This is a genomic window from Pseudodonghicola sp. (assembly GCF_048268305.1).
In the GTDB taxonomy this organism is placed as follows: Bacteria; Pseudomonadota; Alphaproteobacteria; order Rhodobacterales; family Rhodobacteraceae; genus Pseudodonghicola.
Genome location: NZ_JBLWVT010000001.1, coordinates 331329 through 387088 on the forward strand (window position 1 = coordinate 331329; position 55760 = coordinate 387088).

General features: G+C 66.7%; 53 protein-coding genes and 1 pseudogene (2 of these 54 cut by a window edge). 33 read left to right on the forward strand and 21 right to left on the reverse strand.

Annotation, left to right across the window (positions count from 1 at the left end; all coding sequences use genetic code 11):
- The 5 genes from ACN0V4_RS01630 to ACN0V4_RS01650 all read left to right on the forward strand — a co-directional run.
- Positions 1-243, forward strand: the 3' portion of a protein-coding gene (locus tag ACN0V4_RS01630) for an Lrp/AsnC family transcriptional regulator (RefSeq protein ID WP_417672765.1). Its footprint begins 219 nt before the window's first position; 243 of the gene's 462 nt are visible here — the last part of the coding sequence; its start codon lies beyond the left edge, outside the window; the stop codon is at positions 241-243.
- Between the two features lie 192 nt (positions 244-435).
- Complete coding sequence (locus ACN0V4_RS01635) at positions 436-2784, forward strand: FecR domain-containing protein (protein WP_417672766.1); 2349 nt, start codon at positions 436-438, stop codon at positions 2782-2784.
- A 42-nt stretch (positions 2785-2826) separates the two neighbouring features.
- Positions 2827-7689 (forward strand): PKD domain-containing protein, encoded by a 4863-nt coding sequence (locus tag ACN0V4_RS01640; RefSeq protein ID WP_417672767.1) that lies wholly within the window; start codon positions 2827-2829, stop codon positions 7687-7689.
- 7 nt (positions 7690-7696) lie between these two features.
- Positions 7697-9409: an adenylate/guanylate cyclase domain-containing protein gene (locus ACN0V4_RS01645; protein ID WP_417672768.1), complete on the forward strand. Its 1713-nt coding sequence runs from the start codon at positions 7697-7699 to the stop codon at positions 9407-9409.
- A gap of 174 nt (positions 9410-9583) precedes the next feature.
- Positions 9584-10489 (forward strand): DMT family transporter, encoded by a 906-nt coding sequence (locus ACN0V4_RS01650; RefSeq protein ID WP_417672769.1) that lies wholly within the window; start codon positions 9584-9586, stop codon positions 10487-10489.
- Here ACN0V4_RS01650 and ACN0V4_RS01655 read toward each other — a convergent pair.
- Both ACN0V4_RS01655 and ACN0V4_RS01660 read right to left on the reverse strand, forming a co-directional pair.
- Positions 10484-10714, reverse strand: coding sequence for a hypothetical protein (locus ACN0V4_RS01655; protein WP_417672770.1), 231 nt, complete (start codon positions 10712-10714; stop codon positions 10484-10486). The two genes, ACN0V4_RS01650 and ACN0V4_RS01655, sit on opposite strands and share 6 nt — an antisense overlap.
- Positions 10715-10814: 100 nt before the next feature.
- Entirely contained in the window at positions 10815-11204 is a 390-nt protein-coding gene (locus ACN0V4_RS01660) for a DUF3307 domain-containing protein (RefSeq protein ID WP_417672771.1), read from the reverse strand.
- Positions 11205-11472: 268 nt separating this feature from the next.
- Here ACN0V4_RS01660 and ACN0V4_RS01665 point away from each other — a divergent pair, with 268 nt between their 5' ends.
- Positions 11473-14406 carry an ABC transporter transmembrane domain-containing protein gene (locus tag ACN0V4_RS01665; RefSeq protein WP_417672772.1) on the forward strand — a complete coding sequence of 978 codons (2934 nt, stop codon included), beginning with the start codon at positions 11473-11475 and terminating at the stop codon, positions 14404-14406.
- A 168-nt stretch (positions 14407-14574) separates the two neighbouring features.
- Here the strand turns inward: ACN0V4_RS01665 and ACN0V4_RS01670 are convergent, their stop codons facing one another.
- The 8 genes and pseudogenes from ACN0V4_RS01670 to ACN0V4_RS01705 form a co-directional block, all read right to left on the reverse strand.
- Positions 14575-14877, reverse strand: a complete 303-nt coding sequence (locus ACN0V4_RS01670) for an ArsR/SmtB family transcription factor (protein ID WP_417673063.1) — start codon at positions 14875-14877, stop codon at positions 14575-14577.
- Between the two features lie 219 nt (positions 14878-15096).
- Positions 15097-15354: pseudogene (locus ACN0V4_RS01675) on the reverse strand (mandelate racemase/muconate lactonizing enzyme family protein); the annotation flags it as partial.
- A gap of 57 nt (positions 15355-15411) precedes the next feature.
- Complete coding sequence (locus tag ACN0V4_RS01680) at positions 15412-16500, reverse strand: Zn-dependent alcohol dehydrogenase (RefSeq protein WP_417672773.1); 1089 nt, start codon at positions 16498-16500, stop codon at positions 15412-15414.
- Positions 16501-16617: 117 nt separating this feature from the next.
- Complete coding sequence (locus tag ACN0V4_RS01685; RefSeq protein WP_417672774.1) at positions 16618-17331, reverse strand: alpha/beta fold hydrolase; 714 nt, start codon at positions 17329-17331, stop codon at positions 16618-16620.
- Positions 17332-17357: 26 nt separating this feature from the next.
- Positions 17358-18146, reverse strand: a complete 789-nt coding sequence (pcaD, locus tag ACN0V4_RS01690; protein WP_417672775.1) for a 3-oxoadipate enol-lactonase — start codon at positions 18144-18146, stop codon at positions 17358-17360.
- 113 nt (positions 18147-18259) lie between these two features.
- Entirely contained in the window at positions 18260-19471 is a 1212-nt protein-coding gene (locus ACN0V4_RS01695) for a calcium-binding protein (protein WP_417672776.1), read from the reverse strand.
- A gap of 336 nt (positions 19472-19807) precedes the next feature.
- Complete coding sequence (locus ACN0V4_RS01700; protein WP_417672777.1) at positions 19808-20785, reverse strand: threonine ammonia-lyase; 978 nt, start codon at positions 20783-20785, stop codon at positions 19808-19810.
- Positions 20782-21621 carry an alpha/beta fold hydrolase gene (locus ACN0V4_RS01705; protein WP_417672778.1) on the reverse strand — a complete coding sequence of 280 codons (840 nt, stop codon included), beginning with the start codon at positions 21619-21621 and terminating at the stop codon, positions 20782-20784. The genes ACN0V4_RS01700 and ACN0V4_RS01705 overlap by 4 nt, the downstream gene beginning before the upstream one ends.
- A 177-nt stretch (positions 21622-21798) precedes the next feature.
- Here ACN0V4_RS01705 and ACN0V4_RS01710 point away from each other — a divergent pair, with 177 nt between their 5' ends.
- The 3 genes from ACN0V4_RS01710 (at position 21799) to ACN0V4_RS01720 (ending at position 24037) form a co-directional block, all read left to right on the forward strand.
- Complete coding sequence (locus tag ACN0V4_RS01710; RefSeq protein ID WP_417672779.1) at positions 21799-22230, forward strand: FKBP-type peptidyl-prolyl cis-trans isomerase; 432 nt, start codon at positions 21799-21801, stop codon at positions 22228-22230.
- A 100-nt stretch (positions 22231-22330) separates the two neighbouring features.
- A complete protein-coding gene (locus ACN0V4_RS01715; RefSeq protein WP_417672780.1) occupies positions 22331-22918 on the forward strand; it encodes a hypothetical protein in 588 nt (195 codons plus the stop codon).
- Between the two features lie 54 nt (positions 22919-22972).
- Positions 22973-24037, forward strand: a complete 1065-nt coding sequence (locus ACN0V4_RS01720) for an NAD(P)H-dependent flavin oxidoreductase (protein WP_417672781.1) — start codon at positions 22973-22975, stop codon at positions 24035-24037.
- Positions 24038-24074: 37 nt separating this feature from the next.
- Here ACN0V4_RS01720 and ACN0V4_RS01725 read toward each other — a convergent pair whose 3' ends face one another.
- The 3 genes from ACN0V4_RS01725 to fabA all read right to left on the reverse strand — a co-directional run bounded on the left by ACN0V4_RS01725 (position 24075) and on the right by fabA (position 26693).
- Positions 24075-24866 (reverse strand): enoyl-ACP reductase FabI, encoded by a 792-nt coding sequence (locus ACN0V4_RS01725; protein WP_417672782.1) that lies wholly within the window; start codon positions 24864-24866, stop codon positions 24075-24077.
- Positions 24867-24874: 8 nt separating this feature from the next.
- Complete coding sequence (gene fabB / locus ACN0V4_RS01730) at positions 24875-26104, reverse strand: beta-ketoacyl-ACP synthase I (protein ID WP_417672783.1); 1230 nt, start codon at positions 26102-26104, stop codon at positions 24875-24877.
- Between the two features lie 76 nt (positions 26105-26180).
- Complete coding sequence (fabA, locus tag ACN0V4_RS01735; protein ID WP_417673064.1) at positions 26181-26693, reverse strand: bifunctional 3-hydroxydecanoyl-ACP dehydratase/trans-2-decenoyl-ACP isomerase; 513 nt, start codon at positions 26691-26693, stop codon at positions 26181-26183.
- 198 nt (positions 26694-26891) lie between these two features.
- Between fabA and irrA the strand changes: the two genes are divergently transcribed.
- The 4 genes from irrA (at position 26892) to ACN0V4_RS01755 (ending at position 29288) form a co-directional block, all read left to right on the forward strand.
- Entirely contained in the window at positions 26892-27329 is a 438-nt protein-coding gene (irrA, locus tag ACN0V4_RS01740) for an iron response transcriptional regulator IrrA (RefSeq protein WP_417672784.1), read from the forward strand.
- Between the two features lie 44 nt (positions 27330-27373).
- Positions 27374-28174 carry a phytanoyl-CoA dioxygenase family protein gene (locus tag ACN0V4_RS01745; protein WP_417672785.1) on the forward strand — a complete coding sequence of 267 codons (801 nt, stop codon included), beginning with the start codon at positions 27374-27376 and terminating at the stop codon, positions 28172-28174.
- A gap of 108 nt (positions 28175-28282) precedes the next feature.
- A complete protein-coding gene (locus ACN0V4_RS01750; RefSeq protein ID WP_417672786.1) occupies positions 28283-28741 on the forward strand; it encodes a methylated-DNA--[protein]-cysteine S-methyltransferase in 459 nt (152 codons plus the stop codon).
- Between the two features lie 79 nt (positions 28742-28820).
- Positions 28821-29288, forward strand: a complete 468-nt coding sequence (locus tag ACN0V4_RS01755) for a hypothetical protein (RefSeq protein ID WP_417672787.1) — start codon at positions 28821-28823, stop codon at positions 29286-29288.
- A gap of 14 nt (positions 29289-29302) precedes the next feature.
- On the opposite strand, the gene ACN0V4_RS01760 is transcribed toward ACN0V4_RS01755, so the two are convergent.
- The 4 genes from ACN0V4_RS01760 to fsa form a co-directional block, all read right to left on the reverse strand.
- A complete protein-coding gene (locus ACN0V4_RS01760) occupies positions 29303-30007 on the reverse strand; it encodes a CDP-alcohol phosphatidyltransferase family protein (protein ID WP_417672788.1) in 705 nt (234 codons plus the stop codon).
- Between the two features lie 171 nt (positions 30008-30178).
- Entirely contained in the window at positions 30179-31102 is a 924-nt protein-coding gene (locus ACN0V4_RS01765) for a tyrosine recombinase XerC (protein ID WP_417672789.1), read from the reverse strand.
- Positions 31099-31809: a DUF484 family protein gene (locus ACN0V4_RS01770; protein WP_417672790.1), complete on the reverse strand. Its 711-nt coding sequence runs from the start codon at positions 31807-31809 to the stop codon at positions 31099-31101. The genes ACN0V4_RS01765 and ACN0V4_RS01770 overlap by 4 nt, the downstream gene beginning before the upstream one ends.
- Positions 31810-32082: 273 nt before the next feature.
- Positions 32083-32736: a fructose-6-phosphate aldolase gene (fsa, locus tag ACN0V4_RS01775; RefSeq protein ID WP_417672791.1), complete on the reverse strand. Its 654-nt coding sequence runs from the start codon at positions 32734-32736 to the stop codon at positions 32083-32085.
- Between the two features lie 94 nt (positions 32737-32830).
- Between fsa and ACN0V4_RS01780 the strand changes: the two genes are divergently transcribed.
- A complete protein-coding gene (locus ACN0V4_RS01780; RefSeq protein WP_417672792.1) occupies positions 32831-35029 on the forward strand; it encodes a primosomal protein N' in 2199 nt (732 codons plus the stop codon).
- Between the two features lie 124 nt (positions 35030-35153).
- On the opposite strand, the gene ACN0V4_RS01785 is transcribed toward ACN0V4_RS01780, so the two are convergent.
- From ACN0V4_RS01785 to ACN0V4_RS01795, 3 genes are read right to left on the reverse strand one after another with little or no spacing between them, the layout of a single operon-like run.
- Complete coding sequence (locus ACN0V4_RS01785) at positions 35154-35930, reverse strand: anti-sigma factor family protein (RefSeq protein WP_417672793.1); 777 nt, start codon at positions 35928-35930, stop codon at positions 35154-35156.
- A 2-nt stretch (positions 35931-35932) separates the two neighbouring features.
- Entirely contained in the window at positions 35933-36448 is a 516-nt protein-coding gene (locus ACN0V4_RS01790) for a sigma-70 family RNA polymerase sigma factor (RefSeq protein ID WP_417672794.1), read from the reverse strand.
- 22 nt (positions 36449-36470) lie between these two features.
- Positions 36471-36851: a hypothetical protein gene (locus ACN0V4_RS01795; RefSeq protein WP_417672795.1), complete on the reverse strand. Its 381-nt coding sequence runs from the start codon at positions 36849-36851 to the stop codon at positions 36471-36473.
- A gap of 217 nt (positions 36852-37068) precedes the next feature.
- Between ACN0V4_RS01795 and ACN0V4_RS01800 the strand changes: the two genes are divergently transcribed.
- The 3 genes from ACN0V4_RS01800 (at position 37069) to ACN0V4_RS01810 (ending at position 39720) form a co-directional block, all read left to right on the forward strand.
- Entirely contained in the window at positions 37069-38304 is a 1236-nt protein-coding gene (locus ACN0V4_RS01800; protein ID WP_417672796.1) for an MFS transporter, read from the forward strand.
- 84 nt (positions 38305-38388) lie between these two features.
- Positions 38389-39261 carry a 50S ribosomal protein L11 methyltransferase gene (locus ACN0V4_RS01805; RefSeq protein WP_417672797.1) on the forward strand — a complete coding sequence of 291 codons (873 nt, stop codon included), beginning with the start codon at positions 38389-38391 and terminating at the stop codon, positions 39259-39261.
- A 105-nt stretch (positions 39262-39366) separates the two neighbouring features.
- Positions 39367-39720, forward strand: a complete 354-nt coding sequence (locus ACN0V4_RS01810) for a hypothetical protein (protein ID WP_417672798.1) — start codon at positions 39367-39369, stop codon at positions 39718-39720.
- A gap of 120 nt (positions 39721-39840) precedes the next feature.
- On the opposite strand, the gene ACN0V4_RS01815 is transcribed toward ACN0V4_RS01810, so the two are convergent.
- The gene (locus tag ACN0V4_RS01815; RefSeq protein ID WP_417672799.1) at positions 39841-40059 is read right to left on the reverse strand and encodes a DUF1127 domain-containing protein; all 219 of its coding nucleotides are present in this window, start codon (positions 40057-40059) and stop codon (positions 39841-39843) included.
- 342 nt (positions 40060-40401) lie between these two features.
- On the opposite strand from ACN0V4_RS01815, the gene ruvC reads away from it, so the two are divergent.
- The 16 genes from ruvC to ACN0V4_RS01895 all read left to right on the forward strand — a co-directional run.
- Positions 40402-40905 carry a crossover junction endodeoxyribonuclease RuvC gene (gene ruvC / locus ACN0V4_RS01820; protein ID WP_417672800.1) on the forward strand — a complete coding sequence of 168 codons (504 nt, stop codon included), beginning with the start codon at positions 40402-40404 and terminating at the stop codon, positions 40903-40905.
- Entirely contained in the window at positions 40902-41588 is a 687-nt protein-coding gene (gene ruvA / locus ACN0V4_RS01825; RefSeq protein WP_417672801.1) for a Holliday junction branch migration protein RuvA, read from the forward strand. The genes ruvC and ruvA overlap by 4 nt, the downstream gene beginning before the upstream one ends.
- 35 nt (positions 41589-41623) lie before the next feature.
- Positions 41624-42643 carry a Holliday junction branch migration DNA helicase RuvB gene (gene ruvB / locus ACN0V4_RS01830; RefSeq protein WP_417672802.1) on the forward strand — a complete coding sequence of 340 codons (1020 nt, stop codon included), beginning with the start codon at positions 41624-41626 and terminating at the stop codon, positions 42641-42643.
- A 227-nt stretch (positions 42644-42870) separates the two neighbouring features.
- Positions 42871-43494 (forward strand): hypothetical protein, encoded by a 624-nt coding sequence (locus tag ACN0V4_RS01835; RefSeq protein WP_417672803.1) that lies wholly within the window; start codon positions 42871-42873, stop codon positions 43492-43494.
- Positions 43491-43892: a tol-pal system-associated acyl-CoA thioesterase gene (ybgC, locus tag ACN0V4_RS01840; protein WP_417672804.1), complete on the forward strand. Its 402-nt coding sequence runs from the start codon at positions 43491-43493 to the stop codon at positions 43890-43892. Before ACN0V4_RS01835 ends, ybgC begins: the two co-directional genes overlap by 4 nt.
- A gap of 93 nt (positions 43893-43985) precedes the next feature.
- Positions 43986-44681: a protein TolQ gene (gene tolQ, locus ACN0V4_RS01845; RefSeq protein ID WP_417672805.1), complete on the forward strand. Its 696-nt coding sequence runs from the start codon at positions 43986-43988 to the stop codon at positions 44679-44681.
- A gap of 3 nt (positions 44682-44684) precedes the next feature.
- Entirely contained in the window at positions 44685-45161 is a 477-nt protein-coding gene (tolR, locus tag ACN0V4_RS01850; RefSeq protein ID WP_417672806.1) for a protein TolR, read from the forward strand.
- Positions 45162-45167: 6 nt separating this feature from the next.
- On the forward strand, positions 45168-46625 hold the full coding sequence (locus tag ACN0V4_RS01855) for an energy transducer TonB (protein ID WP_417672807.1): 1458 nt from the start codon (positions 45168-45170) through the stop codon (positions 46623-46625).
- Positions 46622-47941 carry a Tol-Pal system beta propeller repeat protein TolB gene (tolB, locus tag ACN0V4_RS01860; RefSeq protein WP_417672808.1) on the forward strand — a complete coding sequence of 440 codons (1320 nt, stop codon included), beginning with the start codon at positions 46622-46624 and terminating at the stop codon, positions 47939-47941. The genes ACN0V4_RS01855 and tolB overlap by 4 nt, the downstream gene beginning before the upstream one ends.
- A gap of 74 nt (positions 47942-48015) precedes the next feature.
- Complete coding sequence (gene pal, locus ACN0V4_RS01865; protein WP_417672809.1) at positions 48016-48549, forward strand: peptidoglycan-associated lipoprotein Pal; 534 nt, start codon at positions 48016-48018, stop codon at positions 48547-48549.
- Positions 48550-48573: 24 nt separating this feature from the next.
- Positions 48574-49419 (forward strand): tetratricopeptide repeat protein, encoded by an 846-nt coding sequence (locus ACN0V4_RS01870; RefSeq protein WP_417672810.1) that lies wholly within the window; start codon positions 48574-48576, stop codon positions 49417-49419.
- Positions 49416-50669, forward strand: coding sequence for a tRNA lysidine(34) synthetase TilS (tilS, locus tag ACN0V4_RS01875; RefSeq protein ID WP_417672811.1), 1254 nt, complete (start codon positions 49416-49418; stop codon positions 50667-50669). Before ACN0V4_RS01870 ends, tilS begins: the two co-directional genes overlap by 4 nt.
- A 76-nt stretch (positions 50670-50745) precedes the next feature.
- A complete protein-coding gene (gene ftsH, locus ACN0V4_RS01880; RefSeq protein WP_417672812.1) occupies positions 50746-52662 on the forward strand; it encodes an ATP-dependent zinc metalloprotease FtsH in 1917 nt (638 codons plus the stop codon).
- 129 nt (positions 52663-52791) lie between these two features.
- Positions 52792-53574: a methyltransferase domain-containing protein gene (locus tag ACN0V4_RS01885; protein ID WP_417672813.1), complete on the forward strand. Its 783-nt coding sequence runs from the start codon at positions 52792-52794 to the stop codon at positions 53572-53574.
- 36 nt (positions 53575-53610) lie between these two features.
- Positions 53611-54189 (forward strand): MOSC domain-containing protein, encoded by a 579-nt coding sequence (locus ACN0V4_RS01890; protein ID WP_417672814.1) that lies wholly within the window; start codon positions 53611-53613, stop codon positions 54187-54189.
- 79 nt (positions 54190-54268) lie between these two features.
- Positions 54269-55760, forward strand: the 5' portion of a protein-coding gene (locus ACN0V4_RS01895; RefSeq protein WP_417672815.1) for a formate--tetrahydrofolate ligase. Its footprint extends 185 nt past the window's final position; the window shows 1492 of its 1677 coding nt (coding positions 1-1492); its start codon is at positions 54269-54271; its stop codon lies beyond the right edge, outside the window.

Consider the following 55760-nt stretch of genomic DNA (forward strand, 5'->3'; position numbering starts at 1 on the left):
CTGACCCGACACGATCCCGACCGGATCGTCGAATTCATCCGCGCGGTAGAGACCAAGCCAGAGGTGCAGGAATGCTATGCCACCACCGGTCAGGCGGATTACCATCTGCGGGTGCTCTGCCGCGATCTTGAGGCCTATAACCGCTTTCTCGAAGACTTCCTGTTCCGGCTGCCGGCGGTGGACAGTGCCCAGACCAATGTGGTCCTGCGCACCATCAAGCGTAGCCGTCCGATCTCCGGTTAGCTCACCGCAGGCCGATCATCAGGTCAAGTGGGGCAATCCTGCCTTGCCGAAGGGCGGCGTTGCGGCCTATGCGGCCCCGAGGCGGAGGGGGCCAGGCGCATTCCCGTGTTCTGCCCCCTTGACCTAGCGGGAAGATAGGGCAAACAGCAACAGGCTTTGGGCGACCTGCATGCAACAGAGGGACGGTATTCGGTGGTTCGGTCTGTGGTCTTCGCTATTCCGGTGCGCGCGGCGATTGCCGCGGTGGTCGGCTGCCTTGCGCTGACCGTCTCATCCGCAGGGATCGCGGCCGAGGTCGATCCGATGGACGCGCCGCTGGAGCATGTCCGCTTGGACGAGGCCGACACGCTGCGCGGGATCGTCGAGAAATATCTGCACGATCCCGATCTCTGGCCAGTGGTTCTGGCGCTGAACAACATCGCTTCGCCGGCCGATCTGCGGCCCGGCACCGATCTGGCCTTGCCGGTGCGGCAGGTGCTGGCGGTCGATCATGCGCTGCAGGCCGCGCTGCAGGACATTCAGCGCGCCAGTGCCGAAGGCGCCCGTATCTTCGCCCCGATCGAGATCGGTCGCGCGCTCGAGGCCCGTGAGGCGGCGCTGTCGCAGCGCCAGCGGGGCGACTGGCGACAGGTCATCAGCTATGCGGGGGAGGCCAGCGATTTCGCCCGCCGGGCGCTGGAGATTTCCATTGCCCAGCGGGATCGGGCGGCAGAGGCGGTGGTCTCCGACGTGCAGGGGCGGGTCGAGGGGCGCAGCCCTGCGGAACCCGCCTGGACCAACCGGCTGGCCAGCGATGTCCTGGTCGAGTTCGAAAGGCTCAGGACGCTGTCGAATTCCAGCACGCAGATCACTTTCCGCGATCTCAGCCGGCTGCGGCTCAACCAGAACTCAAACGCGACGATCCAGCGGATGCGTTCCGATCCGCTGACCGGCGGCGAGGTGACCAAGGTGTCGCTCGCCGAGGGCGATTTCTACGCGCTGCTCAATCAATTGTCCGACCGGGTCTCTTTCAAGATCGAGGTGCCGGGTGCGGAAACCACCACACGGTCGTCGGATTTCTGGATCAAGCAGGACGAAAGCGGCGCCCGTTTCGTCAACTATGACAGCCCCGATCTGGAGATCGCCCATGGCGCCGAGACCATCACCCTGGGCGAGAACGAAGGGGTGGTGCTGACCGCGGCCGGTTCGCGCCGGGCGCTGGTGCTGGACAGCCCGCAGCCGATGGTGCCCGCGCCGGGGAGCATTCTTTACGGTTCTGACGCGCCGCTGGCCTGGCAAAAGCTCGACGGTGCGCGCGCCTATTGGCTGGAAATCGCGGCGGATCCGGGTTTCAACCAGTTGATGCTGTCGGAATGGGGGATCAAGGCGCAGGGTTTTGCCGTCAAGGGATTGGCGCCCGGGCAGTACCACTGGCGGATCGCCGCGCTCGATGCGCTGGGGCTGCCTGGCGCCTGGAGCGCGCCGCGCGATTTCACCCTGCGCGTCGATATCACGCCGCCGTTTCTGGCGCTGCTGTCGCCGGCCGAGGGCAGCATTCTGACCGCGCCCGAGGTCGAGGTGCTGGGCGCCTCGGAACTGTCGGCGCAGATCGCGTTGAACGGCGCGCCGCTGGCGTTGGGGGCTGATGGGTCGTTCCTGGCCCGGCTGGCGCTCGATCCCGGAGAAAACCGGATCGAGCTGGCCGCCCGGGATCCCGCCGGCAACGAAAGCCACCGCAGCCTGATGGTGATCTATCGCCCGGTCGCGGCGGTGCAGATCACGCTCTCCGACACGATCCCGCGGGTCGATGGCGCGCTGGTGTCGCGCACCGACGGTCTGACCGTCACCGCCGCGACCAGTGCCATCCCCGGCACCGAGGCGGTGGTTCGCGACGCGGCGGGGGCAGAGGTTCTGCGCACCAGGATCGACGCGGCGGGCCGGCTGAGCTTCACCGTGCCGGTGACCGAGACCCGCCGCCGCTTTGGGATCGAGATTCTGGGCCCTGGCGATGCGGTGGAGGGGCGGCTTGAGTTCTTGGCACTGAGCGACCGGCTCGCGCCCGAGATCGCGCTCGACCTGCCGCCGCCACGGGTGACCGGTGAGGCCGAACTGCCGCTTGCGGGCATGGCGGGCGATGCGGTGGCGCTGGAGCTGAATGGCGAAGAGGTGGCCCTGACCGCGGGGCGTTTCGATCTGACCCATCGGCTTGTCCCCGGCGAAAACGGGCTGGAGCTGACGGCGCGGGATGCGGTCGGGAACGTCTCGCGCACCCGGTTCGACGTCTTCTTCGACATTGAGCCGCCGGAGCTGTCGCGGATCGAACTCGGTCGGCCGCAGGGCGACAGCGGGCCGATCGAGCTGACCGTGATGGCGCGGGATCCCGGCGGGTTGCGGCAGGCGGCGGCCTTCACCCTTTCGGTCGGGGGGGAGGAGGTGCGGGGGTTTCTGCGCTGCGACAATGCGACGGGGGTTTGCCGCGCCAGTCTGCCGCCGCGTCCGGGAAAGCTGCGGCTGATCGAGCTGGCAGTCGAGGATTACGCTGGTAATACTGCCATAAAGTAGGGTTTCGAGTGGCCCCAGGTAAGGGCTGACGGAGGGTTGTTCATGTGGAAGGCAAGGATCGGAACGGGGGCGTTCCTGGCGCTGGTGATGGCAATCGACCCCTCTGTCCTGCCGGCCCAGTCGATGAAGGGCGGGGGCGCCGATGACGGGCTTCTGGTGATCTACGGTCGTCGCGCCCCGAGCCGCGAGGGCGATATCGACCACCTTGAACAGATCTTCTTCAGCCTGCCCGCCGATCTGGCCGACCGCGTTTATCTGCGGCTCTATGATCCCGAGACCAGCGGGGCCGGAGATTTTACCTATGGCGGCAGCGCCGACGCCCAGACGGTGTTCCGCCTGTTCGGCGGCGTGGGCGCCTATTCCGGCACCGAGCGGCCGCAGCCGGTGGCGGACGGTGCCCGCGCCGCAGAACGGGCTTTCGATCCGGCCCCCGGTCCCGGCACGCTGATCGGCGAGCAGGCCTTTGGCAATGATCCCGCCACCGATCAGCGCTGGGTGGTGCTGACAGCCCTGCGCGCGACCCAGGGCGAGGTGATCGGTGATCGCGCCTATTTCCGGCTTGATGTGCTGGGCACCGAGGGCAACGACGGCAACGGCTATTCGCTGTCGGTCAGCCTGCAGCGCGATGGCGACCGCGCCCCCGAGGGGGTGGAGATCTTCGCCTATGATCCGACGGTGCGTTGGGCGGCGGGACAGCCGCCGACGCTGGTGCGCTTCGCCGGGCCGGGCGAGGGGGCGTTGACGGTGCAGAACTTCGACGGCGCTAGCGCCGATTTCGCCCTGGTCACCACCTTCGTCGATCTGCCGCTGAAAAGCTCGGGCCAGGATAGTTGGGTCTCCGATCAGGTGGAGACCGGCGAGACCGATCTGGCGCTGACCTTTTCGGGTGGCTTCGAGACGCCGAATGACGTGACCCTGACGGTCTTCGATGCCGCGGGGCGTGCCCTGCCGCTGACGATGCCGCCGACCCGGGCACCGCTGCCGGCCCGCCCGGTCGCGGCGGGCAGCGCAAGCCCGCTGGCCGATTGCCGCGCGGTGGCCTTCGATGCCTCGGCCACCAGCGGCCGGCTGCCGCTTGGCTATACCTGGATCTTCGGCGATGGCGAAACCTCTTCCGAACCGGTGATCGCCCATCGCTATGCCGCCCCCGGCCGCTATACCGCGCGGCTCGAGGTGCTGGAGCCGGGCAATCGCCCCGGGCGCGGTGCCGCGATCGACCTGCCGGTGCATGTCCGCAACGCCCCGATCGCGGTGCCTGGTGCCGATATCGTCGTCGCACCGGGCGAGCCGGTGGGATTCGACGCCAGCGCCTCGATCGCCTCGGACAGCCCGATCACCCGCTATCTGTGGCGCTTCGGCGATGGCGCCGAGGCCAGGGGGATGACGGCCAGCCACAGCTATGCCGCGCCGGGCCAGTTCCGCGCCGTGCTGCGGGTCGAGGATGACAGCACCCACCCCTGCGACTTCGGGGTGGAGACGCGGCGGGTCATGGTCAACTTCCCGCCGGTGGCCGAGGCCGGCACCGACCAGCAGGCGGTGGTGGGGCAGACCATCAGCGTCAGCGCCGGGGCGAGCTATGATATCGACGGGCGGATCGACCGCTTTGTCTGGGACATGGGCGACGGCACCACTCTGGAGGGCGAGACCGTCAGCCATGCCTATGGCGCGCCGGGGGCCTATCAGGTGACTCTGACCGTGACCGACGACAGCGGCGTCACCAACGCCCGGGCGACGGATCACCTGCGGATCGCGGTCAACGCCCCTCCGGTTCCGGCCTTCACCCTGCCGTCGCGGCCGCTGTCGGTGTCCGAGGTCGCGACGCTTGATGCTGGTGGCTCGTCGGACGCGGACGGGCGGATCCTGTCTTACATCTGGGATTTCGGTGATGGCGCCACCGGCGAGGGGCCGCTGGTCACCTATGCCTGGGGGCGCGCCGGCGACTTCCCGGTCACCCTCACGGTGATCGACGACAGTGGCACCGGCTCGGCGTTGCAAAGCCTGACCCAGACGATCCGCATCGACGCCGCGCCGGTCGCCGATGCCGGCCCCGATCAATTCGTCACCGCCAGCGTGGTGCGCTTCGACGGCAGCGGTTCGACCGATCCGGACGGCAAGGTCGCAGGCTGGACCTGGGATTTCGGCGATGGCACGACCGGCAGCGGCGAGACGGTGGAACATGCCTATGCCCGTCCCGGCGTCTATCAGGTGGCGCTGACGGTGATTGACGACAGCGGCGCACCGCTGAACCACAGCCGCGACAGCATGACGGTCACCATCAACGCCAGCCCGATCGCCGATGCCGGCCCGGCCCTGACGGTGGCCCCGGGGGCTGAGTTCACCCTGTCCGGCGCGGCCTCGGTCGATCCCGACGGGCGGATCGCCCGCTATCTCTGGCGCTTCCCCGATGGCGCCACCACGGAAGGGGCGCGGGTCAGCCATCGGCTGGACGCCCCCGGTCTCTATCCGGTGGTCCTGAGCGTGTTTGACGATTTCGCCGGCGGTGCGGCGGCCGACGAGGCCGAGGTGCTGATCACCGTCAACGCCGCCCCGGTCGCGGTGGCGGGGCCGGATCGGCGCATCGCCCCGGGCGAGAGCGTGATCTTCGACGCTGGCAATTCCTATGATCCGGACGGCAGGATCACCGCCTGGCGTTGGGACTTCGACGATCTTGGCGCCCCGCTCGAGGCTGCCCGGGTCGAACGCGCCTATCTTACCCCCGGGGCGTGGTCCGCGCAGTTGACCGTGACCGACGACAGCGGCGTGCTGAACGCCACCGCCAGCGACGCGGTGACCATCCGCGTCAACAGCCCGCCCATCGCCGAGGCGGGGCCGGAGATCGTGACCGAAAGCCTTTATGTGACCTTCGATGGCGGCAGTTCCTCGGACGCGGATGGCGATACGCTGATCTATCAATGGGATTTCGGGGACGGTTCCGCCCCTGTCTTGGGGCAGCAGGTCACCCATGCCTATCCGCGCCCCGGGCTCTATCCGGTGACCTTGCATGTCGATGACGGCAGCGGCCTGGCCAATGCAGGGGGCAGCGATGCCACCACCGTGTGGATCCGGGCGCGTCCGGTGGCCGATGCCGGCGCCACCCGCGAGGTCTGCTCGGGCGAGCCGGTGCTGTTCGATGCTTCCGGCAGCCGCGATCCGGACGGGGGCGCGTTGCTCTATGCCTGGGATTTCGGCGATGGCGAGCAGTCCGAGCTGATCAATCCGACCAAGATCTATGAGAAACCCGGCCTCTATCCGGTGACCCTGTGGGTGCGCAATGAAACCGGCAGCGATTACGGCAGCGACATGGACCGGATCGCGGCGCTGGTGCGCCAAGGGCCGATGGCCGATGCCGGCCCGGCTCTGCGGGTCTGTGCCAATACTGCGGTGCGGTTCGACGGTTCGGGGTCGCAGGATGCGGATGGTGCGGTCGATGCCTTTGCCTGGAGCTTCGGCGATGGCGCAAGCGGCGCGGGCATGACTCCCAGCCATGTGTTCACCGAACCGGGCAGATATACCGTCACCCTCACCATCACCGGCGACGCGCAGGGCAGTTGCAGCCCCTATGATGCCGATTCCGCCGAGGTGGAGGTGATCCCGGCGCCGCAACTGGAGATCGAGGCGCCCGACCGCGCCGGGGCCGGGGCAGAGGTGCGCCTCGCCGCCCGGCTGACCGGGGCAGGGCAGGTCGAGACGCTGCATTGGGATTTCGGTGATGGCACCACGGCCGAGGGGACCGAGGTCGCCCATCGCTGGGCCGAGCCCGGCGCCTATCCGATCCGCCTGCGGGTGACCCTGTCGGGCGGGGCGGAGGCCTGCGGCGATCTGGAGGTGAGCCAGCGAGTGGTGATCAACGCCGCTCCGACCGCCCGGCTTGACGGGCCCGAAGAGCTTTCGCTCGGCCAGGAGGGGCGCTTCGATGCCAGCGGCTCCGACGACAGCGACGGGGTGCTGGTGGGCTATGAGTGGGATTTCGGCGATGGCAGCACCGCAACCGGGGTGATGGCCGAGCACAGCTATGCCCAGCCTGGTGATTACGATCTGCGCCTGACCGTGCGCGACGATGCCGGTGTCGCCAATAGCCAGGCGAGCGTGACCCGGCGGATCCGGGTGGCCGCGCCGCCGCCGGCGGTCCTTGCCGCACCGGCGACGGCCTGTCCGGGCCAGCCGCTCGACTGGGCGGTCGAGGTGGCGCCGGGCACGGTGGCGCGCTGGAGTTTCGGCGATGGTGCCACCGCCGAGGGGGCCGAGGTGAGCCACGCCTTCGATGGCCCGGGTCTCTATCCGCTGCGGCTCAGTCTCGATGACGGTGCCGGGCGGATCGGCAGCGAGACCGGCCAGGAGGTCTATGTCCGTGTCAATGCCGCGCCCAGGGCCGAGGCGGGGCCTGATCGGCTGGTCTGCCCCGGCGAGCCGGTGGTCTTCGACGCCGGCGGCTCCTCTGATCCGGATGGGGCGCTCGCGGCCTATGATTGGGTCTTCAGCGACGGGATCACCCTGACGGGGCCGCGGGTCGAGCGGGTGTTCGACACCCCCGGCGCGTTGGAGGTGCGGCTGACGGTGCGCGATGACAGCGGTGCCGCCGGGTGCGACGTCGCCAGCGCCAGCGCCCGCGTGCTGGTCAATGCGCCGCCGCTGGTCGATGCCGGGCCCGATCGCAGCCTGCCGGTGGGGGGCGCGCATGATGTGCTTTGGTTCGATGCCTCGGACGCCCGCGATCCTGACGGGCAGGGCGTCAGCCTGACCTGGGACTTTGGCGACGGGACCACAGCCGGCGGGGCGCGGGTGCGCCACGGCTATGCCGCGCCGGGCCGCTATAGGGTGACGGTCGAGGCGCGCGATGCCTCGGGGCTCGCCTGTGGGGTGGCCCGCGATACCGCGCTTGTGGAGGCCCTGCCGCGCAGCCCATAGTCTCGCCATGCGATTCCCCCTGCGTCTGAAGTTCTTCGTCTTTGCCGCGCTCCTGGCCGTGGCGCCTCTGGCCCTGGTGGGCCAGAGCCTGACGCGGTTGACCCGGGACGAGCTGAAGAGCGCGGCGAACGAGGATCTGACCACGGTGGCGGCTGAGCTGCGCGCCGCCTTTGACACCACCTTCGAGGGCCGCTGGTTGACGCCGCTGACGGTGATCCGCAACGGCATCGACAGCGCCGATCTGGGGGTGCAGCAGAAAGTCTCGCTGATGACGCTGGGGCTGGAGCAATTGCCGCAGGTGGTGGCGCTGCAGCTCTCGGTCGAAGGCTCGGAGGTGCCGATCCTGGTGACCAGCGAGCGGTTCACCACCCATCTTTCCCAAGCCGGGCTGGATCCGGTCAAGACCCTCTCGGTGCCGGCGGACCTGATCCGGGCAATTGTCGCGACCGGCCAGTACGGCCGTCCGGTGATCGGCCGGATCGAGGCGACCGGCGACTGGATCGCCACCCTGGCGCTGCCGCTGAATAGCCGGATCGCCGGGCGGCAGGTCACCATGGCGGCGAGGATTGACCTGTCGACGCTGGGCGAGATGGTGCGTCATCATCCCTTTGCCCAGCGGGGCGAGATCACCGTCGTCGATCAGAGCGGTCGCCGGGTGCTGGGGCCGGCGCCGGCGCTGTTGACAGACCGGCAGATCGTCGCCTCGGTGCAGCCGCTGATCGTTGCCGGTGCCCGCGCCAATGCGCTGGAGCCCTATGTCCGCCCGGACGGCACCGCGATGTTGGCGGCCTATGCCTTCCCGGACTGGTTCCCCTGGGCGGTGATCACCGAACTCAGCGAGGAAAGCGCCTATGCGGTGGTCAATGCGATCACCCGTCAGATCCTGATCGTCGGCCTCGTCGGCTTTGTCATCGCCGGGCTGGGCGCGGTGGTCTTCGCCCGTCGACTGACCCGACCGATCCTGAAGATCGGTGCTGTGGCCGAGCGGGTGGGGGAGGGGGATTTCACCGCCCGGGTCGAGGGCGTGCGGGCGCGTGACGAGATCGGCGATCTGGCCGCCCGCTTCAACCGGATGATCGGCGAACTGGGCGAACGGCTGGAGCTGATGAAATTCGTCTCGCGCGGCACCGTTTCGGCGATCCAGAGAGCGGACGAACAGGGCATGCGGCGCGGCGGCGAGCGGCAGCGGGTGTCGGTCCTGTTCACCGATATCCGCGGCTATACCGCCTTTTCCGAACGGGTGTCTCCGGAAGTGGTGATCGAGGCGCTCAACAGCTATTTCGACGTGCAGACCGATATCGTGGAAAAGCACGGCGGCGATGTCGACAAGTTCGTTGGCGACGCCCTGGTCGCGGTTTTCGAGGGTGAGGCGATGGAGCGCCGCGCCGCCGCCTGCGCGGTGGAGATCACCGAGGCGATGGCGCGCATGCTTGAAGACTATCCAGACTATCAGCTTCATGTCGGTATCGGCGTTGCCTCGGGCGAGGTGGTGATGGGCGCCATGGGGGCCAAGGCGCGGATGGATTTCACCGTGCTGGGTTCGACCGTGAACCTGTCCTCGCGGCTCTGTTCCGACGCGGCGCCGGGACAGACCCTGGTCGATCAGGCCACCCGCGACGCCGCCGCCGGGCTGGAGGGCATCCGTTTCGAGGCGCTGGAGCCGGTCACGCTCAAGGGCTACGCGGCTCCGGTTCCGGTCTTCTCCCCGCGTCGGGTGTAGGGGGCGGCAGCCGGGCTGCTCTGAGCAACAGGGGCCCGACCAATTCTGACATCTGGGAAGCTCCCGCCCTGTCCAGTGCGTGACGCCCACGTTGCTGTCATGGTTCGGCTTGTGTCGAACCATAAGGCTCTGGCGGTCCGCTATCCTGCACCGGACCTGCAAGGAGCGCCCGATATGAAACCCACTCCCAATCTCGCCATCGACGGGCCATTGCTGGCGCTTCTGGCGCTGCTCTGGGGCGCGTCCTATCTGTTCATCAAGGTTGCGGTGACGGAGATCCCGCCCATCACCCTGATCGCGGCGCGGGTCGCGGGGGCGGCGGTCTTTTTGCATGTCGTCCTGCTGATGCGGGGGCAGCGCCTGCCCCGCGATTGGCACACCTGGCGGATGCTGGGGGTGCAGGCGGTGTTCAACAGTATCGGCGCCTGGGCGGTGCTGGCCTGGGGGCAGCAATATGTCGATGCCGGGCTGGCGAGCGTGCTGCATTCCACCTCGCCGATCTTCGTTTTCCTGTTCACCGCGTTTCTGACCCGGCACGAGGCGCTGGACGGGCGCAAGCTGCTGGGAGCCTGCGCCGGCATTCTCGGGGTTATCCTGATCGTCGGAACCGATGCCCTGCGCGGGCTGGGCGATCAGGTGGCGGGGCAACTGGCCTGTCTCGCCGGCGCGGCGCTCTATGCCGGGGCGGCGATCTATGGCAAGCGGTTTTCCCATCTGGGCGCCGCCGCGACGGCGGCAGGGACAATGACCTGGGCCACCGCGGTTCTGGTCCCTGCCGCGCTCGTTCTTGAACAGCCCTGGCAGCTCAGCCCCGGGACCGGGGCGATCGCGGCGACCTGTGTGCTGTCGATCTTCTGCACCGGGGTGGCGCTGCTGATCTATTTCCGCCTGGTGCAGACGCTCGGATCGCTCGGGGTCGCCAGCCAGAGCTATCTGCGGGCCGGCATCGGCCTGTTGTTGGCAGTGCTGCTGCTGGGTGAAACCCTGAGCCTGCCGCTGCTGGTCGGGTTGGCGGCGGCGATCCTGGGCGTCGCGCTGATCAACTGGCCGATCCGGCGGCGGCAGCCGGAGCTGTCATGAGGCCAAGGCCAGATCGCCCTGCGTCCGGCGATGGGTGAACTCGACGAGAAGCAGGAGGTTTCCGAAGAGATCCTTGAAGACGGCAACCATGCCGAAGTCCGCTTCATTCGGCGCATGTGCGCCTCTGTTCCCGGGGGCGGCGAAAGCGCGGTGGTCACACCGGAAGTCACAGGTTCGCAGAAACAGAAAGGCCCGCCCGCCGGCCTGGTCGGACGTTTGCCACATGTTCCTTTCTCCATCCGGCGGTTCCTGCCAGATTTTCCCGAACTGGGGCAGTCTACGACAGGCTTCGACCCGCCGTTTGGCCGGCCTCCCTGGCGCCGGGTCAGGCGGCGAATTCCACCCAGGCCCAGATCATCGCGATATAGGTGAATTGGTGCAGCGCCTGATCAACGCCCGAGGCGCGCCAGAAGGCGGCCTTGTAGGGATCGAGCTTCTTCTGGTCGCATTGTCGTGCCTTCCAGAAGTCGATGTTGAAATGCAGCGCCCATTCCAGCGCGGCGAGGATCAGGGTGAAGACCACCGGCGCGCCGATCAGCAAGAAGGCGATGATCGACCCCAGTGCATGGACGCCGGCGTGCTCGGCCCGGCCGAGGTGCCAATATTCACCACGTCCCGACAGCATCCGCGGGGTTTGCAGGAAGTAATCGGCAAACATGTGCTTGATCTGCAGAAAGCAGAGCAGCAGCAATAATGTGCCGACTGGTGCGGTCAAGCCTGGTCTCCCCATCAGAGTCGGGATCAGCTTACGGGTTTCGATCCGGCGCTGCAATTGTTGCCCTGGCAATTCGCATAGCTAACGGTTCAGGTGCCCGACGGAGGGGTGGCGGCGACTTGTCACAATCGCGGCCTCCGCCTATCTTGCCGCAAAGGCCGGCCCCCTGATCGCCCGCCAAGGGAGCTTTGTCATAGAACCCTCGCTGTTTCGCTTTATCTGGAAGTATTCGAAACGCGACCAGCTTGTCCTGCTGGTGGTGACGGCAATGCTGTTTCCGATGCTCTATCTGACGCTGGAGCTGCCGAAACGGATCATCAACGACGCCATCGGGGCGCAAAGTTCGATGATCACCTATTTCGGTGTCAGTTTCGAACAGCCGACGTTCCTGGGGCTGCTCTGCCTGGCGTTCCTGGTGGCGGTCCTGGTGCACGGGCTGCTGAAGATGCGGATCAACACGATGAAGGGCGTGTTGTCCGAACGCATGCTGCGGCGGTTCCGCTATGATCTGATCGCGCGGATGCTGCGTTTTCCGCAGCCCTATTTCGAAAGGGTCAGCCAGGGCGAACTGGTGTCGATGATCACCGCCGAGAGCGAGCCGATGGGCGGGCTGATGGGCGATGCGATCAGCCAGCCGGTGCTGCAGGCGGGCCAGATGATCACCATCCTGAGTTTCCTTTTCGCCCAGAACTTCTGGTTCGGCCTGGCGGCGGTGGCGCTGATCCCGCTGCAGGGCTGGCTGATTCCCAAGCTGCAGCGGCAGATCAACCTGCTGAACAAGACCCGGATTCAAGAGGTGCGGGTGCTGTCCGCCGTCATCGGCGAAAGCGCCGCCGGGGCCGGAACGCTCAGGGTGAACGGCGGCTGGCGCTGGCGGCTGGCGGCGATCACCGAACAGCTCGGCCGGCTCTACGAAATCCGCTTCAAGATCTATCAGAAGAAATTCTTCATGAAGTTTCTCAACAACTTCATCGGGCAGATGACGCCCTTCTTCTTCTATTCGATCGGCGGTTATCTGGTGATCCAGGGATCGGTCTCGCTGGGGGCGCTGGTGGCGGCGCTCGGCGCCTACAAGGATCTGAGCGCGCCCTGGAAGGAACTGCTGGACTACTACAACCAGACCCAGGACATGTCGCTGCGCTGGGAGGTGATCATTGAACGCTTCGCGCCGCCGGCGATGGTGGAGGAGGCGCTGTTCGTCGGCACGCCCGAGACATTGCCGCATCTGACCGGCGACGTCGTGCTTGACAGGGTGACGGTGCGCGATGGCGACGGCAACGTGGTGCTGGAGGATCTGAATGCCACCCTGGCCGGCGGGAGCGTCATCGGCATCGCGGCGTCCAGTGAGGAGGACCGCCGCGCCCTGGCCGAGTTGCTGACCCGCGAAGTTCTGCCGACCAATGGCCATGTGCGGATCGGCGGGCAGGATCTGGCCGGGCTGCATCAGGCGGTGATCGCGGCGCGGATCGGCCTGGCCGGGTCACGCCCGGTGATGTTCCAGGGTACCTTCGGCGACAATGTGATGATGCCGATGCGGCTCAGACCGCAGGGCGCGCCCGGTGACAAGGACCGCCACGCCGAAGCGCTGCGCGCCGGCAACAGTGCCGATCCCTATGACACCGACTGGCTTGATCCCGAGCTTGCCGGCTGTGACAGCCCGGCGGCGCTCAGGGCCTGGTGGATGCAGCTGGTGCAGGCGATGGGCTCGGGCGAGGCGCTGTTCCAGCGCGGGCTCGATCAGCGGTTCGATGCCGACGATCACCCGGAACTGGCGGCCCGGCTGGTTGGCCTGCGGCCGAAGGTGCAGCAGGCGGTCGCGGCGGCGGGGCTGCGCAACCAGGTCTTTCTCTGCCTGCGGGACATGTACAACCCGGCGCTGCCGGTGGGGGAGAACCTGCTGTTCGCCACGCCGCGCCGACCGATCTCGGCCGACCTGTTGCCAGCGAGGACCGGCTTCATGGCGCAATTGCGCCGGCTGGGGCTGGATCAGACCCTGGTGGATCTGACGCGCGATGTGATCGAGATGCTGCGTCAGATCTTCGGTGTCGACGGTAGCGATCATCCGCTGTTCCGCAAGCTGGGCATCGACGACAAGATCTATGAGACCGCGCTGGAACTGGCGGAGAAGACCCATGGCCTGGGAGCTGCCGCGCTCAGCGATCAGGAAATGGCGCTGTTTCTGATGGTTCCCTTGCGGATCTCGGCCGAACAGATCGGCCCGGCCTTTTCCGAAACTCTCAAGACCCGCATCCTGGAATTGCGTGCCAGCCACGCGCAGGAACTTCTGCAAACGCTGGGCGATCTCTTCGTGCCGTTGGAGATCGACACATTCGCCCCCGGATTCACCGTGCTGGAGAACGCGCTGTTCGGCAAGATCTCCGATGCCGCCGGCGGCAAGGGGGATGAGATCCGCCGGATCATCGCGCAGGTGCTGGCTGAAAACGGCGCCCAGGATCTGGTGACCGAGCTGATCTTCGACCTGCCGATCTCGATTGGCGGCCAGAACCTGCCGGCGATCTTTTCCGAACCATTGTCCTTTTGCCGCGCGACCATCAAGAAGCCGGACCTGTTGATCCTCGACCAGGGCCTGTCGGGGGCCGACAGCGATGCTCAGGCGACGATGCTGCGCAATCTGCGCGGGCTGCTGCCCGAGACCACGATGATCTGTCTCGGCGAACATTTCGACGATGACAGTATCTTCGACAGCTTCTTCGAACTGCGCCAGGGCCGGATGCTGAGCGATGATCTGGGGGCTGGCGTCGAGCAGGATCGCGGCGCCCGCGCCGATCTCGCGCGCAAGCTGCGCGCCCTGGAGCAGACGGCGCTGTTCTCCGGGCTCAATCGCAAGCAGCTCAGGCTGCTGGCCTTCGGTGCGCGCTGGTACAAGGCGCCGGCGGGTGAGGTGATTTTCCTCAAGGGCGACCAGCCCAAGGATGGGGCCTATATGGTGATCGAGGGCGAGGCCGGCCTCTACCTGCCGCAGGAGGGTCGCAAGGATCGGCTGATCAGCCGGGTCGGGCCGGGGACGCTGGTGGGGGAACTGGGGCTGATCCGCAAGGTGCCCCGCGCGCTCAGCATGGTGGCGGAAACCGATCTGACCTGCCTTCGGATCGGCGAGGAGGAATTCCTCGCCGTGGTCGAGAATGACGCCGCGACGTCCTTCAAGTTGCTGCAGGTGGTGTCGGGCTACGTGTCGAACTGAGCTTGGGGCGCCCGATCTGCCGCCGCATCGGGGAGGCTGCCACGGCTCTTGCCGGCAACCATGGAGCGACGCGCGCGCTGCGACGTCTCTCTGAAAATTCTGAGGGGATGAGGCCGCAGCAGGAGGCAAAGCCCCTTTGCCGCGACAGAAGCCGGGAGGGGGCGGTGATCAGCAGGCCGGCGCGGGTTCGGCGCTGCCGCAGAACAGGGTATAGAGCAGACCGATCATCTGCTCGGTGTTGCGGTCGGCCAGCGAGTAATAGATGGTCTTGCCATCGCGCCGGGGGGAGACCAGACCTTCGTCGCGCAGCCGCGCCAGCATCTGGCTGACTGCGGCCTGGCGGGTGTTCAGCAGCGCCTCCAGCTCGCCCACGGATTTCTCTCCGGTGCCGAGATGGCAGAGGATCATCAGCCGCCCCTCATGCGCGAGCGTCTTCAGGAAGGCCGCGGCATCAGTGGCGCGCTCGGCCATGTCGACCGGCGTTTCAAGGGGCAATGGGGGGGCAGTCTCTACAGTCAAGTCTCGGGCAACCTCAGAAGTCTTAGCGGTGACATAATGACTCAATCGCCCGGGTCAAGTCTCGCCTGTCCCGGCGGGGACGGGCGAGAGGGCCGCAGCCGGGGCGCCGCCCTAAAAATTATGGCCTTTCACATAGTCACGGGGCGCCTCCTGCATCTGCAGATGCAGATCGGTGCCGCCACAGGGATGGGCGCGGCGGAACATCAACTCGATATTCTCGGGGGTCTCCCCTTCCATATGGCGGTCAAAGACGTCGCGGATCGCCGCCGTCACCGCCGTCACCGCCTCGGGCCCGACGGCGGCGGCATAGCATTCGCCCCAGCCGGCGATGCCGCTGTCGGTGGTCAGCTTGATCAGGATCCAATTGCCCCCGCCCCAGCCGGGGGTCGGCGGGGCGGTCAGGGTGATGTCGAGATCGGTCAGTTTCACGCTGCACCTCTCTCTTCGCGGTGGTGCAGGGCGCGCGCGCGGGGCACGCCCCGGCGCTTACTTCTTCAGGACGATCACGTTGCGCCGGGCGGCGCCGGTCTTGGTATCGGCGATCGCCTCGTTGATCTGATCGAAGGACCAGCGGCGCGACACCAGTTCATCGAGCTTCAGCCGGCCCTGTTTGTAGAGGTCGATGATCCAGGGAATATCCCGCTTGATCACCACATTGCCCATTTTCGAGCCGACCAGCCCCTGGCCGGCGTCGGCCATGATCAGCGGCGAATAGGTCGCCACCTTGTCGCCATGCGGCATGCCGACCATCACCACCTTGCCACCGGCGGCCAGATAGCGGGGCGCCATCGAATAGACCTCGGCTACGCCAACGGTGACCAAAACCACATCGGCGCCGCGCCCGAGGATCTTCTTGACCGAATTCCACGGCTTCGCCTCGGTGGCCGAGACCACATCGGTGGCGCCGAATTCCCTGGCGACCTCGAGCTTCTCGTCCAGCATGTCGATCGCCACGATGCGGCGGGCACCGGCGATCTTGGCACCTTGAATGGCATTCAGCCCGACGCCGCCGGCGCCGATCACCACGGCGTCCTGGCCCACGCGCATCTCGGCCGCGAGCGCGGCGGCGCCGACGCCGGTGATCACCCCGCAGGAGATGACCGAGGCGATATCCATCGGCATGTCGTCGGGGATTTTCACCACCTGGCTGTGATCGACCACAACCTTTTCGGCAAAGGCGCCGGTGGCCATGGCCTGGAACAGGGCATCGCCCCCGATGGTCCGGATGGGCCCCTTGCTGCCGTCATAGGGCGTTTCGCAGGTGGTCGGATGGCCAGACCCGCAGGAAATGCAATGGCCGCAGGCGCGGATCAGGGTGACACAGACCGGATCGCCGACGGCGAGCCCCTGCACGCCCTCTCCCAGCGCGGTCACATGGCCGGCGGCCTCGTGGCCATAGACGGCGGGCAGGGCGCCGCCGAAGCCGCCCTCGGCAAAGCTGATATCGGAATGGCAGATCGCCACGGCGTCGATTTCGACCTCGACCTCGCCCATGCCGGGCGGGGCGATCTGGATCTCCTCGATGACCAGAGGCTGGCCGAATTCGTGGCAGACGGCGGCTTTGATGGTTTGCATGAAGTCTCTCCCCTCTTTGGCGGCAGCCTGACCCGGCGCCCGGCTCAGGGCAAGCGCGAATGCGACTGCTCGGGGTCGCGTTTACGTTACGGCAAAATGGGCGCGCGGAATGGCGGCTCAGAAGGTCGCCGCGATCTGGTCGGCCAGTCGCGCCAGGCCGGTCGGGTCGGCGAAAAAGGGCGAATGCGAGGTCGGCAGCGCATGCACCCGGTGGGCCGGCCAGTCGCGCACCATCTCGGCCTGATATTCCGGCGGGATGGCCCGATCCTCGGTGCAGCGGATATAGGCCTTGGGCACGCTCTCCCACCGGGCCGAGAGCGTCAGCGGCGTGGCCTGCGGCGCCGTCGCCTGCGGGCAGAGCCGGGGCAGGGCGTGGGTCACCGCCGCCTCGGGGCAGTCGTGATAGAACAACTCGGGCACCGCATCAGCGTCGAAGGTGTAACTTTGCCCATCCTCGGCCCGGCGCACATGGGGCATCAGCGGCTGGCGCGGCCCGCGTTTGCGCATGTCGATCATCGACAGGCCCGAGACCGGCACATAGGCGCAGAGATAGATCAGCCCGCGCATCTGCTCGGGCACCGCCTCGGCCGCGGCACTGATCGGGTAGCCGCCCCAGGAATGGCCGATCACCACGGTGTCGGGGGTGCAGGCGGTGAGGATCGCGGCGGCGCAGGCGTCGAGCGTGGCCTTTTCCACCGGGGTCCTGTCGGCCCCATGGCCGGGCAGGTCGATGGCGCGAGCGTCATGCCCCAGCGCCCTGAGCGCCGGGATCACGTCGCGCCAGCACCAGGCCCCATGACAGGAGCCGTGGATCAGCAGAAAATCAGTCATGTCGTTTCTCCCCCCTTGCCGGCCGATCAGATATGGCCGGTTTCTTTCAGAAACCTCGTCAGTACGGTGGCGAATTCCTCTGGTCGGTCGAGGCAGGGCAGATGCCCCGCGCCCCGGATCAGATGGAATTTCGCGCCTGGAATCAGTTCGACGGTCTCGCGCACCAGATCGGGCGGGGTGGCGCGATCGCGATCCCCGGCGATGCCGAGCGCCGACAGCCTGAGCCCGCTGGTTGGCGTGTAGAAATCGGTGCCGCCGATCGCGGCGGCGCAGCCGAGATAGCCGTCGAGCGGCTGGCTGATCAGCATGGCGCGGGCAAACGCGGCCTCGGGGCTGGTCAGCGCGGGCTTGGGAAACCAGCGGTCCATCACCTCATCGGCCATGGCCTCGAGCCCCAGCGCGCGGGTCCGCTCGATCCGGTCGTCCCACATCGGTTTGAGGCCGAATTTGGCCGCCGTGTTCGACAGCACCAGCGCGCGGATCTGATCCAGCCGCTTGACCGCCAAACCTTGCGCGATCATGCCGCCGAGCGACAGGCCGACAAAGACGCAGTCGCGGATGTTCAGAAGGTCGAGCAGCCGCTCGGCGTCGCGCACCAGCGTGCCCATCGAATAGGGTCCTTCGGGGGCCGAGGATCGTCCTTGTCCGCGGATATCATAGCGCAGGATCTGCAGCCCCTCGGGCAGCAGCGGCACCACCCTATCCCAGACCCGCAGATCGGTGCCGAGCGCATTGGCAAAGACCAGCGGGCGCCCGCCCGGGGCGCCGTCGATGTGATAGTGAAGCTGAACCTCGCCCAGATCGGCAATCGGCATTCGGGCCTCCTCCGGTGTCGGGGGCGTTTTAGACCCGGGGGGAGGCGGGGCAAAGGGGGAAGACGCAGAAAACCCCCGGCTCGGCCAAACCGCGCCGGGGGTGTTAAGGGCGATCAGCCCAGTTCGAGATCGTTGAGCAGCAGCGAAGTATCGGTCAGCCCGGCAATGGTCAGCACGTTGCCGTCGCCGAGGTCGATGATGGTATTGCCCGCCTCGACCGTGGCGGCATCGACGATATCCTCGACCGTGGTGCCGAAGGGGACCAGCCCGCCGAGGATCAGGATGGTGTCGGCATCGTTCTTGAAATCGCCGATGGTATCGGCGCCGCCGGAGAAGATGAACGTGTCGAAGCCCGAGCCGCCGATCAGCAGATCGTCGCCGGCGCCGCCGTTCAGCGTGTCGGCCTTGGCGCCGCCCATCAGCTTGTCGTTGCCATCCTCGCCGAAAAGCGCATCGCGGCCACCGTTGCCGCGCAGCACGTCGTCGCCGGCGCTGGCGAAGATCTGGTTGGCGGCATCCGTGCCCAGAACCTTGATGTTGATTTCACCCTGAAAGGCGAAATCCTCGAAATTCACGGCCGAACTGCCCGAGATGGTTCCTTCCGAGGACCTGAACGCGCCGGTGGCCATGTCGAAGGTCAGCGTGGTGGCGACCGGGACATCCGGTTCGAAGAAGGCCATCAGCCGGTCGCGCCCGCCACCGCCATCGACGGTCTTGATCGCGTCGAAGGAGATTTCGACCTGATCATTGCCATTGCCGGCATCGACCACGTCGGCCCCGTTCGAGGCGATGATGAAATCGTCGCCGGTACCACCGAACATCCTGTCGGCGCCGAGGCCGCCGTCGATGAAGTCATTGTCGGCGCCACCATAGATCCTGTCGTTCCCGGCATCGCCGAACAGGCTGTCGTGGCCGCTCTGGCCGAACAGCTTGTCGTTGCCGTTGCCGCCCTTCATGTAATCGCCGTCATCGCCGCCATAGAGGATATCCTGCTGGTTGCCGCCGTAGAGCGAATCGCTGCCGGCCCCGCCCGACAGCACGTCCCGGCCGATGCGTCCGGTCAGAACATCGTCCCCGCCCGCGGTGGTCAGGGTATCATCGCCACCGACACGGTCGATGAAGCTGATGTTCTCGATTCCAAGGAAATTGGTCGGGTCGCCACCATTGGGCAGGAACACCCCGTCATAACCGCCGCCCGCATTCGCCGTCGGCATCTGCAACAACATGCCGCCGGGACCGTCATCGAGAAAATAGATCAGGCGATCGTCACCCGCAGTTCCGACGATAGTGTCCAAAATCGGACCATGCACAATGAAATCAGCCATTTATTCTCTCCCATCGCGATTCGAACACTTCGAATCGCCTCCGTCTCAGAATGCTATATTCTAATCTCAATATATTTGATCCAGGTCATCGCCTTGGGCGCAGCCCGGTGGAGAAAGGTCTTGGGCGGACAAAGGGGAGTACGTCGCCCCGCTTCAGGGCGGGGCGCCGGCTGCGGAGGATCGTCATCGCACCGACGGGGGCGGAAGGGGGCGGCCAGAGCGGTCGCCACACGGCAGGCGAGGGGGGGAGCTGCCCCCCTCTGTGCTGCGGACGCTGTCGACGCCAGGGGCCGGGCATGGGTCACGCATCTGCGAGAGGGGCCGAGGGGCCCGGGGTTATCCGGCGAATTTCTCCAGGGCCATGCGGAAGATGGCGGCGTCGACGTTGCCGCCCGAGGCCACGGCGATCACCGCGTCACCCTCGATCTGGTCCGGGTGGAACAGCGCTGCGGCCAGCGCCACGGCACCGCCGGGCTCCACCACGATCTTCAGCCGCGAGAAAGCCAGCGCCATGGCGTGCAGCGCCTCCTCCTCGGTCACCACCAGCCCGGGGCCGCAAAGCCGCTTGTTGATCGGAAAGGTGATCTCGCCCGGATGCGGGGTCACGATGGCGTCGCAGAGTGATCCCGACAGCCGCGTGTTGCTTTCGATGCGGCCAGAGGCGAGCGAACGGGCGGTATCGTCGAAACCCTCGGGCTCTGACGGGCGCACCCGCAGCCCCGGCGCCCTGGCCTCCAGCGCCAGCGCGATGCCGGCGGTCAGCCCGCCGCCGCCGCAGGGCACCAGCACGTCGGCGCGGGTCACCCCCATCTCGGCCGCCTGTTCGGCGATCTCAAGGCCCGCGGTGCCTTGCCCGGCGATCACCTGCGGGTCGTCGAAGGGTTTGACCAAGGTCAGCCCGCGTTCGGAGGCCAGTTTGGCCCCCAGCGCATCGCGATCCTCGTTGGCGCGGTCATAGAGCACCACCTCGGCCCCCAAAGCACGGGTGTTGTCGATCTTCATCTTCGGCGCGTCCGCCGGCATGATGATCACCGCGGCCACCCCATGCAGCCTGGCCGCCAGCGCCACACCCTGGGCATGGTTGCCGCTGGAATAGGCGATGACGCCCTTCGCCCGCACCTCTGGGGGCAGTGCCGAGATCGCCGACCAGCCGCCGCGGAACTTGAAACTGCCGGTGTGCTGCAAGCATTCCGGTTTCACCAGCACCCGCCGCCCGGCGATCTCGTCCAGGAAGGGGGAGGTCAGGATCGGCGTGCGCCGCGCCTGACCGGTCAGCCGCGCGGCGGCGGCCTCGATCATCGCGATATCAATCATTCGGTCTGCTCCAGCAGCGCCCGGATCGCAGCCAGCGCCTCGGGTTCGTCGAGGAACGGCGGATGGCCCCTGTCTGCCACTTCGGCGGCGATCAGCCCGGGGTGACGGCGGCGCATCTCCTCCAGCGTATCATGGCTGAGGATGTCGGAATTGGCGCCCCGGATCACCGCCAGCGGCAGTTTCGCCAGCGCCTCGAAGAATATCCACATGTCGGGGGTGGCGCCGGTCGCGCCCTGTTCCAGCAGCGCCTTGTGCAGGGCGGCGCCGTCATAGCGCAGCTCCAGCCCTCCGGGGACCTCCTGATACTGGAACGCGGCCTGCCGGCGCCAGACCTCCAGCGGCACGCCGGGGAATTCATGCTCCAGCGCGGCCTTCATGTCGACGGCGGCCTGCTCCAGCGTCTTGGCTTTGGGCTTCTTGCCGACGTAGTTCATGATCCGGGCAATGCCGGCGGCACCGACCACCGGGCCGATGTCGTTCAGCACCACCGCCCTCAGCCGCTCCGGATGGCTGGCGGCCAGCGCCATGGCGATCAGCCCCCCGCGCGAGGTGCCCAGCACGGTGACCCTGTCGAGATCCAGATGGTCCAGCAGTTCGATCGCGTCATGGCTTTCGCGGATGACGTTATAGTTCATGTAATCCGGATCATACTCCGATTGGCCACGGCCGCGGGTGTCCAGGGCGATCAGCCGATAGTCGGTCAGATGCGGCGCGACGAAGGAAAAGTCGTCGCTGTTGCGGGTCAGCCCGGCCAGGCAGAGGATGGGGCGGGCGCCCTCGGGGCCAGTGTCGGTGTAAAACAGTCGCTTGCCGTCGGAAGTGGTGAAAAAGCTCATGTATTGCCTGTCAGTTCGGAGCCTTGTGGGGCGCTGCCGCGCGGGTTCGGCGGCACAGTTGCACAGGCCCGCCGGCGGGAAAAGGGGCCGTATGGCGCGAATTCGCCCATCGGGTTTACATCCCGGACCCAGTCCCTAGGTTGAGCGGCACAACCTATGCCAATAATCGGAGACGTTATGACGACAGTTAAAACCGGAGACACGGTCCGCATCCACTATACGGGAACGCTGGAGGACGGCAGCCGGTTCGACAGCTCCGAAGGGCGCGAGCCGCTGGAATTCGTGGTGGGGTCGGGGCAGATCATCCCCGGGCTCGACATCGCGCTGCCCGGCATGGCGGTGGGAGAGGCGAAGACCGTCGAGGTGCCTTGCGATCAGGCCTATGGTCCGTTGAACCCCGACGCCCGCCAGGCGGTGCCGCGCGCCGGCATCCCCGAGGGCATTCCGCTCGATCCCGGCACCCAGCTGCAGATGCAGACGCCGCAGGGGCAGGTGGTGCCGGTGGTCGTGATCGAGGTGGATGAGGAAACCGTGACCCTCGACGCCAATCACCCGCTGGCGGGCAAGGATCTGATCTTTGCCATCGAGCTGGTGGCGATCAACCCGTAACGGCCGGTTTAACCCGGCCGCAAGGCTGGGAAAATTCCGTCGTGGCTCTTGGGCGCGCGCTGTGCTGATATGGGCGCAGCACCGCTCAGGGGAAGCCGATATGTCGGAAAGACTGAATGAACTGCTGGCTCGCCTCCACGAGGTCAAGGGGGAGATCCAGGACGAGATCGAGAAGGGCCGCGAGGGCTTTCACTATCGCATCGAACACGGTCGGGTGCGCTTCGATAGCGAGGTCCGCCGCCGTCATCGGGGACTGCGCGAAGGCTGGCTGAGCTTTCTGTCGCGCACGCGGTTTCTGGTCGTGATCACCGCGCCGGTGATCTATTCGCTGATCATCCCCTTTGTCATCCTCGATCTCTTCGTGACGCTCTATCAGGCGATCTGTTTTCCGGTCTATGGCATCCCCAAGGTGCGACGGCGCGATTACATCGCCATCGACCGGCAGCATCTGGCCTATCTCAACGGGTTGCAGAAGCTGAACTGTGTCTACTGCGGCTATGGCAACGGGCTGATCGCCTTCGTGCGCGAGGTTGCCGGGCGCACCGAAAGCTATTGGTGCCCGATCAAGCATTCCCGGCGGTTGGCCAGCACGCATGAGCATTATGGCAGTTTCGCCGATTATGGCGCGGCCGAGACGCTGCGCGAGGATTGGGAAGAAGCCCGCGAGCAGGTTCAGAAGGAGAAGTGAGCCCCTTGCACCCCTCTCGCCGTCGGGGTCTGATAGGGGGGAGGAGGAGCGGAAATGCAGGATTTATGCAAGCGGATCGGGATCGACTGGCCGATCTTTCAGGCGCCGATGGCCGGCGTTTCAACCCCGGCGATGGCGGCAGCCGTTTGCAAGGCCGGCGGCCTCGGGGCGCTGGGGCTCGGGGCGTCGACACCCGAGGCGGCGCGTGACGCGATCCGCGCCACCTCGGCGGCGACAAGGCGGCCCTTCAACGTCAATCTGTTCTGCCATGCGCCCGCGCGCGCCGATGCGGCGGTCGAGGCGGGCTGGCTTGCCGCGCTGGCGCCGCTGTTCCGACGCTACGGGGCAGCGCCTCCGGCAGAGCTGTCGGAAATCTACCGCAGCTTTCTGGTCGATGACGCCATGCTGGCGGTTCTGCTGGAGGAACGGCCAGCCGTGGTCAGCTTCCATTTCGGGTTGCCCGATCGTCGGCGCATCGAGGCGTTGAAGGCCGCCGGCATCCTGCTGATGGCCTCAGCGACCTCTCTGACCGAGGCGCGCAGGGTCGAGGCGGCGGGCATCGACGTGGTGGTGGCGCAGGGGTATGAGGCCGGCGGCCATCGCGGCATCTTCGACCCCGACAGCCACGACGACAGGCTGGGCACCTTGGCGCTGACCCAGATCCTGACGGCGACTCTCTTTGTCCCGGTGGTGGCTGCGGGCGGCATCATGACTGGCGGCGGCATCGCCGCGGCGCTGGCCGCCGGGGCGGCTGCGGCGCAGCTCGGCACTGCCTTCATCGGCTGCCCCGAAAGTGCTGCGGACGCGGCCTATCGTACGGCGCTGGCGGGGGAGGCGGCGGCGCATACCCGGATGACCGCCGCGATTTCAGGGCGGCCGGCGCGCTGTCTGCAAAACCTCTTCACCGACTGGGGCGAGACCCATCCCGGCCTGACCCCGCCGGCCTATCCGACCGCCTATGATGCGGGCAAGGCGCTGAACGCGGTGGCCAAGGCGATGGGCGAGACCGGCTTCGGGGCGCAATGGGCCGGGCAGGGGGCGCCGCTGTCCCGGGCCTTGCCGGTGGCCGATCTGATGGATGTGCTGATCGCGGAAATGCAAAAGGCGCGGGGGGAATGACCCGCCCGCGCCCGCCTTCCCTGTCTGGGGGAAGCGCTTAGAGGTTTTCCGCCTTCGGCATGCCGAGGACGTGATAGCCGCCATCGACGCGAATGATTTCGCCGGTGGTGAAGGCGCCCGCGTCGGACGCCAGATAGACCGCAGTGCCGCCGACCGCCTCGAGCGTGGCGTTGGAGCCGAGCGGCGCGTTCAGGTCGGTGAAGCGATAGGTCTTGCGCGCGCCGCCGATGGCCGCCCCGGCCAGAGTCCGCATCGGACCGGGAGAGATCGCGTTGACGCGGATGCCGTCGGGGCCCAGGTCGGCCGCGAGATAGCGGGTGATCGATTCCAGCGCCGCCTTGGCCGCGCCCATCACGTTGTAATTCGGCACCACGCGGGTGGAGCCCTGATAGGTCAGCGTCAGCAGGGTGCCGCCATGCTCTTTCATCATCGGATAGGCGCGGCGCGCCACCTCGATGAAGGAATAGGCGCTGACATCCATCGAATGTTTGAAATTCGCCCGGGTGGTGTTCAGGATCCGGCCCGTCAGTTCGGACTTGTCGGAATAGGCGATGGCGTGGACCAGGAAGTCGATGGTCGGCCAACGCGCCGCCACTGCGGCGAAACCGGCGTCAAGCGAGGCATCGTCGGTCACGTCCATATCGACCATGAAGTCCGAATCGACCTGGGCCGCCAGCGGGATCATCCGCTTGCCGAAAGCCTCGCCCTGATAGCTGAAGGCGAGCTCTGCCCCGGCTTCGTGCATGGCCTTGGCGATACCCCAAGCGATCGAACGATCGTTGGCGACCCCCATAATCAGCCCGCGTTTGCCCTTCAAGATGTCCGACATGTTCTGATTCACCCGTGATATTTCGACAGGATCATGGATCCGTTGGTGCCGCCGAAGCCAAAGCTGTTGGTCATGACGCTGTCGAGCCCGGCCTCAAAGACGGTCTCCAACGCGATTTCGCCGGGATGGATGGCCGGATCCAGCGTTTCGATATTGATCGAGCGGGCAATGAAGTCGTGCTCCAGCATCAGCAGGCAGAAGATCGTCTCCAATGCACCGGCGGCGCCCTGGGCGTGGCCGGTCATCGACTTGGTCGAACTGATCAGCGGGGTATGACCTTCGCCGAAGACGCGGCGCACCGCCTCGACTTCGCCGACGTCGCCGACCGGGGTCGAGGTGCCATGGGCGTTGATGTAGCCGATCTTGCGGGTCTCGGGCAGGGTCTGCATGGCCAGCCGCATGGCGCGTTCGCCGCCCTCGCCCGAGGGGGCCACCATGTCATGGCCGTCCGAGGTGGCGGCATAGCCGGTGACCTCGGCATAAATCTTGGCGCCGCGGGCCTTGGCGTGCTCCAGTTCTTCCAGCACGACGATACCGCCGCCGCCGGAGATCACGAAGCCGTCGCGGCCGGCGTCGAAGGCGCGCGAGGCGGTCGACGGCGTGTCGTTGTATTTCGAGGACATCGCGCCCATGGCGTCGAACAGGCAGGACAGGGTCCAGTCCAGTTCCTCGCCGCCACCGGCGAACATCACGTCCTGCTTGCCCATCATGATCTGCTCGGCGGCATTGCCGATGCAATGCAACGAAGTCGAGCAGGCCGAGGTGATGGAATAGTTGATGCCCTTGATCTTATAGGCGGTGGCAAGGTTCGCCGAGATCGTCGAGGACATGCATTTGGGCACCGCGAAGGGCCCGATCCGCTTGGTCGCGCCGGTCTTCAACACGCTTTGATGCGCGGCGAACATGGCGCTGGTCGACGGGCCGCCCGAACCGGCCACCAGGCCGGTGCGCGGGTTGACCACATCTGACTGACCCAGGCCGGCATCGGCGATCGCCTCGGCCATGGCGATATGGGCATAGGCCGCCCCCGGGCCCATGAAGCGCAGGGCGCGCTTGTCGACATGTTGGGTAATGTCGATGTCGATGATCCCGGCGATCTGGCTGCGGAAACCGTATTCGGCCATTTCCGCGCTTGCGGCGATGCCGGATCGGCCGGTTTTCAGCGACTCCAGAACCTCGGTGGCATTGTTCCCGATGGAGGAAACGATCCCCAGCCCTGTGACGACGACGCGGCGCATCGGCGGTCTCCTCGTAATATGGCGCAAAAGCGCGCAGTCGGACGCGGCGAAGCGCAGCGCCCCGTTTCAGGTCGACTCAGGCGCCGGTGGCGGAGAGACCGACCTTCATTCCCTTAACTGAATAAATCTCTTCCCCGTCGGCGACAACCCGGCCGTCGGCGACGCCGAGTTTCAGCTTGCGGTCGATGACGCGGATGAAATCGACGTAATAGGTGAGCATCTTGCGGGCGGGGGTGACCATGCCGGTCAACTTCACCTCGCCAACGCCGAGCGCCATGCCCAGGCCCTTCATGCCGCGCCAGCCCAGGTTGAAGCCGGTCAACTGCCACAGGCCGTCAAGACCCAGGCAGCCGGGCATGATCGGGTTGCCGGGGAAGTGGCATTTGAAGAACCACAGATCCGGGTGGATGTCGAATTCCGCCACCACATGGCCCTTGCCATGTTCACCGCCGTCGGCGCTGATCTCGGTGATGCGATCCATCATCAACATCGGCGGCTCGGGCAGCTGCGCGTTGCCGGGACCGAAAAGCTCCCCACGGGCGCATTTCAGCAAGTCCTCTTTTTCAAAACTGCTGGCAAATTGGGCCATACTGCCGCGTCTCCCTTGGCGCGTGATAATGCATTTCGGTCCCTCTAGCACCCGGCGGAAGGGTCCTGCAAGCCTGCTGCGCAAGGCGCGCGCTTTGGGCGCAGCAGGTGTTGCCGCCTTGTTGCGACTGAAAATCATTTGTGTTTCCCAGAGGCCGGGGCCTATATATATGGCTATCAAGACCAACGGAGCCGGAAAATGACGTCGGACGCGACGGCATACGCCACGGAAACGGATTATGCGACAGAATGGCTGTCCAGCGCCGGGCTACGCCCGACGCGGCAACGGACATCTCTGGCAGAGTTGCTGATCGGCGATGGGCAGCATCGCCATGTCACCGCCGAAAGCCTGTTCGAGGCCGCGAAAGCCAAGGGCGTGGCGGTCTCGCTGGCGACGGTCTACAACACGCTGCGCGCCTTTTGCGAGGCCGGCGTTCTGAACGAGATCACCGTTGACGGGTCGAAAAGCTATTTCGACACCAATACCCGCGATCACCCGCATTTCTATTGGGAAGACGAGGGGCGGCTGTCGGACGCGCCCGCCGATCAGCTTCAGATCTCCTGCCTGCCCGATGCCCCCGACGGCGCCGAAATCGCCGCCGTCGAGGTGGTGATCCGCCTGCGCCGCAAGCGCTGAGGCGCGAGAGCCCCGGTTTCTTTCCCCATCTGCAGGAGCACCCCATGCCCCATCCTCTCGTGACGCCCGAAATGATCGAGACATTTCAGCGTGATGGCGTCGTGCTGGTCAAAGGGCTCTTCGCCGATCAGGTGGATCTGCTCCGACGCGGGATCGAGGCGAATATGGCCGCACCGGGCCCCTATGCGTCGAACAACGAAAAGGCGGGGCAAACCGGGCGCTTCTTCGACGACTATTGCAACTGGCAGCGGATCCCCGAGTTCGCCGAGGTGGTCGCCGCCTCGCCGGTGGCCGAGGTGGCGGCGGATCTGATGCGATCCGAGACCGTGCAGATGTTCCACGATCATGTGCTGGTGAAGGAACCCGGCACCTCGATGGCCACCCCCTGGCATCAGGACGGGCCCTATTACTTTGTTGATGGCCGTCAGACGATCAGCTTCTGGTCGCCGCTTGATCCGGTGCGCGAGGCGACGCTGCGCTGCGTCGCGGGATCGCATCTGTGGGACAAGGAAGTGCTGCCGACCCGCTGGGTCTCGGAAGCGGGTTTCTTTCCCGACGAGGGGCAGTACATGCCGGTGCCCGATCCCGAGGCGGAGGGCATGCGGATCGTCGAATTCCCGATGGAGCCGGGTGATGCGGTGGCCTTCACCTATCGTATCCTGCACGGGGCGCGCGGCAATACCAGCACGGCGCGGCGGCGGGCCTTCTCGATCCGGCTGGTGGGGGATGACGCGCGCTATGTCGAGCGGCCGGGGCCGACCTCGCCGCCGTTTCCGGGGCATGACATGGAGCCGGGTCAACGGTTGCGCGCGGATTGGTTTCCGCCGATCTGGCCGCGCGCCTAGCAAGGGGGCGCTGCCCCCGTCGCGGCCATGGCCGCGCCTCCCCCGCCGTATTTGAACCGAGAAGAAGAGGCGCTTGCGCGCACGGCGCAGATTGGTCAGGCTGGCGCCATGGCGACGATCCGGGTTCCAACGCAGTTCGGTGTGCTCTCCGTCACGGCGGAGGGGGAGGCGATCCTGCGCGTCACTTGGGATGCGCCGGCGGAGGGCGAGGAAAGCGCGCTGTTGCGCGAGGCGGCGGCGCAGATCGCTGCCTATGACGCCGGGCGGCTGACGCGGTTCGATCTGCCGATGCGGGTGGAGGGGACGGCGTTTCAGCGGGCCGTCTGCGCCGCGATGGCGGCGATCCCCTTTGGCGAGACCCGAACCTATGGCGAGATCGCGGCCGAGCTTGGCGCGCCGGCGCGCGCGGTCGGCGGCGCCTGCGGTGGTAATCCGATCCCGGTGCTGATCCCCTGTCACCGGGTGATGGGGGCGGGCGGGCGGCTCACCGGCTTTTCCGGCGCCGGCGGGGTGGAGACCAAGCTGGCGCTGCTGCGGCATGAGGGCGCGGGCGGCTTTCTGATCTGAGGCCGCCGGCAAATCCCGATTGCATTTGACGCGCCGGCACAGCACCTTGGGCGCAATCCCGAGGAGAAGGACAAGACTGATGAGCAAACCGCAGGACCGCGCCGCGCAGAAGCAAGCCGTGCAGGATGGGCTGTTGGCGCTGGAGACCAGCGAGCTGGAAAGCGCGCGGGAGCATCTCGAGGCGCATATCAAGGAATCCGTTCTGGACGAACGCGAGGTGCGTGATACCGACGATCTGGCCGACTCGAGCGAGAGCGTCGATCTGGCCGAGGCCTTCACCCATCCGGTGCAGACCCATGAGGCCAAGGTGGACGTGATCGAGAACCTCGATTTCTCGCTGACCGACAGGGTGCGCCCCGGCGCCGTCGTGGTGGTCGACGGCCGGCATTTCATCGTCGCGGTCTCGACCCGTCGGTTCGACGTGGGCGGGGTGACCTATATGGGGATTTCCGAGGAAAGCCCGATCTACAAGGCGATGGACGGGCTGGCGGCGGGCGAGAGCTTCAGCCTCAACGGGCGTGAGATCACCATCGACGAGGTGTTCTGAACCCGCGCGCGCGATTACCCGGCCGGCTTCTGGCGGGCCGGGATCACCTGCTGGGCGATGCCGGCGAAGAGCAGATAGAGCGTCGTCAGCATCAGCCCCCAATGGGCCCAGCTTTCGGGGTGGAAATCGACCCAGGCGGCCCAGCCGGCGAAGAAGGTCCAGGCCAGCGCCACCGGCAGGGTCACGGCGCGCCAGCGTTCGGTCCGCACCGGGTGGACGAATTTCAGCGGCAGGAACATTGCCACCGCAAGGGCGGTGACGAAGGCCAGGATCACCCAGAAGTTCGGCTCCAGCGCGAAGATCACCAGCACCGCCATGTTCCAGCAGCCGGGGAAGCCCTTGAAGGAATTGTCCTTGGTCTTCATCCGGGTGTCGGCGAAATACATCGCGCTGGCGAAGGTGATGACGATGATCGCCACCCAGCCGGTCCAGCCGTCCATCAGCCCGGATTTGAACAGGGCGAAGGCCGGGATGAAGACATAGGTCAGATAGTCGATGATCAGGTCGAGCAGCACGCCGTCGAATTCCGGTGCGAAACGCTTGACGTGATAACGTCGTGCCATTGGCCCGTCGATGCCGTCGACGAAGAAGGCCACGACCAGCCAGAGGAACATCAGGCTCCATTTCTCCTCGACCGCGGCGAGCATCGCCAGCATGGAGAAGACCGCGCCGGTGGCGGTGAAGAGGTGGACGGAGAGGGCGCGCATCTGTGGTGTCATGCAAATGTCATGCCGCAGATGCGGGCAAAGCGCAAATGGTTGCGACGGGGAAAGCGGCGCGGATCGCGGCCTCGGCCGGAGTTTCCGCCCCTGGGGGCGGCGGCGGCCGGTCTCCTGCGTCTTTGGGAAAATAGTCAAGTTCCGTCGCCCCGGCGCTGCAGCCGCTGGGGATCAGGCCTTGGGGTGGGTGCGGTCATAGACCTCCATCAGCCGGGCGGTGTCGACGGCCGTATAGGCCTGGGTGGTCGAGAGCGAGGCATGGCCCAAAAGCTCCTGGATCGCGCGCAGATCGCCGCCGGCCTCCAGCAGGTGGGTGGCAAAGCTGTGGCGCAGCGCATGTGGCGTGGCAGTGGCGGGCAGGCCCAACTGCATGCGCACCTGCGCCATCACCCCCTGGATGTTGCGGGCGTTCAGCGCGCCACCCCGCACGCCGCGGAACAGCGGCGCCACGGGCTCTTTCGGATAGGGGCAGAGGTTCAGGTAATGATCGACCGCGCCGCGCGCCGCCGGCAGGACCGGCACCACACGTTCCTTCTGCCCCTTGCCGAGGATGCGCAGCGAGGCGCCGAGCGGGGCGTCGGCGCCGGTCAGCCCCAAGGCCTCGGATATCCGCAGGCCGCAGCCGTAGAGAAGCGTCACCACCGCCGCGTCGCGCGCCGCGACCCAGGGCGTCTGCGATTGCAGCTCGACCGTGTCGATCACCGCGCGGGCGGCATCGGGGGCCAGCGGGCGCGGCAGTTTCTTCTGGAATTTCGGCGCCCGCGCCGTCAGCACGGCGGTGGGATCGAAGTTCTCGCGTTCAGCCAGCCAGCGATAGAAGCTTTTCACCGCCGACAGCTTGCGGGCGAGCGAACGGGCCGAAATGCCGGTGCCGCGGGCCTGCGCCATCCAGGCGCGGATTTCGGGCGTGGTGATCCGCTCCAGCGCGCCCAACCCCTGTGGGCCGCCGCGATGCGCCGCCATGAACGACAGAAAACCCGCCACATCGCCGCGATAGGCCGAAAGCGTGTGATCCGAGGCATCGGCCAGCGCACCCTGGCGGTCCAGCCAGGTCTGCAGCGCATCGCGGCAGGCGGCTGAGATCTCGAGGCTCATGCCAGCCAGAGGCGCATCCTTCGTTCGAAGACGCCGGCGAAGAAGGCGAGAAGGTCGGTGCCGTGTTGCGGGGTGAACTGATGCGGGTCTTCCGAGCCCATCACCAGCAGGCCCGGCAGCCGGCCAAGACCGAAATCGAGCCGCAGGCAGGCCTCGGAACGCATCCAGTCGGCGGCGGCACCATAGACGCGGTCGGAACCGCGCTGCAGCTGGCGCAGGGTGACCGGACGCGGCTGGCCGGGGCGGCCGTGGCTGACATAGCGGTCGACAAAGCCGGGCTCGGCCACCGCCAGCACGTTGTCGAGCCGGCTGATCGCCGGATCATCGGTGCCGTTTTCGGTTGATTCGAGCACCAAGCGGATGGCGTCGATGCGCAAGATTTCCGCCACCTCGCCGCCGAGATCGCGCAGGAAAACCTCGAACTCCATCGGCTCCAGCAGGCGCAGGATGGCGCGATGGATGATATTGGTGCCGGCGAGGTTCTCATAGGCGGCGGCGATGACGCTGCGGTGGGTATCCTCCAGCCGGTCGAGCCGCGCCTCGAGCCGCTCCATGGCGATACCGCGAAGGTCGATGATATTGCCACCCATCGACCGTTCGTTGGCGTCGATCAGCGCATGCATCACATCGCGGTCTTCGAGGATCGCATCGGGGCGGGCGATGATCGCCGCGCGGAGGGAATCGTCGAGTTTCGGACTGCTGCTCATCTCGGCCTCGTGTCATCTGGCAATGTTATACCATGGGTTTTGGGGATTGCCCGCGAAAATTGCAGTCGGGCCGCCCCGGGGCGGCGGAAGCATGCGCAGGGATGGGGGCAGAGCAAGGCGTTGCTACCGAATCTGGTGGGGGGCGCCTGCAGGGCAGGCTGGCCCCGCCGGCCGGGCCAGCCTGAGGCGAGGATCGGGCCGGGATCGGGCCAGGATCAGGCCGGGGTGTGGCCCGCGCACGCGGCCGAAGCCGATCGCGCGCGGGGCACTGTCTTACAGGATCTTCTGCCCGGTCTTGGCCCAGTCGGCCATGAAGGCGGCCAGGCCCTTGTCGGTCAGCGGATGCGCCGCCATCGCCTTGATCACGGCGGGCGGTGCGGTGATCACATCGGCGCCGATCTTGGCGCATTCGGTGATATGGTTCACCGTGCGGATCGAGGCGGCGAGGATCTCGGTCGCGAAGCCGTAGTTGTCATAGATGGTGCGGATATCCTCGATCAGCTGCAGACCGTCGAGGTTGACGTCGTCGAGCCGCCCGATGAAGGGAGAGATGAAGCTCGCCCCCGCCTTGGCCGCCAGCAGCGCCTGATTGGCCGAGAAGCAGAGCGTCACGTTGACCATGCGGCCCTCGCCCGACAGCACCTTGCAGGCCTTCAGCCCGTCCCAGGTCAGCGGCACCTTGACGGCGATGTTCTCGGCGATCTCGGCCAGCTTGCGACCCTCGGCGATCATCGCCTCGGCCTCGGTCGCCACCACTTCCGCCGAGACGGGGCCGTCGACCAGATCGCAGATCTCCTTGGTGACCTCGAGGATGTCGCGCCCCGATTTCATGATCAGCGAGGGGTTGGTGGTGACCCCGTCGACCATGCCAAGATCGTTCAGCTCGGCGATGGCGTCGATTTCTGCGGTATCAACGAAGAATTTCATGCGGGCATCCTTTGATGGGTTGGCCTTGCTCCGGCTTGGCTTTACCCCATAGGGCGGAATGCGGAAAGCCCCTGTGCAGGGCGGAAGACGGGATATGACGACAGAGCGGGACATGTTCGATCAGGGCGATCTGGTGGCGGTGCAAACCACTCAGCCGCTGGACCGCACGCTCGATTACCGCGCGCCGGAAGGCGGCTGTGTCCTGGGGGATTTCGTCGAGGTGCCGCTGGGCCCCCGCAAGGTGCTGGGGGTGGTCTGGGGGCCGGGCAGGGGGGATTTCGACCGCTCGAAAATCCGCCCCGTCACCCGGGTGCTCGATGTCGCGCCGATGCGCGAGGAGCTGCGCCATTTCCTGACCCGTGCCGCCGAATACACGCTGACGCCGATGCCGGCGATGCTCAGGCTGGCGACGCGGGCGCCGGGACTGGGCGACCCGCCTTCGATGCGCAAGATCTACCGCAAGGGCGGCGGCGCCCCCGATCGGATGACCGATGCCCGCCGTCGGGTGCTCGAGGTGCTCGAAGAATACGGCGGGCTGGCCTTCACGCTCCACGAGCTGTCCGAGATGGCCGGCGTCACCACATCGGTCATCAAGGGGCTGGTCAAGCAGGGCGCCGTGCGGGAGGAGGACAGCCCGCGCGATCTGCCCTTCCCGACGATGGACCCGAGCCTCTCCGGCAAGGAACTGACCGAGGATCAGGCCGCCGCCGCCGCGGTGCTGCGCGATCACCTGCGCTCGGGCCGCTATGGCACCACCCTGCTCAAGGGCGTGACCGGATCTGGCAAGACCGAGGTCTATATGGAAGCGGTGGCCGAATGTCTGGCGATGGGCAAGCAGGCGCTGGTGCTCTTGCCGGAAATCGCCCTGACCGCCGGCTTCATCACCCGGGTCGAGGCGCGCTTTGGCGCCCGCCCGGCCGAATGGCATTCCGGCGTGACCGTGACCGAACGCCGCCGCATCTGGCGCATGATCGGCCAGGGCGGTGCCCAGGTGGTGGTCGGCGCCCGCTCCGCCCTGTTCCTGCCGTTCCGCGAGCTGGGGCTGATCATCGTCGATGAAGAACACGACAGCTCCTACAAGCAGGAGGACGGGGTTCTCTACAACGCCCGCGACATGGCGGTGCTGCGCGCCGCCGGCGCCGGTGCCCGGGTGGTGCTGGCCAGCGCCACGCCGTCGCTGGAAAGCTGGGCCAATGCCGAGGCCGGCAAATACGACCGGCTCGACCTCAAGGCGCGGTTCGGCGTCGCCGTCCTGCCGGAAATGCGGGCGATCGACATGCGGGCCGAGAAGCTCCAGCCCTCGACCTGGATTTCCCCGACCCTGCGCCAGGCGGTGCGGGCACGGCTGGAGAAGGGCGAACAGTCGCTCCTATTCCTCAATCGCCGCGGCTATGCCCCGGTCACCATCTGCCGCGCCTGCGGCCATCAGATCGGCTGCGATCACTGCGACGCGCGGATGGTGGAACACCGGTTCCAGAACCGGCTGATCTGCCACCAATGCGGCGAGACCAAGCCGATGCCGACCGTCTGCCCCTCCTGCGGGGTGGAGGGCAAGCTCGCTCCGGTCGGTCCCGGCATCGAGCGGCTGGCCGAGGAAACCGCCGCCGCCTTCCCCGAGGCGCGGCTGGCGGTGCTCAGCTCGGACCTCTTCGGCTCTGCCCGGGCGCTGAAGGAGAAGATCGAGGAGATCGCCGCCGGCGCCGCCGATATCGTCATCGGCACGCAATTGGTCGCCAAGGGGCACAACTTTCCGCTTCTGACCTTGGTGGGGGTGATCGACGCCGATCTCGGCCTGCAGGGATCCGACCTGCGCGCCGCCGAACATACCTTCCAGCTGATGCGCCAGGTCGCCGGCCGCGCCGGGCGGGCGGAGCTGCCGGGGCTGGCGCTGCTGCAGACCTTCCAGCCGGACCACCCGGTGATCCGCGCCATCCTCTCGGGCGACGAGGAAGGCTTCTGGCGCGCCGAGGCGGCCGAACGCCAGGCCGCAGGCGTGCCGCCCTATGGGCGGATGGCGGGCATCGTGATCTCCGGCACCGATCTGGCGGCGGTCTTCGATCTGGGCAATACGCTGGCGCGCAACGACGGGGCGCTGCGGGCGATCGGCGCCCAGGTCTTCGGCCCGGCGCCGGCACCGATCGCCCGGGTGCGTGGCCGCCATCGCATCCGGCTGCTGATCAAGGCCGCCAAGGGCGCGCCGCTGCAAGAGGCGATCTCGCGCTGGCTGGCGCCCCTGCGGCTGAAGGGCGATCTGCGCCTCGCCGTCGACATCGACCCGCAAAGCTTTCTCTGACCCGCTCCGGTCCTCTCGGTGGCCCGGCCCTTTTTCTAGCTGAAAATATCCCCGCCGGAGGCTCCCGCAGCTTGCCGCTTGCGCGCGGCCGGTCGGGTTGCACCATTGCCGCCTCGTCCCTGGCTCAAAGCATCTGGTCGTAGGCCTCGCGGGCCACTTCGCGCAGGCTGTCGCGGGGGATTTGGCCGACCACCGCATAGCCGAGGCTGCCCTCCTGCCAGTAAAGCCCCTGGGTCGGCCCCTCTTCGGCATAGCGAAAGGCGCTGTTGGCCGGGGTCTTCTGCGGCGCCACATAGAGGGTGAGCCGCTGACCTTGGGCATTTTCATACATGAAGAGCCCGGCGGTGCCGTCTTCCGAGGGCAGCACGCGACCGCCCATCAGCGCGAAGCCCGAGGCCGAGAGGTCGGGGGGCACCAGTCGGGTGCCAACCCGTTTCGAGATCCAGGTCTCCAGATGGTCGCGCTGGCTGGCCGGCACCTCGACCGGGTGGATCACCTCGACCACATAGGTGTCATAGGCCTTGAGCGCGGCCTGGGCGAGGGAGAGGTCGGTGGCCGGCGGCGCCAGCACGCCACGGCCGACCCAGCCGCCAAGGCCGCCGACTGCCAGCAGGATTAGCGCGGCGACAAGGCTGCGCGGGAATTCGCGTCGTGCTCGGAGCGGGGGCGCCGCGAGCGGGCGGTGCAGCGCCGCGGTCAGGCGTTGGGGGACCGGGGTGTCCGGCAGGGGGAACAGGTGGCGCAACGCCTCGTCCTGCTGCGCCCAATCGGAAAGCAGTGCCTGCGCCGCGGGATCGGCGGCTAGGCGGTCGGCCAGCGCGCCGCGCTCCTCCTCGGGCAGGATGCCATGGTGATAGGCGAGCAGATCTTCGTCCGTCAGCGGGGGAATACGATGGGGCATGGTCAGAGTCTCCCACCCGGGCGGGCCGGGGGCTTGGCGGGGCGGCCGGTCATCTGCCGCAGGCTGGCGCGGGCGCGGGCGAGACGCGACAGCAGGGTGCCGCGTGGGATGTCGAGCGCGGCGGCGGCCTCGTCGATGCTGGCACCGTCGAGCGCCACCAGCAAAAGTGCACGGCGCTGGTCATCGGGCAGCCGGGCGATGGCCGCGCCGGTTTCGCGCAGGGCCATATGGGCCTCCTGCCCGGCGGCTGTTGCGGGTTCGACCGGCAGATCCTCGACCGGCACCAGGTGGCCGGGGCGCGCGCTGCTGCGCATCAGGTCGCGGTGGCGATTGATCAGGATGCGGAACACCCAGGCCCGTAGGCTTGCATCGGGGCGGTGTCGGGAAAGCGCCGCCACCGCCCGTTCCAGGCAATCCTGGACGAGATCGTCGCCCGCTTCCGCGTCGCCCCGCATCAGCGCGCGGGCATAGCGGCGCAGGCTTGGGATCAGGGCTTCGATCTCGTCCAGCTCGGTCATGCGTGATCAGCTCCGGCGGCGATCAGGGCCGCGCCAGATGCCAGACCTCCTTGACCCCGTCGCCGGAGATATCGCCGGGTTTGGCATCCTTCACCCAAGTGTAGAGCGGCATGCCCATGTGGGTCCATTGCCGGCTGCCGTCCTTGCGCGGGATGATGCCGAAGGCGCCCTCGGGCTGGGCGTCGGCGCTGGCCAGCAGTGGCGGCCAGTTGCTGGCGCAGGCCTCATAGCAGGTCGAACTGTCGGGCTGATCCTTGTCGAAGGTGTAAAGCGTCATGCCGGCGGCATCGGTCAGGACCGGGCCCTTGGCGCTGTCGCCGGTCAGGACCGGCGGCGCGGCGAAGGCGGCGGTGGCGAGGAAGGTGGCCAGGCTGGCGGCCAGCGCGAGGGACGGGCGTTTCATCGGTTTCTCCTGTTGGACAAGGGCCGGTCGTTCTGACCGGCCTGACAAGAAGACGACCCCAGCGCGGAAATAATCCCCCGGCATCGTGATTTTTCGCAGGTTCCCACGGCTTTGCCGATGCAATGCCGCCCGTGCAAAGCGTGCTCGCGTCATCTTCGTGCCGGGAGCATTATTTTCCATCTCGTCAGATTTTGGAAACCGGCGTAAGAGCATGGGCATGAGACGCGCAATTACCCTTGCCGAGGCCCGCGATCTGCCGGTCTGGCGCCGCCCCACCGCCCTGTTGTTCCTGATGGCCCTGGCGATGCCGGTGGCCTTTTCGACCTGGTCGGCCCTGCTGAACAACTTCGTCATCGAGGCGGCGCATTTTAACGGCAGCGACATCGGCTGGTTGCATACGATACGCGAGATCCCGGGCTTTCTGTCGATCGGGGTGATCGCCGTGCTGCTGATCGTGCGCGAACAGGTGCTGGCGGTGGTGTCTCTTGTCCTTTTGGGGGTGGCCACGGCGCTGACCGCCTATTTCCCCTCGCTTGGCGGCATCCTGATCATCACCTTCCTCAGCTCGGTCGGCTTTCACTATTACGAGACGGTGAACCAGTCGTTGCAATTGCAATGGCTGCCGAAGGACCGGGCGCCGAAGATGCTGGGCTGGCTGTTGACGGTGGGGTCGGGGGCGACGCTGGTCTCCTATGCGGCGATCGTCCTGCTGTGGGAGCCCTTGGGGCTGACCTATAACATCGTTTACATGGTGGCCGGTGGCACCACGGCGGTGGGGGCGGTTCTGGCTTATCTTCTGTTTCCGCAGTTCAAGGCCGACACGGTGCAAAGCAAGAAGATGGTGCTGCGCCGGCGCTACTGGCTCTACTACGCGCTGCAGTTCATGGCGGGCGCACGGCGGCAGATCTTCGTGGTCTTCGCCGGCTTCATGATGGTCGAGCGGTTCGGCTTCAACGTGCATGAGGTGACCTCGCTCTACATGATCAACCTGGTGGCCAACATGATCTTCGCGCCGCTGGTGGGGCGTGCCGTGGTCCGCTGGGGCGAGCGGCGGGCGCTGATCGTCGAATATTCCGGGCTGGTGATGGTGTTCCTGGCCTATGGCGGCATCTATTTCTTCGGCTGGGGCGTGGTGCTGGCCGCCTCTCTCTATGTGATCGACCATATCTTCTTTGCCATGGCGCTGGCGCTGAAGACCTATTTCCAGAAGATCGCCGATCCGGCCGATATTGCGCCGACCGCGGCGGTGGCTTTCACCATCAACCATATCGCTGCGGTCGTGCTGCCGGCTTCGCTGGGCTATCTGTGGATGATCGCGCCCGGGGCGGTGTTCGGGCTGGCGGCGGGGATGGCGGGGATCTCGCTCTGTCTTGGTCTGCTGGTGCCGCGTCACCCCGAACCGGGGCACGAGACGCGGCTGACCCGGCGGCTGGCGCCGGCGGCGGCAGAATAACTGTCATCCGGCAGGGGGCGTAGTATGCTTGACCTCGCGCGCCTGCGGCCCTAGGCCCGGCGCGACAGTTATCAGGAGTTTCCGATGCCGACCTTTACCGCCCTGACCACCCTGACCGGAAAGAAGCAGGCCGAGGCGTTGGCCGAGGCGATGGAGGGACTGGAGCCCGAACCCACCGGCGTCGGCATCTTCGAGATCGAGGACGGATCGGGCCTGTGGGAGGTCGGCGGTTATTTCACCGAAAGCCCCGATCTGGTTGAGCTGGCGCTGCTGGCGGCGGCCTTCGGCGCGAGGGACTTCGCGGTTTCGGAAGTGCCGGAAACCGACTGGGTCGCCCATGTGCGCCGTGAACTGGCGCCGGTCGAGGCCGGGCGGTTCTTTCTTTATGGCAGTCACGATGCCGACAAGGTGCCCGGCGATTGCATTCCGCTGCTGATCGAGGCGGCGATGGCCTTCGGCACCGGCCACCATGGCACCACGCTGGGCTGCCTCAGGGCGCTGGACCGGCTGATGACGCAGGGTTTCGTGGCTGGCAAGGTCGCCGATATCGGCTGCGGTACCGCCGTGCTGGCGATGGCCGCCGCGCGGGTCTGGGATGGCACCTTTGTCGCCAGCGATATCGACCAGGTCGCCGTCGACGTGGCCGAGGCGAACCTCAAGGCCAATGGCATGGAAGGGCAGGTTCATTGCGTCGAGGCGGCCGGTTTCGACCATCCGGATATTACCGCCAATGCGCCCTATGATCTGATCTTCGCCAATATTCTCAAGGGGCCGCTGGTGGCGCTGGCCCCCGATCTGGCGGCGCATCTGCGCCCCGGTGGCTATGCGATCCTGTCGGGGATTCTGAACGAGCAGGCCGATGAGGTGCGTAAGGTCTATTTCCAGTCCGGGATCAATTTCGTCGAAGACGAAAAGATTGGTGACTGGACGACGCTGCTTTTGCAGAAAAAGGCATGAAGCGGGCGAGTTTTAGAATAATTTGAGACAATTGCCCGATTTCTGCCATACTTCAGCCTGACCCTTGCCCCGGCTCTGACGGGGCCAGCGAAAGGAGAGGCTGTCGTGACCCATCAGGAGATCGAGTTTCATCAGCGCGTGGAGCGGCTGAGCCGCAGGCATGCGGCGCTGGTGCATGGGGCCGACACCTATCTGCGAGCTGACGGGCTGCTGGTTGCGGCGCCGCGCCGGCGCTGGTCGGGGCGGGCCGGCTTGTCGATGAAGGCGCTGGCGCTTTGCGTGCTCGCCTTTATCCTGTTCAAGGGGTTTCTGATCGTCGCGGTCGGGGCGGTGACCTATGACAGCCGGGTCGAACGTCTGGCGCAGGGCACCCCGGCCGAGGCGATCGGCGCCTGGGCGATGCAACGCGAGCCGGTATCGGACTGGCTGGCGCAGGAAATGCGCCGCTGGCGCTTCTGACGGCCTTTCCCGCTTTCCGGAAATCGGATCCCAAGAAAGAGGAAACGCCGCGCGACCGATCGGATCGCACGGCGTTTCAGTCTCGTCCCGACAAACGGGACGGAGGGAATTGAGATCGCCTCAGTAGAGCGCTTTGCGCTGCGCGACGAAGTCGATATCGCCACGGTTCAGGCCGATGTCTTCCAGTTCACGGTCGCTGAGTGCGGAAAGCGCGTTGCGGGTGACGCGGGCATCGTTCCAGGCGGCGACGGCGGCGATCACGTTGCAGATGGCGGCGCCGATGCGACCGAACAGAGCGGCCGAGCCATAGGTGGTGCGGTTGGAGTCGAAAGCGGCCATTTGACCAAGTCCTTCTAAGCAAGAATGAAGTATGTTTCGTTTCTGCGGCGCACATAATCTGACCAAATTGCGTGCGCAATCCAGGTGACCTGCATAGTTCGTATGCGGTTTATGCATGTCTTCTGCGCTGCGGCGAAGGCGGGCGGAACTGTTCCTCAAACCGCGAAGAAACCGGCGCGGATATGATAAAATACCTCCTGCATCCGAAGAAACGAGCGTTTTGCTCGAGGCCAGCGCAAGAACCTTCTGCAAGCCTTTTCTGGAGGCGAATTTCTTGGACGATGTTCGCCTTTCGTGCTACTGCATCAAAAAAGCAACAATTCCGGGCGGAGCCGGGCAGTCATGCGAATTTTGGGCATTGATCCGGGGTTGCGGACCCTCGGCTGGGGCGTGATCGAATCACGAAACGGGCGGCTGAGCCATGTTGCGAACGGGTTGTGCAAGTCTCTGGCCTCTGAGGATCTGGCGCTCAGGCTGTTGTCGTTGCACCGGCAACTGGCCGAAGTGATCGCCAAGTTCCTGCCCGATGAGGCTGCGATCGAACAGACTTTCGTCAACAAGGACGGGGTGGCGACGCTGAAACTGGGCCAGGCGCGGGGGGCTGCCTTGTTGACGCTGGCCCAGGGCGGACTGCGGATCGGGGAATATGCTCCCAACAAGGTGAAGAAGACCGTGGTGGGCGTCGGCCATGCGGCCAAGGAACAGGTGATACATATGGTCAAGCTGCAACTGCCCGGCTGCGATCCGGCCGGTCCCGACGCGGCCGATGCGCTCGCCATCGCGATCTGTCACGCCTATTACGGCGGCTCCCAGGCCGGGATGCGCCTGCGCGAGGTGGGGGCATGATCGGGCGGCTGACCGGGCGGATCGGGTATCGGGCCGAGGATCACGTGCTGATCGACGTCGGTGGGGTGGGCTATCTTGTCTATTGCTCCGACCGGACCCTGGCCACCCTGCCTGGAGTGGGCGAGGCGGTCTCGCTCTATACCGATCTGGTGGTGCGCGAGGATCTGATGCAGCTCTTCGGCTTTCCGACGCTGGTGGAAAAGGAATGGCACCGGCTGTTGATGAGCGTTCAGGGCGTCGGCGCCAAGGTGTCGCTGGCGATCCTCGGCACGCTGGGGCCCGATGGCGTGGGTCGCGCCATCGCGCTGGGGGACTGGGCGACGGTGAAGGCGGCCAAGGGGGTGGGGCCGAAGACCGCGCAGCGGATCGTTCTGGATCTCAAGGACAAGGCACCGGGGGTGATGGCCCTGGGCGGCTCGATCATCGAGGCGATGGACGGGCCGGAGCCCGCGCCGGTGGTCGAGGTGGTTGAGCCGACCGGAGCGAAGCCGAGGAAGCCCGCGGCCAAACCCCGCGCCACCTCAGCCAGCGCCCAGGCCGATGCGCTTTCGGCCCTGTTGAACCTCGGGTATGGTCCCTCCGAGGCCGCCGCCGCCGTGGCGGAGGCGGCGGGCGACAACCCCGAGGCCACCGAGGCGACGCTGATCCGCGCAGCGCTGAAGCTCTTGGCGCCGAAAGGGTAGGGGATGCGCGTTATATATAAGTGGAAAACGGCAGGATGACCGATCCCGATCCCACCCTGCGGCCCGACCCCCTGCCCGAGGACAACGACCGTGCGCTGCGCCCGCAGGTGCTCGACGACTTCATCGGCCAGGCGGAGGCGCGGGCGAACCTGCGCATCTTCATCCAGTCGGCCCGCCAGCGCGGCGAGGCGATGGATCACACGCTGTTCCACGGCCCCCCGGGGCTGGGCAAGACCACGCTGGCGCAGATCATGGCGCGGGAACTGGGGGTGAACTTTCGCATGACCTCGGGCCCGGTGCTGGCCAAGGCCGGCGATCTGGCGGCGATCCTGACCAATCTCGAGGCGCGCGATGTTCTCTTCATCGACGAGATTCACCGGCTGAACCCGGCGATCGAGGAGGTGCTCTATCCGGCGATGGAGGATTACGAGCTCGATCTGGTGATCGGCGAAGGACCGGCGGCGCGCACCGTGCGGATCGAGCTTCAGCCCTTCACCCTGGTCGGTGCGACGACGCGGATGGGGTTGCTCACCACCCCCTTGCGCGACCGCTTCGGCATCCCGACCCGGCTGCAGTTCTATACCGAGGACGAGCTTTATGAGATCGTGACGCGCAACGCCCGCAAGCTGGGCGCGCCGGCCGATCCCGATGGCGCCCGCGAGATTGCCCGGCGCGCCCGTGGCACGCCGCGGATCGCCGGACGTCTGCTGCGTCGGGTTGTCGATTTCGCGGTGGTCGAGGGCGATGGCACCATCACCCGCGATCTGGCCGATCACGCGCTGACCCGGCTGGGGGTGGACCGGATCGGTCTCGACGGTGCCGACCGGCGGTATCTGAGCCTGATCGCCGAGAATTACGCCGGCGGCCCGGTAGGGATCGAAACCCTGTCCGCGGCGCTGTCCGAAAGTCGTGATGCGCTTGAAGAGGTGATCGAACCCTATCTGCTGCAACAGGGGCTGATCCAGCGGACCCCTCGGGGCCGGATGTTGGCGCAAAAGGCCTGGGATCACCTCGGCCTGCCGATGCCCAGGCGGCAAAGCGATCTGTTCAGCTGATCCCCGTTCCGGGAGGCCGCGCCGAACGGGTCTTGCCTGTGAGAAGTTGCCACGCGGAGGGGGGCTTGGTTGGGGTGTTGAGGCGCCCCTGCGGGGCGTGCCTCCGGCGGCCGTATTTGGGACGAAGAGAAGCAGCAGGCGGCGCCATATTGCCGCGACGCAGCGCCTCGGTTGCGGGGGCGGTCCCGGGGGGGTAGGACTCGGGCGACGGACAAGGAGGCCCCGACGTGACACCGCAGGAAATCGAAGCGCTGTTCACCCGTGAGAGCGGCGATTTCCTGTTCGCCCGCTGGGGCAGGCCGATCGCGCCGGTGGTCTTCGGGGTCGAGGAGGAGACGCTGCGCGTCGTCAAGGGCGCTTTCGAGGCGGTGGCGGCGCTCTCGGGTCACAAGCTGGCCGAGACCGATCCTGAGCTTGGCAGCAATTGCATGGTCTTCTTCTTCCGCGACTGGAACGAGTTGCTGGCGGTGCCGGGGCTTGACCGGATGCTGCCCGATCTTGATGCCTTGCTGGGCCGGCTCGAGGCCCAAGGGGCCAATCAGTACCGCGCCTTCCGCTTTGACGCCGCAGGCGCCATCAAGGCGGCCTTTGTCTTCCTGCGCATGGACAAGGCGCTGTTGCGCCTGCCGGCGGAGGAATTGGCGCTGGCCCAGGTGGTGCAGGTGTTTCTGCTATGGTCGGACCGCGCCTTTCGCGATCGCTCGCCACTGGCCGTGGCGGGAGACAAGATCATTCTGCGCCCCGAGATCGCCGGGCTGATCCGGGCGGGCTATGATCCCGTGCTGCCGGCGGTGGCACGCGATCCGGCTCAGGCGCTTAGGCTTTTTGCCCGGATGGAGCTTGCCCAATGACCGTTCACCGCTATCCCGTCCGGGTCTATTACGAAGACACCGACATGGGCGGGATCGTCTATCATGCCAATTACCTGCGCTATATCGAACGCGCCCGCAGCGACTGGGTGCGCCAGCTTGGCAACGACCAGAACGCCATGCGCGAGGCGGGCATCGTCTGGGGGGTGCGCAAGATCGAGGCCGAGTATCTGGCCACCGCGAAATTCGAGGACGAGCTGACCGTCGAGACCCATCTGCGCGAGCTGTCGGGGGCGCGGCTGACCATGGATCAGGTGGTCAAACGAGGGGATCAGCCGATCTTCACCGCCTCGGTGATGGCGGTCTGCATGAATGCCGCGGGCAAGCCGGTGCGCCTGCCAGCGGAGATTCGCGCATTGCTTCAAGCCGACGTCGACTGAGCACGAGGGGAATGGTGTTTATCCACAGACTAGGCTAGAATCGCGCAAATCAGGCCGGCGAAAGAATCCGGCCGAAGAGGCATGAGCAGGCTTATGGAAGCAGACACTCTGGCGCTGGCGCAGCAGATGGATTTCTCGCTGTGGGCGCTTTTTGCGCGGGCCACCTTGATCGTGAAGCTGGTGATGGGCCTTCTGGTCTTCGCCTCGTTCTGGTCATGGTCGATCGTGATCCAGAAACTTATCACCTATCGCGCCGCGCGCACCGAGGCCTCGGCCTTTGACGAGGTCTTCTGGTCGGGCGAGCCGCTGGATGGGCTGTTCGAGGAAATCGGGCCGCAGCCCGAGGGCGGGGCGCAGAAGGTGTTTTCCGCCGGGATGGTGGAATGGCGCCGGTCGCACCGCAACGACGGCGGGCTGATCGCCGGGGCCCAGGCGCGAATCGACCGCAGCATGGATGTGGCCATCGCCAAGGAAAGCGAGGGGCTGCAGAAGGGGTTGCCGGTGTTGGCGACCGTCGGGTCAACCGCGCCGTTCATCGGGCTGTTCGGCACCGTCTGGGGCATCATGCACGCCTTCATCGAGATCGCGGCGCAGCAGAACACCAACCTTGCCGTGGTGGCGCCGGGCATCGCCGAGGCGCTGCTGGCGACCGGGCTTGGCCTTCTGGCTGCCATTCCGGCGGTGATCTTCTACAACAAGCTGAGCGCGGACAGCGATCGGATCATCGGCGGCTATGAGGCTTTCGCCGACGAATTCGCCACCATCCTCAGCCGTCAGCTGGACGCCTGAGCCATGGGCGCGGGCGTTCAGGCGCAAGACTCAGGCGGCGGACGGCGGCGCGGGCGCGGCCGGCGCCGCGCGCGCCCGATGGGGGAGATCAACATCACCCCCTTCGTCGACGTGATGCTGGTGCTGCTGATCATCTTCATGGTGGCGGCGCCGCTGATGACGGTCGGCGTGCCGGTCGAGCTGCCGAAGACGGCGGCGGGTGCGCTTCCGGGCGAGCAGGAAGAGCCGCTGACGGTGACCATTACCGCCGATGGTGAAATCCAGATCCAGACCACGCCGGTGCCTTGGGACGAGCTGGTCACCAAGCTGCGCGCCATCGCCGCCGAACGTGGCAGCGATCGGGTCTATCTGCGCGCTGCCGGTGCGATCCCCTATGAGACGGTGATGCAGGTGATGGGTGCGCTCAATGCAGGCGGGTTCTCCAATGTCGGTCTGGTGACCGATACCGGTGGGCCGACTTTGGACAAGAAGGCCGGGTGAGCGAAGGTGCAGACAGGCACCAAAATTTCGGCGGTTGCCCACGTGGCGCTGCTGGCTTGGGCGTTCCTCGGGGGCGTGTTCAAGTCTGATCCGAAACCTTTCGAGGTGCAGGATGTGACTGTGATCAGCGCCGAGGACTATGCCGCGCTGACCGCGTCGCAGGCCCAGCCCGAGGTCGCGGCGGAAGTCAGTATGCCCGAGGCCACCCCGGCGCCCGAGCCGGAGACCGCCGCGCCGGCGCCGGCCCCCGCTCCGAAACCTGAACCCGCAGCCCCGGCGCCAACGCCGGCGCCCGAGGCGCCGCCGATGCGGCCCGAACCGCCCAAACCCACTGCGAAACCCGAGCCGGTGCCGGAACCGGCGCCGAAGCCGACACCGCCGGCCCCCGCGCCCAAGGTGACGCCCGCCCCGGTGCAGCAGGCCGCGCCGAAGGAAACCTCGTCGGTCGTGGCCGAGGCGCCGCGCCCGCCGGCGCGTCCGATCGAACGGGTCGCCCCGACCCCGGTGGCGCCGCCGCCGCCCGAGGCGAAGCCCGACCCGGTGGTGCGCGAGGCCGTGGTTGCAGAACCCTCGCCCAAGACCGAGACCCCGCGCGAGACGCAGCAGGCCACCGCGCCCGAAGCGGCCGCGACCGAGATCGTGCCCGAGACCGCCAAGACGCCGGAGCCGCAGGCCCTGGCGCCGAGCGAATCGCCGCGCCCGGCGAGCCGGCCGATGCAGCGCCCCGAGGGGCCGGTCGAGACCGCCGAGGCCAAACCCGAGACCAAGCCGGAGACCCCCAAGGCGGAAACGCCGAAACCGGCGACCCCGAAACCGGCGACCCCGAAACCGGCGACCCCGAAACCCGAGGCGCCGAAGGCCGAGACCACGAAGCCTGAGACGCCGAAGGCCGAGGCGCCGAAAAAAGAGGCTCCGAAGGCCGAAGCGCCGAAAGCCGAGACGCCCAAGCCGGCGGCCCCCAAGGCCGAGACGCCGAAGAAGGAGGCGACCAAGCCGGCCGCCAAGCCGGAACCGTCGAAACCGGCGGCTCCGGCGGAAAGCAGCAAGACCCGCGGCGGCGTCGATTCGGCGCTGGCCGAGGCGCTGGGCAGCGGCAGCGGCAGCGAGACCAAGGCGCCGGCGCGGGCCGCGCCGGCTGGTCCGCCGCTCAGCACCGGCGAAAAGGAATCGCTGCGAGTGGCGGTCTCGTCCTGCTGGAACGTGGGATCGCTGTCTTCGGCAGCGCTGGCCACCACGGTGGTGGTGTCAGTGTCGATGTCGCCCGACGGCAAGCCCTTGACGGATACCATCCGCATGGTGTCCAGCTCCGGCGGTGACGAAGGGTCGGCAAAACAGGCATTCGATGCCGCACGGCGGGCAATCATCCGCTGCGGCGCGAAAGGATACACGCTGCCGGCAGACAAATACGATCACTGGCGCGATATTGAGATGACGTTCAATCCGGAGAGGATGCGGATCAAATGACCAGATTTCTGCTGAGTGTCTTGCTGGGCTGGGCGGTACTGACCCAGGCGGCCGCGGCGCAGAATGGCCCGTTGCGGATCGAGATCACCGAAGGGGTGATCGAACCGATGCCCTATGCGAACCCCGATTTCGTGCCGGATACGCCGGCGGCGGCCCAGTTGTCGCGCGACCTGGGTCGGGTGATCGCCGCCGACCTGTCGGGAACCGGCCTGTTCCGGGAAATCCCTGCCAGCGCCTATATCAGCAGGGTCAATGACTTTAACGCCCCGATCCAGTTCGCCGACTGGAAGGCGATCAACGCCCAGGCGCTGATCACCGGCGCGGTGTCGGTCTCGGGCGGGCGGCTGCTGGTCCGGTTCCGGGTCTGGGATGTGTTCTCGGGCGCGGAGCTGGGCAGTGGGCTGCAATTCGCCGGCACGCCGGATGGCTGGCGGCGGATGGCGCATAAGGTCGCCGACGCGGTCTATAGCCGGATCACCGGCGAGAGCGGCTATTTCGACAGCCGGGTGGTCTTCGTGTCGGAAAGCGGATCCAAGAACGACCGCAAGAAGCGGCTGGCGATCATGGATTACGATGGCGCCAACGTGCAATATCTGACCGACAGCTCGTCGATCGTGCTGGCGCCGCGGTTCTCGCCCACCGGCGACCGGGTGCTCTATACCAGTTTCGAGACCGGCTTCCCGCGCATCTACGTGCTTGACGTCGGCCAGGTGAAGCGCCGGGTTCTGGAAACCCGCGACGGCACCATGAGCTTTGCACCGCGGTTCTCGCCCAATGGGCGCACGGTGGTCTTCTCGCTGGAACAGGGCGGCAATACCGACATCTATGAGATGGACGTCAACTCGGGTCAGCAGACCCGGCTGACCAATGCGCCGTCGATCGAAACCGCGCCGAGCTTTTCGCCGGATGGCAGCCAGATCGTGTTCGAAAGCGACCGCTCGGGCACTCAGCAGCTTTACATCATGTCGGCAAACGGCGGTGAAGCGCGGCGGATCAGCTTTGGCCAAGGCCGTTATGGCACGCCCGTCTGGTCGCCGCGCGGCGATATGATCGCCTTCACCAAGCAAAACCAGGGGCGGTTTCACATTGGCGTGATGCGCGTCGACGGCAGCGAGGAACGGTTGCTGACCGCCTCCTTCCTGGACGAGGGCCCGACCTGGGCGCCCAACGGTCGGGTGATCATGTTCACCCGTGAAAGCAAGGGCGCGGCGGGCGAGGCGATGCTGTATACCGTTGACATCACCGGGCGGAATCTTCGGCCCGTGCGGACTCCGGGCGGCGCCTCTGATCCGTCCTGGTCGCCCCTGCAGAACTGAAGCTCACGTTCACAACTCCCCCCGTCTGTGGTAGAAATGATGCCAAGACAAAGAACTCCTGAGAGGCAATCGGCATGAAATCCCTGAAGTTTGCGATGCTGGCCTGCGCTGTTGCCGCAGTTGCAGCCTGCTCGAACGCGAAGAACGACGGCATGTATGGCAATGGCAGCGGCAGCGGCGGCTACGGTAGTGGCGGTTACGGCAGCGGCAGCGGTGCCTCGGGCCTGCCGTCCGATCCGCATTCGGCGGCCTATTTCCAACAGGCGGTCGGTGACCGCGTCTGGTTCGCCGTCGACCAGCAGAGCCTGAGCGACGAGGCCCGCACCACCCTGACCGCCCAGGCGGACTGGCTGACCAAGAACCCGGCCTTCACCGCCGTGATCGAAGGCCATGCCGACGAACAGGGCACCCGGGAATACAACCTTGCGCTCGGCGCCCGTCGCGCCAATGCGGTGCGCGAGTTCCTGATGTCGCGCGGGGTGTCGGGCAGCCGTCTGAAGACGGTCAGCTATGGCAAGGAACGTCCGCTTGAGATCTGCAGCGCGGAAAGCTGCTATGCCAAGAACCGTCGCGCGGTGACCGTGCTGTCGGCCGGTCTGGCCGGGTAACGCTGGAATAAGGAATTGTCGGCAATGCGTGTTCTGGTTCTGCTGGCCCTGACCGTGATGATCAGTGGTCGTGCCCTTCCTGTCCGGGCGGCGGGCGACGAGACGCTTGCCGACATCCGCCAGGAGCTCAATGTCCTCTATGTCGAGGTGCAGCGCCTCAAGCGGGAGCTGTCCACCACCGGGGCGCCAAAGGTTGCGGTCTCGGGCAATACGGTGCTGGAGCGCGTCGCCGATATGGAGACCGAACTGCAGCGGTTGACCGCCAAGACCGAACAGCTTGATCACCGGATCAACGAGGTGGTCAAGGACGGCACCAACCGGATCGGCGATCTTGAGTTCCGTCTGGTCGAGCTTGAAGGCGGCGACGTCTCCAAGCTGAAGGACGCCACCACCCTGGGCGGCGATGTGCCGGCGACGGCCGCGCCTGCAGCCCCGGTGGCGGCCGCCAAGCCGGCGCAATCGGTCGAGGTCGACACCAGCGAGCTGGCGGTTGGCGAAAAGGCCGATTTCGAAGCGGCCACAACTGCCTATGACAACAAGGAATATGCCCGCGCGGCCGAACTTTACGCCGGGTTCAACCAGACTTACCCGGGCAGCCCGCTCGGGCCGCGAGCCAGTCTGAACCGTGGCCATGCGCTGGACGCGATTGGCGACACGAAGGAAGCCGCGCGCGCCTATCTGGCCGCCTTCACCACCGAGGATACCGGCCCGATGGCGCCGGAGGCGCTCTATGAACTGGGCGCCGCGTTGGGGCGTCTGGGGCAGGGGTCGCAGGCCTGTGTCACCCTGGGCCAGGTCGGGGCGCGCTTCCCCGGTTCCAACTTCGTGGCGAGTGCCAAGACCGAGATGGCCAAGCTGAACTGCCAGTGAGCCGTTCGGACGACGATCTGCTTGCCACTGTCCGGGCCGCCTTGGGCCCGGAACCGCCCGAGACCCTGGGCATCGCCCTGTCGGGCGGTGGGGATTCGGTGGCGCTCCTTCACCTTCTGAGCCGCTGCTTCGCCGGCAGCGCCACCCGGCTGTTCGCGGCCACCGTCGATCACGGGCTGCGCCCCGAGGCGGCGGAGGAGGCGCGAGAAGCCGGGCGTCTTTGCGAAGCTCTTGGGATCCCGCATGATATCCTGCGCTGGCAGGGCTGGGACGGGCAGGGCAACCTACAGGACCACGCGCGTCAGGCGCGGTATCGGCTGCTGATCGACTGGGCCGGGGGGCGGGGCATCGGGGCGTTGGCTCTGGGTCATACCGCAGACGATCAGGCCGAAACCTTGCTGATGCGGCTGGGCCGCGCCGCTGGCCCCGCGGGCTTGCGCGGCATGGCGGGGCAGAGCCTGCGCGATGGTGTCTTGCTGCTGCGCCCGCTGCTGGCGCTGTCGCGTGCCGATCTGCGGGCCTATCTGACGCGGCAGGGGCTGGGCTGGGTCGAGGATCCGTCGAACCAGGATGATCATTACACCCGGGTCCGCGCCCGCGCCGCGCTGGCGGGGCTGGCGCCACTGGGGATCACCGCCGAGGGGCTGTGTGATGTGGCGGCCAATATGGCGCGGGCCGATCAGGCGCTGGGGTGGGCCACCTTTCAGGCCGCCGGCGACCTGGCGCAAATCCGCGCCGGGGCCGTCGCCTTCGAGACGCGGGGCTTTACCCTTTTGCCCGAAGAGATCGCCCGCCGGCTGATCACTGGCGCCATCGGCTGGATCGGCCGGCCGACCTATCCGCCACGCCGCGCGCCGGTCGAACGTCTGTTGTCAGATCTGCGACAGGGCGGGGCAGGGGCGCTTTGCGGCTGCCGGGTGATGATCCGCCGCGGCGCCGTCTGGGTCTGCCGCGAATATAATGCCGTCCGCGGGCTGCGGGGGGCGCCGGACGCGCTCTGGGACGGGCGCTGGCGGCTCGAAGGGCCGGCCCCGGCGGGGGCGGAGCTTGCCGCGCTCGGTCCAAAGGGCCTTGCCCTCTGCCCGGATCGGCGCGACACCGGCCTGCCGTCCGCGGTTCTCGAAGCCGCCCCGGCGCTCTGGCTGGACGGGCGGTTGATCGCGGCGCCGCTGGCCGAGGTGTCGTCTGAGCGGCGGTTGCATCTGGTGGACCGGGGGGCGGGGTTTCGTGCGGGGCTTTTATCGCATTGAACCTCGGTCAATGATGTCTATTTTATGCGGGAACCGACGGTCGTGCCTGCGGCCGCGCATTTAGGAGAGAGTTTCCTTGGGCAACCTACGCAATATCGCCTTTTGGGTCGTGCTGTTCCTGCTGATCTTGGTGCTGTTCAACCTGTTCAGCGGATCGGGGACGACCCTGCAAAGCCGCGAGATCACCTATTCCGACTTTATCAGCGCGGTTCAGGGGAATGAGGTCAGCTCGGTCACTCTGGATGGTGAGCAGGTCCGGTTCCGTGGCACCGACGGTCAGGACTATATCACCATCAAGCCCACGGATGCGCAGATCACCGATCTGCTGATCGAACACAAGGTGCCGGTGCGGGCCGAAAAGCAGCAACAGTCGGGGCTGCAATCCTTCCTGATCACGCTCTTGCCCTTCATCCTGCTGATCGGTGTCTGGGTCTATTTCATGAACCGGATGCAGGGCGGCGGACGCGGCGGGGCGATGGGCTTCGGCAAGTCACGGGCCAAGTTGCTGACCGAAAAGCAGGGCCGGGTGACATTTGACGATGTCGCCGGCATCGACGAGGCCAAGGAAGAGCTGGAAGAGATCGTCGAATTCCTGCGCAACCCGCAGAAATTCAGCCGTCTGGGCGGCAAGATCCCGAAGGGCGCGCTTTTGGTCGGCCCTCCGGGGACCGGTAAGACGTTGCTGGCGCGCGCCATCGCCGGCGAGGCGGGGGTTCCCTTCTTCACCATCTCGGGCTCCGACTTCGTCGAGATGTTCGTGGGCGTCGGTGCCAGCCGGGTCCGCGACATGTTCGAACAGGCCAAGAAGAACGCGCCCTGCATCGTCTTCATCGATGAAATCGACGCCGTCGGTCGCCACCGTGGCGCCGGCTATGGCGGCGGCAATGACGAACGCGAACAGACGCTCAACCAACTTCTGGTCGAGATGGACGGCTTCGAGGCCAACGAGGGTGTGATCATCATCGCGGCCACCAACCGCAAGGATGTGCTGGACCCGGCGCTGCTGCGTCCCGGCCGGTTCGACCGTCAGGTCACCGTCGGCAACCCCGACATCAAGGGCCGCGAAAAGATCCTGGGCGTGCATGCCCGCAAGACCCCGCTGGGCCCGGATGTGGATCTGCGCATCATCGCTCGCGGCACTCCCGGGTTCTCGGGGGCCGATCTGGCCAACCTGGTGAACGAGGCCGCGCTGATGGCCGCCCGTGTCGGCCGCCGCTTCGTCACCATGGAGGATTTCGAAAGCGCCAAGGACAAGGTGATGATGGGGGCAGAGCGCCGCTCGATGGTGCTGACCCAGGATCAGAAGGAAAAGACCGCCTATCACGAGGCCGGCCACGCTGTGGTGGGCATCTCCCTGCCGATGTGCGACCCGGTCTATAAGGCAACGATCATCCCGCGTGGCGGCGCGCTGGGGATGGTGGTCTCTCTGCCCGAGATGGACCGGCTGAACTATCACAAGGACGAATGCCAGCAGAAGCTTGCCATGACCATGGCCGGCAAGGCGGCGGAAGTCCTGAAGTACGGCGAAGATCACGTGTCGAACGGGCCGTCGGGCGACATCATGCAGGCCAGCCAGCTGGCGCGCGCCATGGTGATGCGCTGGGGCATGTCCGACAAGGTCGGCAACATCGACTATGCCGAGGCGCACGAGGGCTATAGCGGCAATACCGCCGGCTTCTCGGTCTCTGCCCATACCAAGGAGCTGATCGAGGAGGAGGTGAAGACCTTCATCCAGAACGGTTATGAGGAAGCTGCCCGTATCCTGGCGGAGAAGCGCGAGGAATGGGAGCGGTTGGCGCAGGGGTTGCTGGAATACGAGACCCTGACCGGCGAGGAGATCAAGCGGGTGATGAATGGCGAGCCGCCGAACGTTGATGGCGACGGTGCCAATGGCGCCGACAAGGGCGGTGCCGCCAGCCTGACCGCGATCCCGAAGACCAAGCCCAAGACTCCGTCGTCCGACGGCGGGATGGAGCCTGAACCGAGCGCCTGAGCGCCGGGAGACGGATGAGACAGACGGCCGGGCCTTGGTGCCCGGCCGTTTTCTTATGGCGGGTGCAGGCTGGACAGGTTTTGTATACCATGGTATGCAGTTCTTGTTTCAACCCTTCGAGTCCTTGCCATGACCGCTGCCGACTGGAATCCCGACCTTTACGCCCGCTTCCGCGATCTGCGCCTGCAACCCGCGTTCGACCTTGCCAACCGCATCGGCGCCCTGCCGCCCGGGGCGCTGTGCGATCTGGGATGTGGCGCCGGTGTGGCCGGCGCGCTGCTGCGCGAGCGGTTCCTAGGCCGACCGCTGCTGGGGCTCGACAGTTCGGCCGCGATGCTGGCCAAGGCCGAGACCACGGGCGCCTATGACCGGCTGGAGCAGGTGGATATCGCGACATGGGCGCCCGAGGCGCCGCTGGCGCTGATCTATTCCAACGCGGTGCTGCACTGGCTGCCCGATCATCACCGGCTGCTGCCGCATCTGGCTGGCCTGCTGGCGCCTGGGGGGCTGCTGGCGGTGCAGATGCCGCATCAGAACCCGGCGCCCTCGCACCGGCTGTGGCACGATCTGGTCGAACGGCATTTTCCCGGCCATTTCGATCCCTCGACCTCACCCGGCATCCTGGAACCGGCTGACTATTTCAACCTGCTGGCGCCGCTGGGCGAGTTGTCGCTGTGGGAAACCGAGTATTACCAGCGGCTCCCGGCCGAGACTGGGGGGCATCCGGTGCGGCTTTTCACCAGTTCGACCTTTGCCCGCCCGGTGCTCGACGCGCTGCGGCCCGAGGCGGCTACCGAACTCTGCCGGCTTTATGATGACGCGGCGGGCCATATCTATCCGTTGCGGGCTGACGGATCGGTGCTGTTCCCCTTCCGGCGGCTGTTCTTCGTGTTGCAGGCCCCCGCCATGTGATAGATCGGGTCGCGATGGCGACAGGGGAGATGGTCGATGGCGGCACTGGTGAAAACCGATTTCGAGGCAGAGGTCATCTGGCTGGGCCATGTGTCGGCAGCCAGCGGATCGCTCAGGGCGCGGCCGGTGGAGCGGTTGGAGCTGGGCTTTGACGGGCTGACCGGGGATCGTCACGGCGGCGCCTTCCGCGCCTCCTGTTCGCGGGTGCTGAACCTCTATCCGCGCGACACCAAAATCCGCAACGTTCGCCAGCTGTCGATCCTCTCGGAAGAGGAAATGATGCGGATCGCCGAGGGCATGGGGGTGGAACGTCTGGACCCGGCGCTTCTGGGCGCCACCGTGGTGCTGCGCGGCATTCCCGATTTCACCCATGTGCCGCCCTCGTCGCGTTTGCAGGCATCGGAGGGGCTGACGCTGGTGGTCGATATGGAGAACTTGCCCTGTGTCCTGCCCGGCCGCGAGATCGAGGCGGAGGAGCCCGGTCGTGGCGCGGCGTTCAAACCGGCTGCGGCGGGGCTGCGTGGGGTGACCGCCTGGGTCGAACGTCTGGGCACATTGGCGCTTGGCGATCGGCTGCGGTTGTTCATTCCTGCGCAAAGGGCCTGGGCACCCTAGATCTTTCGCTCCATTTCCGCCAGAGATCGAGCAACAGAGGCGCCAGCCGGGCGCCCGCTGACAGTGAGGGATCCGCAGGATGAGCTTCAAATCCGACATCGAAATCGCCCGCGAGGCGCAGAAGCTTCCGATTCAGGAGATCGGCGCCAAGCTGGGCATCGGGGCGGCGGATTTGATCCCCTACGGGCATGACAAGGCCAAGATCGCGCAGGGCTTCATCAAGGGGCTGGGTGACCGGCCCGAGGGGCGGCTGATCCTGGTGACGGCGGTGAACCCGACCCCGGCGGGCGAGGGCAAGACCACCACCACGGTGGGGCTGGGCGACGGGCTGGCGGCGATTGGCAAGCAGGCCGCCATCTGCATCCGCGAGGCCAGCCTTGGCCCCTGCTTCGGCATGAAGGGCGGCGCCGCTGGCGGCGGCCGTGCCCAGGTGGTGCCGATGGAAGAGATGAACCTGCATTTCACCGGCGATTTCCACGCCATCACCAGCGCCCACAACCTGCTGGCGGCGATGATCGACAACCACATCTATTGGGGCAACGATCTGCAGATCGACGACCGCCGCATCACCTGGCGGCGGGTCATGGACATGAACGACCGGGCGCTGCGCGATATCGTGGTGGGGCTGGGCGGGGTGTCGAACGGATCGCCCCGGCAGGGCGGTTTCGACATCACCGTGGCCTCCGAAGTGATGGCGATCCTCTGCCTTGCCACCGATCTGGACGATCTGCAGAACCGGCTGGGCGATATCATCGTCGCCTATCGCCGGGACAAGACCCCGATCACCTGCCGCGACCTGAAGGCCGACGGGGCGATGACGGTGCTGTTGAAGGACGCGATGCAGCCCAACCTGGTGCAGACGCTGGAGAATACTCCGGCCTTCGTCCATGGCGGCCCCTTCGCGAATATCGCCCATGGCTGCAACAGCGTGATCGCCACCAGGACGGCGTTGAAGCTGGCCGATTATGTGGTGACCGAAGCGGGCTTCGGCGCCGATCTGGGGGCGGAGAAATTCCTCGACATCAAATGCCGCAAGGCGGGGCTGGCGCCCGATTGCGTGGTGCTGGTGGCGACGGTGCGGTCGATGAAGATGAACGGTGGTGTCGCCAAATCCGCCCTGGGGGCGGAGAATGTGGCGGCCGTGACCGCCGGTTGCGCCAACCTGGGTCGGCATCTGCGGAACCTTCAGGGCTATGGCGTGCCGGTGGTGGTGGCGATCAACCATTTCGTTTCCGATACCGAGGCCGAGATCGCCGCGGTGAAGGACTATGTCGCCGCCTTGGATGCCGAGGCGATCCTTTGCCGTCATTGGGAACAGGGCTCGGCCGGGATCCTCGACCTCGCCACCCGGGTGGCCGAGATCGCCGACAGCGGCGTGGCGGATTTCGCGCCGCTCTATGGCGACGACCTCAGCCTCTTCGACAAGATCGACTGCATCGCCAAGCGCATCTATCACGCCGCCGAGGTGACCGCGCCGCCGCAGGTTCTGGCCCAGCTCAGGGAATGGGAGGCCGCAGGCTACGGCAAGCTGCCGGTCTGCATGGCGAAGACGCAATACAGCTTTTCCGCCG

Coding starts and splice junctions, on each gene's coding strand:
- ruvB (WP_417672802.1), top strand. CDS start 41,624: ATGACCGATCCCGATCCCACCCTGCGGCCCGACCCCCTGCCCGAGGAC.
- ACN0V4_RS01780 (WP_417672792.1), top strand. CDS start 32,831: ATGACGACAGAGCGGGACATGTTCGATCAGGGCGATCTGGTGGCGGTG.
- ACN0V4_RS01695 (WP_417672776.1), bottom strand. CDS start 19,471: ATGGCTGATTTCATTGTGCATGGTCCGATTTTGGACACTATCGTCGGA.
- ruvA (WP_417672801.1), top strand. CDS start 40,902: ATGATCGGGCGGCTGACCGGGCGGATCGGGTATCGGGCCGAGGATCAC.
- pal (WP_417672809.1), top strand. CDS start 48,016: ATGAAATCCCTGAAGTTTGCGATGCTGGCCTGCGCTGTTGCCGCAGTT.
- ACN0V4_RS01745 (WP_417672785.1), top strand. CDS start 27,374: ATGCCCCATCCTCTCGTGACGCCCGAAATGATCGAGACATTTCAGCGT.
- ACN0V4_RS01670 (WP_417673063.1), bottom strand. CDS start 14,877: ATGGCCGAGCGCGCCACTGATGCCGCGGCCTTCCTGAAGACGCTCGCG.
- ruvC (WP_417672800.1), top strand. CDS start 40,402: ATGCGAATTTTGGGCATTGATCCGGGGTTGCGGACCCTCGGCTGGGGC.
- ACN0V4_RS01755 (WP_417672787.1), top strand. CDS start 28,821: ATGAGCAAACCGCAGGACCGCGCCGCGCAGAAGCAAGCCGTGCAGGAT.
- tolR (WP_417672806.1), top strand. CDS start 44,685: ATGGGCGCGGGCGTTCAGGCGCAAGACTCAGGCGGCGGACGGCGGCGC.
- ACN0V4_RS01650 (WP_417672769.1), top strand. CDS start 9,584: ATGAAACCCACTCCCAATCTCGCCATCGACGGGCCATTGCTGGCGCTT.
- tolQ (WP_417672805.1), top strand. CDS start 43,986: ATGGAAGCAGACACTCTGGCGCTGGCGCAGCAGATGGATTTCTCGCTG.
- ACN0V4_RS01890 (WP_417672814.1), top strand. CDS start 53,611: ATGGCGGCACTGGTGAAAACCGATTTCGAGGCAGAGGTCATCTGGCTG.
- ACN0V4_RS01790 (WP_417672794.1), bottom strand. CDS start 36,448: ATGACCGAGCTGGACGAGATCGAAGCCCTGATCCCAAGCCTGCGCCGC.
- ACN0V4_RS01760 (WP_417672788.1), bottom strand. CDS start 30,007: ATGACACCACAGATGCGCGCCCTCTCCGTCCACCTCTTCACCGCCACC.
- ACN0V4_RS01870 (WP_417672810.1), top strand. CDS start 48,574: ATGCGTGTTCTGGTTCTGCTGGCCCTGACCGTGATGATCAGTGGTCGT.
- ACN0V4_RS01645 (WP_417672768.1), top strand. CDS start 7,697: ATGCGATTCCCCCTGCGTCTGAAGTTCTTCGTCTTTGCCGCGCTCCTG.
- ACN0V4_RS01800 (WP_417672796.1), top strand. CDS start 37,069: ATGAGACGCGCAATTACCCTTGCCGAGGCCCGCGATCTGCCGGTCTGG.
- ACN0V4_RS01655 (WP_417672770.1), bottom strand. CDS start 10,714: ATGTGGCAAACGTCCGACCAGGCCGGCGGGCGGGCCTTTCTGTTTCTG.
- ACN0V4_RS01885 (WP_417672813.1), top strand. CDS start 52,792: ATGACCGCTGCCGACTGGAATCCCGACCTTTACGCCCGCTTCCGCGAT.
- ACN0V4_RS01805 (WP_417672797.1), top strand. CDS start 38,389: ATGCCGACCTTTACCGCCCTGACCACCCTGACCGGAAAGAAGCAGGCC.
- ACN0V4_RS01680 (WP_417672773.1), bottom strand. CDS start 16,500: ATGCAAACCATCAAAGCCGCCGTCTGCCACGAATTCGGCCAGCCTCTG.
- irrA (WP_417672784.1), top strand. CDS start 26,892: ATGACGTCGGACGCGACGGCATACGCCACGGAAACGGATTATGCGACA.
- ybgC (WP_417672804.1), top strand. CDS start 43,491: ATGACCGTTCACCGCTATCCCGTCCGGGTCTATTACGAAGACACCGAC.
- ACN0V4_RS01665 (WP_417672772.1), top strand. CDS start 11,473: ATGCTGTTTCCGATGCTCTATCTGACGCTGGAGCTGCCGAAACGGATC.
- fabB (WP_417672783.1), bottom strand. CDS start 26,104: ATGCGCCGCGTCGTCGTCACAGGGCTGGGGATCGTTTCCTCCATCGGG.
- fsa (WP_417672791.1), bottom strand. CDS start 32,736: ATGAAATTCTTCGTTGATACCGCAGAAATCGACGCCATCGCCGAGCTG.
- ACN0V4_RS01685 (WP_417672774.1), bottom strand. CDS start 17,331: ATGACTGATTTTCTGCTGATCCACGGCTCCTGTCATGGGGCCTGGTGC.
- tolB (WP_417672808.1), top strand. CDS start 46,622: ATGACCAGATTTCTGCTGAGTGTCTTGCTGGGCTGGGCGGTACTGACC.
- ACN0V4_RS01785 (WP_417672793.1), bottom strand. CDS start 35,930: ATGCCCCATCGTATTCCCCCGCTGACGGACGAAGATCTGCTCGCCTAT.
- ACN0V4_RS01795 (WP_417672795.1), bottom strand. CDS start 36,851: ATGAAACGCCCGTCCCTCGCGCTGGCCGCCAGCCTGGCCACCTTCCTC.
- ACN0V4_RS01705 (WP_417672778.1), bottom strand. CDS start 21,621: ATGAGCTTTTTCACCACTTCCGACGGCAAGCGACTGTTTTACACCGAC.
- ACN0V4_RS01725 (WP_417672782.1), bottom strand. CDS start 24,866: ATGTCGGACATCTTGAAGGGCAAACGCGGGCTGATTATGGGGGTCGCC.
- ACN0V4_RS01770 (WP_417672790.1), bottom strand. CDS start 31,809: ATGAGCAGCAGTCCGAAACTCGACGATTCCCTCCGCGCGGCGATCATC.
- ACN0V4_RS01710 (WP_417672779.1), top strand. CDS start 21,799: ATGACGACAGTTAAAACCGGAGACACGGTCCGCATCCACTATACGGGA.
- ACN0V4_RS01720 (WP_417672781.1), top strand. CDS start 22,973: ATGCAGGATTTATGCAAGCGGATCGGGATCGACTGGCCGATCTTTCAG.
- ACN0V4_RS01640 (WP_417672767.1), top strand. CDS start 2,827: ATGTGGAAGGCAAGGATCGGAACGGGGGCGTTCCTGGCGCTGGTGATG.
- ACN0V4_RS01765 (WP_417672789.1), bottom strand. CDS start 31,102: ATGAGCCTCGAGATCTCAGCCGCCTGCCGCGATGCGCTGCAGACCTGG.
- ACN0V4_RS01815 (WP_417672799.1), bottom strand. CDS start 40,059: ATGGCCGCTTTCGACTCCAACCGCACCACCTATGGCTCGGCCGCTCTG.
- ACN0V4_RS01700 (WP_417672777.1), bottom strand. CDS start 20,785: ATGATTGATATCGCGATGATCGAGGCCGCCGCCGCGCGGCTGACCGGT.
- ACN0V4_RS01715 (WP_417672780.1), top strand. CDS start 22,331: ATGTCGGAAAGACTGAATGAACTGCTGGCTCGCCTCCACGAGGTCAAG.
- ACN0V4_RS01750 (WP_417672786.1), top strand. CDS start 28,283: ATGGCGACGATCCGGGTTCCAACGCAGTTCGGTGTGCTCTCCGTCACG.
- fabA (WP_417673064.1), bottom strand. CDS start 26,693: ATGGCCCAATTTGCCAGCAGTTTTGAAAAAGAGGACTTGCTGAAATGC.
- pcaD (WP_417672775.1), bottom strand. CDS start 18,146: ATGCCGATTGCCGATCTGGGCGAGGTTCAGCTTCACTATCACATCGAC.